This is a genomic window from Mesorhizobium sp. BR1-1-2 (genome assembly GCF_020165435.1).
Taxonomy (GTDB): Bacteria; Pseudomonadota; Alphaproteobacteria; order Rhizobiales; family Rhizobiaceae; genus Mesorhizobium.
In genome coordinates this window covers 222,080-279,750 of sequence record NZ_JAIUID010000003.1, presented here as the reverse complement: position 1 = coordinate 279,750, position 57,671 = coordinate 222,080, and the positions used below count along the sequence as shown (strand labels likewise).

General features: G+C 63.7%; 46 protein-coding genes and 1 pseudogene (2 of these 47 running past the window's edge). 21 read left to right on the top strand and 26 right to left on the bottom strand.

What is annotated here, in order from left to right; all coding sequences use genetic code 11:
- The 4 genes in view from LB551_RS07840 to LB551_RS07825 are tightly spaced (at most 4 nt apart) and all read left to right on the top strand, a layout consistent with a single transcriptional unit that may run on beyond the window.
- On the top strand, positions 1 to 470 hold the end of the coding sequence (locus tag LB551_RS07840) for a HesA/MoeB/ThiF family protein (RefSeq protein WP_224658759.1). It extends 634 nt beyond the left edge of the window; 470 of the gene's 1,104 nt are visible here — the last part of the coding sequence; its start codon lies beyond the left edge, outside the window; its stop codon occupies positions 468 to 470.
- Positions 467 to 721, top strand: a complete 255-nt coding sequence (locus tag LB551_RS07835) for a hypothetical protein (protein WP_224658758.1) — start codon at positions 467 to 469, stop codon at positions 719 to 721. The genes LB551_RS07840 and LB551_RS07835 overlap by 4 nt, the downstream gene beginning before the upstream one ends.
- A 4-nt stretch (positions 722 to 725) precedes the next feature.
- Entirely contained in the window at positions 726 to 1,367 is a 642-nt protein-coding gene (locus tag LB551_RS07830; RefSeq protein WP_224658757.1) for a ubiquitin-conjugating enzyme E2, read from the top strand.
- Positions 1,364 to 1,909 (top strand): Mov34/MPN/PAD-1 family protein, encoded by a 546-nt coding sequence (locus LB551_RS07825; protein ID WP_224658756.1) that lies wholly within the window; start codon positions 1,364 to 1,366, stop codon positions 1,907 to 1,909. The genes LB551_RS07830 and LB551_RS07825 overlap by 4 nt, the downstream gene beginning before the upstream one ends.
- Before the next feature lie 113 nt (positions 1,910 to 2,022).
- On the opposite strand, the gene LB551_RS07820 is transcribed toward LB551_RS07825, so the two are convergent.
- Positions 2,023 to 3,132: a helix-turn-helix transcriptional regulator gene (locus LB551_RS07820; RefSeq protein WP_224658754.1), complete on the bottom strand. Its 1,110-nt coding sequence runs from the start codon at positions 3,130 to 3,132 to the stop codon at positions 2,023 to 2,025.
- Between the two features lie 703 nt (positions 3,133 to 3,835).
- On the opposite strand from LB551_RS07820, the gene LB551_RS07815 reads away from it, so the two are divergent.
- Together LB551_RS07815 and LB551_RS07810 are read left to right on the top strand one after the other, a co-directional pair.
- On the top strand, positions 3,836 to 5,695 hold the full coding sequence (locus LB551_RS07815) for a hypothetical protein (RefSeq protein ID WP_224658752.1): 1,860 nt from the start codon (positions 3,836 to 3,838) through the stop codon (positions 5,693 to 5,695).
- A 459-nt stretch (positions 5,696 to 6,154) separates the two neighbouring features.
- Positions 6,155 to 6,718, top strand: a complete 564-nt coding sequence (locus LB551_RS07810; protein ID WP_224658751.1) for a type 1 glutamine amidotransferase domain-containing protein — start codon at positions 6,155 to 6,157, stop codon at positions 6,716 to 6,718.
- 51 nt (positions 6,719 to 6,769) lie between these two features.
- On the opposite strand, the gene LB551_RS07805 is transcribed toward LB551_RS07810, so the two are convergent.
- A complete protein-coding gene (locus LB551_RS07805; RefSeq protein WP_224625399.1) occupies positions 6,770 to 7,567 on the bottom strand; it encodes a SapC family protein in 798 nt (265 codons plus the stop codon).
- A 499-nt stretch (positions 7,568 to 8,066) separates the two neighbouring features.
- Here LB551_RS07805 and LB551_RS07800 point away from each other — a divergent pair, with 499 nt between their 5' ends.
- Entirely contained in the window at positions 8,067 to 8,342 is a 276-nt protein-coding gene (locus LB551_RS07800; protein WP_224625400.1) for a DUF6916 family protein, read from the top strand.
- Positions 8,343 to 8,488: 146 nt separating this feature from the next.
- On the opposite strand, the gene LB551_RS07795 is transcribed toward LB551_RS07800, so the two are convergent.
- From LB551_RS07795 to LB551_RS07770, 6 genes are all read right to left on the bottom strand, one after another.
- On the bottom strand, positions 8,489 to 9,031 hold the full coding sequence (locus LB551_RS07795; RefSeq protein ID WP_224625401.1) for a GNAT family N-acetyltransferase: 543 nt from the start codon (positions 9,029 to 9,031) through the stop codon (positions 8,489 to 8,491).
- Positions 9,032 to 9,042: 11 nt separating this feature from the next.
- The gene (locus LB551_RS07790) at positions 9,043 to 10,365 is read right to left on the bottom strand and encodes a hypothetical protein (protein WP_224625402.1); all 1,323 of its coding nucleotides are present in this window, start codon (positions 10,363 to 10,365) and stop codon (positions 9,043 to 9,045) included.
- A 29-nt stretch (positions 10,366 to 10,394) separates the two neighbouring features.
- Complete coding sequence (locus tag LB551_RS07785; protein WP_224625403.1) at positions 10,395 to 10,916, bottom strand: phage tail protein; 522 nt, start codon at positions 10,914 to 10,916, stop codon at positions 10,395 to 10,397.
- Between the two features lie 11 nt (positions 10,917 to 10,927).
- A complete protein-coding gene (locus tag LB551_RS07780) occupies positions 10,928 to 11,431 on the bottom strand; it encodes a phage tail protein (protein WP_224625404.1) in 504 nt (167 codons plus the stop codon).
- Positions 11,432 to 11,443: 12 nt separating this feature from the next.
- Positions 11,444 to 11,941: a phage tail protein gene (locus LB551_RS07775; RefSeq protein ID WP_224625449.1), complete on the bottom strand. Its 498-nt coding sequence runs from the start codon at positions 11,939 to 11,941 to the stop codon at positions 11,444 to 11,446.
- 280 nt (positions 11,942 to 12,221) lie between these two features.
- Positions 12,222 to 25,325 (bottom strand): beta strand repeat-containing protein, encoded by a 13,104-nt coding sequence (locus LB551_RS07770; protein WP_224658750.1) that lies wholly within the window; start codon positions 25,323 to 25,325, stop codon positions 12,222 to 12,224.
- A gap of 284 nt (positions 25,326 to 25,609) precedes the next feature.
- On the opposite strand from LB551_RS07770, the gene LB551_RS07765 reads away from it, so the two are divergent.
- Positions 25,610 to 26,173, top strand: coding sequence for an invasion associated locus B family protein (locus tag LB551_RS07765; RefSeq protein WP_224658748.1), 564 nt, complete (start codon positions 25,610 to 25,612; stop codon positions 26,171 to 26,173).
- 149 nt (positions 26,174 to 26,322) lie between these two features.
- Complete coding sequence (locus LB551_RS07760) at positions 26,323 to 27,567, top strand: M24 family metallopeptidase (protein ID WP_224658746.1); 1,245 nt, start codon at positions 26,323 to 26,325, stop codon at positions 27,565 to 27,567.
- A gap of 242 nt (positions 27,568 to 27,809) precedes the next feature.
- Here LB551_RS07760 and LB551_RS07755 read toward each other — a convergent pair whose 3' ends face one another.
- From LB551_RS07755 to LB551_RS07735, 5 genes and pseudogenes are all read right to left on the bottom strand, one after another.
- Positions 27,810 to 29,246, bottom strand: coding sequence for an amidase (locus LB551_RS07755; protein WP_224658744.1), 1,437 nt, complete (start codon positions 29,244 to 29,246; stop codon positions 27,810 to 27,812).
- Between the two features lie 219 nt (positions 29,247 to 29,465).
- Positions 29,466 to 30,557 (bottom strand): annotated as a pseudogene (locus LB551_RS07750) (Gfo/Idh/MocA family protein).
- A gap of 265 nt (positions 30,558 to 30,822) precedes the next feature.
- Positions 30,823 to 31,995 carry an ABC transporter substrate-binding protein gene (locus LB551_RS07745; RefSeq protein ID WP_224658743.1) on the bottom strand — a complete coding sequence of 391 codons (1,173 nt, stop codon included), beginning with the start codon at positions 31,993 to 31,995 and terminating at the stop codon, positions 30,823 to 30,825.
- Between the two features lie 77 nt (positions 31,996 to 32,072).
- Positions 32,073 to 32,927 (bottom strand): ABC transporter permease, encoded by an 855-nt coding sequence (locus tag LB551_RS07740; protein WP_140492076.1) that lies wholly within the window; start codon positions 32,925 to 32,927, stop codon positions 32,073 to 32,075.
- Positions 32,924 to 33,757, bottom strand: a complete 834-nt coding sequence (locus LB551_RS07735) for an ABC transporter ATP-binding protein (RefSeq protein ID WP_224658741.1) — start codon at positions 33,755 to 33,757, stop codon at positions 32,924 to 32,926. Before LB551_RS07735 ends, LB551_RS07740 begins: the two co-directional genes overlap by 4 nt.
- A gap of 325 nt (positions 33,758 to 34,082) precedes the next feature.
- Between LB551_RS07735 and LB551_RS07730 the strand changes: the two genes are divergently transcribed.
- Positions 34,083 to 35,027: a MurR/RpiR family transcriptional regulator gene (locus LB551_RS07730; RefSeq protein WP_224625410.1), complete on the top strand. Its 945-nt coding sequence runs from the start codon at positions 34,083 to 34,085 to the stop codon at positions 35,025 to 35,027.
- A gap of 207 nt (positions 35,028 to 35,234) precedes the next feature.
- Positions 35,235 to 37,025: an NAD(P)/FAD-dependent oxidoreductase gene (locus LB551_RS07725; protein WP_224658739.1), complete on the top strand. Its 1,791-nt coding sequence runs from the start codon at positions 35,235 to 35,237 to the stop codon at positions 37,023 to 37,025.
- A 36-nt stretch (positions 37,026 to 37,061) separates the two neighbouring features.
- Here LB551_RS07725 and LB551_RS07720 read toward each other — a convergent pair whose 3' ends face one another.
- Together LB551_RS07720 and LB551_RS07715 are read right to left on the bottom strand one after the other, a co-directional pair.
- Positions 37,062 to 38,288 (bottom strand): amidohydrolase/deacetylase family metallohydrolase, encoded by a 1,227-nt coding sequence (locus LB551_RS07720; protein WP_224658738.1) that lies wholly within the window; start codon positions 38,286 to 38,288, stop codon positions 37,062 to 37,064.
- Between the two features lie 42 nt (positions 38,289 to 38,330).
- Positions 38,331 to 38,696: a RidA family protein gene (locus LB551_RS07715; RefSeq protein ID WP_140550583.1), complete on the bottom strand. Its 366-nt coding sequence runs from the start codon at positions 38,694 to 38,696 to the stop codon at positions 38,331 to 38,333.
- 216 nt (positions 38,697 to 38,912) lie between these two features.
- Here LB551_RS07715 and LB551_RS07710 point away from each other — a divergent pair, with 216 nt between their 5' ends.
- Positions 38,913 to 39,398 (top strand): hypothetical protein, encoded by a 486-nt coding sequence (locus LB551_RS07710; RefSeq protein WP_140524553.1) that lies wholly within the window; start codon positions 38,913 to 38,915, stop codon positions 39,396 to 39,398.
- A gap of 41 nt (positions 39,399 to 39,439) precedes the next feature.
- Here the strand turns inward: LB551_RS07710 and LB551_RS07705 are convergent, their stop codons facing one another.
- Positions 39,440 to 39,868: an Lrp/AsnC family transcriptional regulator gene (locus LB551_RS07705; RefSeq protein ID WP_140492118.1), complete on the bottom strand. Its 429-nt coding sequence runs from the start codon at positions 39,866 to 39,868 to the stop codon at positions 39,440 to 39,442.
- Between the two features lie 126 nt (positions 39,869 to 39,994).
- Here LB551_RS07705 and LB551_RS07700 point away from each other — a divergent pair, with 126 nt between their 5' ends.
- The 5 genes from LB551_RS07700 to LB551_RS07680 all read left to right on the top strand — a co-directional run bounded on the left by LB551_RS07700 (position 39,995) and on the right by LB551_RS07680 (position 43,796).
- Entirely contained in the window at positions 39,995 to 41,098 is a 1,104-nt protein-coding gene (locus tag LB551_RS07700; RefSeq protein WP_224658736.1) for a saccharopine dehydrogenase family protein, read from the top strand.
- A 111-nt stretch (positions 41,099 to 41,209) separates the two neighbouring features.
- Complete coding sequence (locus tag LB551_RS07695; RefSeq protein WP_224658735.1) at positions 41,210 to 41,593, top strand: RidA family protein; 384 nt, start codon at positions 41,210 to 41,212, stop codon at positions 41,591 to 41,593.
- 15 nt (positions 41,594 to 41,608) lie between these two features.
- The gene (locus tag LB551_RS07690) at positions 41,609 to 41,959 is read left to right on the top strand and encodes a VOC family protein (protein ID WP_224658733.1); all 351 of its coding nucleotides are present in this window, start codon (positions 41,609 to 41,611) and stop codon (positions 41,957 to 41,959) included.
- A gap of 250 nt (positions 41,960 to 42,209) precedes the next feature.
- A complete protein-coding gene (gene leuB / locus LB551_RS07685) occupies positions 42,210 to 43,313 on the top strand; it encodes a 3-isopropylmalate dehydrogenase (protein ID WP_224658731.1) in 1,104 nt (367 codons plus the stop codon).
- Between the two features lie 63 nt (positions 43,314 to 43,376).
- Positions 43,377 to 43,796 carry a GNAT family N-acetyltransferase gene (locus tag LB551_RS07680; RefSeq protein ID WP_224658730.1) on the top strand — a complete coding sequence of 140 codons (420 nt, stop codon included), beginning with the start codon at positions 43,377 to 43,379 and terminating at the stop codon, positions 43,794 to 43,796.
- Here LB551_RS07680 and LB551_RS07675 read toward each other — a convergent pair.
- Together LB551_RS07675 and LB551_RS07670 are read right to left on the bottom strand one after the other, a co-directional pair.
- A complete protein-coding gene (locus tag LB551_RS07675; RefSeq protein ID WP_224658729.1) occupies positions 43,786 to 44,457 on the bottom strand; it encodes a DUF805 domain-containing protein in 672 nt (223 codons plus the stop codon). The genes LB551_RS07680 and LB551_RS07675 overlap by 11 nt on opposite strands.
- Positions 44,458 to 44,722: 265 nt before the next feature.
- Positions 44,723 to 46,585, bottom strand: a complete 1,863-nt coding sequence (locus LB551_RS07670) for a DEAD/DEAH box helicase (RefSeq protein WP_224658728.1) — start codon at positions 46,583 to 46,585, stop codon at positions 44,723 to 44,725.
- Positions 46,586 to 47,049: 464 nt separating this feature from the next.
- On the opposite strand from LB551_RS07670, the gene LB551_RS07665 reads away from it, so the two are divergent.
- Complete coding sequence (locus LB551_RS07665) at positions 47,050 to 48,084, top strand: aspartate-semialdehyde dehydrogenase (RefSeq protein WP_140550592.1); 1,035 nt, start codon at positions 47,050 to 47,052, stop codon at positions 48,082 to 48,084.
- Between the two features lie 179 nt (positions 48,085 to 48,263).
- On the opposite strand, the gene LB551_RS07660 is transcribed toward LB551_RS07665, so the two are convergent.
- Entirely contained in the window at positions 48,264 to 48,671 is a 408-nt protein-coding gene (locus tag LB551_RS07660) for an ACT domain-containing protein (protein ID WP_224658727.1), read from the bottom strand.
- Between the two features lie 275 nt (positions 48,672 to 48,946).
- Here LB551_RS07660 and LB551_RS07655 point away from each other — a divergent pair, with 275 nt between their 5' ends.
- Complete coding sequence (locus LB551_RS07655; RefSeq protein WP_140639557.1) at positions 48,947 to 49,210, top strand: YMGG-like glycine zipper-containing protein; 264 nt, start codon at positions 48,947 to 48,949, stop codon at positions 49,208 to 49,210.
- Between the two features lie 83 nt (positions 49,211 to 49,293).
- On the opposite strand, the gene rpsP is transcribed toward LB551_RS07655, so the two are convergent.
- The 6 genes from rpsP to LB551_RS07625 form a co-directional block, all read right to left on the bottom strand.
- The gene (gene rpsP, locus LB551_RS07650; RefSeq protein ID WP_140492156.1) at positions 49,294 to 49,695 is read right to left on the bottom strand and encodes a 30S ribosomal protein S16; all 402 of its coding nucleotides are present in this window, start codon (positions 49,693 to 49,695) and stop codon (positions 49,294 to 49,296) included.
- Between the two features lie 57 nt (positions 49,696 to 49,752).
- The gene (locus LB551_RS07645) at positions 49,753 to 50,079 is read right to left on the bottom strand and encodes a chorismate mutase (RefSeq protein ID WP_140492160.1); all 327 of its coding nucleotides are present in this window, start codon (positions 50,077 to 50,079) and stop codon (positions 49,753 to 49,755) included.
- Positions 50,080 to 50,087: 8 nt separating this feature from the next.
- Positions 50,088 to 51,689, bottom strand: coding sequence for a signal recognition particle protein (ffh, locus tag LB551_RS07640; protein ID WP_224658726.1), 1,602 nt, complete (start codon positions 51,687 to 51,689; stop codon positions 50,088 to 50,090).
- Between the two features lie 289 nt (positions 51,690 to 51,978).
- Positions 51,979 to 52,944, bottom strand: coding sequence for a CPBP family intramembrane glutamic endopeptidase (locus tag LB551_RS07635; protein WP_224658724.1), 966 nt, complete (start codon positions 52,942 to 52,944; stop codon positions 51,979 to 51,981).
- 169 nt (positions 52,945 to 53,113) lie between these two features.
- Complete coding sequence (locus LB551_RS07630) at positions 53,114 to 53,710, bottom strand: DUF1236 domain-containing protein (protein ID WP_140492169.1); 597 nt, start codon at positions 53,708 to 53,710, stop codon at positions 53,114 to 53,116.
- Positions 53,711 to 53,772: 62 nt separating this feature from the next.
- Complete coding sequence (locus LB551_RS07625; protein ID WP_224658722.1) at positions 53,773 to 54,870, bottom strand: putative zinc-binding metallopeptidase; 1,098 nt, start codon at positions 54,868 to 54,870, stop codon at positions 53,773 to 53,775.
- A 254-nt stretch (positions 54,871 to 55,124) separates the two neighbouring features.
- Here LB551_RS07625 and LB551_RS07620 point away from each other — a divergent pair, with 254 nt between their 5' ends.
- Complete coding sequence (locus LB551_RS07620) at positions 55,125 to 55,925, top strand: lytic transglycosylase domain-containing protein (RefSeq protein WP_224658720.1); 801 nt, start codon at positions 55,125 to 55,127, stop codon at positions 55,923 to 55,925.
- Positions 55,926 to 56,107: 182 nt separating this feature from the next.
- On the opposite strand, the gene LB551_RS07615 is transcribed toward LB551_RS07620, so the two are convergent.
- Positions 56,108 to 57,331 carry an argininosuccinate synthase gene (locus LB551_RS07615; protein ID WP_224658718.1) on the bottom strand — a complete coding sequence of 408 codons (1,224 nt, stop codon included), beginning with the start codon at positions 57,329 to 57,331 and terminating at the stop codon, positions 56,108 to 56,110.
- Positions 57,332 to 57,525: 194 nt separating this feature from the next.
- Here LB551_RS07615 and LB551_RS07610 point away from each other — a divergent pair, with 194 nt between their 5' ends.
- Positions 57,526 to 57,671 carry the beginning of a LysE family translocator gene (locus tag LB551_RS07610; RefSeq protein WP_140550602.1) on the top strand. It continues 496 nt past the right edge of the window, so 146 of the gene's 642 nt are visible here — the first part of the coding sequence; it begins with the start codon at positions 57,526 to 57,528; the stop codon falls past the right edge of the window.

The following is a 57,671-nucleotide window of genomic DNA, read 5'->3' as shown; positions in this document are numbered from 1 at the left end:
TATCTGTTGGCTTGCGGCTTGGTACAGGTGATGAGGTGCCGTCTGCGCGACGCTTCTATGTCGATACCATCGCAGGTAACCTTACCCGCACTGAGCTCGGACGCGTAGGGGGGTGTCCATGCTGTGACCGTTATGCTGGAGAACTCTCTATTATCGGTTGCCGTCCCATCATCGGCGACTGGCCGATCAGCGGCGATGATGTCACGGTGTTCACCAGTGATCCGATCTTGGTAAGCTATCGCATCGGCGAGATCTCCATGCCGGTATTCGAGCGAGCCTCGGCGTTCAGCAGTGATTACCCTACTACCTTGTCCCCTGATCCAGGAGCGGTCGACCTGGAAATCCGCGACCAATTCTCGGCAACCGAGCTTGCCGACCGTTTTGCCAATTATACGATACCGAGCAAATTTGCGCTTGTGTCGAACGGAGCCAAATCAACAATCTTTGAATTTCTAAGGGAACCCCAATGAGTGAAGTCAAAGTTATCATCCGAACTGCGGATCAGACTCGAAAGGCGGAGGTTGCGATGGCCCGTACGAATACAGGGGCCGATGTTATCCAAGCGGCCGTAGATAACTGGTCGCTGCCAACCGATACCGACTATTCCCTAGTCAATACCTCGTCCGGTAAGTCGATCGCACCTGCGCAGGCCCTCTCAGCTGACCTCGTCGCCGAAGGCGCGATCCTTGAGGTGCAGCCCGTCCTCGTCGCTGGATTTTGATCTGATGTCCGCTTTTGATGAACGCCGCGCGCAGGACGTTCAGAAGCTTAGGGACCTTGAACGGCTGTCGCGCAGCCGCGTTCGCGTGACCAAAGTGGTCGGGAATCCGACGAACGAAATTGAGGCCGAGTTGCACTTAAGAACAGCGCCCTCAAGCGCCTATCCGAGCAGCGTGCAGCCTGTCACCCGCATCAGCATCTCACTTCCGGCGCGCTACCCGTTCGTCGAGCCGACTGTGAATGTCGGCACACCGATTCTCCACCCCAACGTTTATACCTCGGGTCGCATCTGTTTAGGTCTCAAGTGGATACCTTCATTCGGACTGGATCTCCTCGTCCGCCGGGTTGTGCAGATTGTCACTTTCGATCCGACGGTACTGAATCTACAATCGCCCGCTAACCGTGCAGCGGTATCCTGGTATCAGCAGGCTATCCGATCCAATCCCCAAGCCTTCCCTACGGATGTTATTGACTTTTCCGTGCAAGACCAGGCTAAGACGATGGCTTGGAGAAACGCTGAACCGGCCGTAGACGCTAAGACAGTGGTGACATGCTCTCATTGTAACGCGCGACTTTCCGTCCCGAACGGGCGAAGCGGCACAGTCAAATGTCCCAAATGCGGCAATGGTTTCGCGGTCAAGACATGATTCAGTGGATCGAACAACCACCCGACTTTCGACATTTCCCACTTGGAGATCTGTTTACAACCTTATCTTTTACCGCTGCATTGCAACTCATCGCCGGTGAATCCACAGCTCTCCGCGTGGTCGTTTCGAGTACGGTGATGGGCGGAATCTACACCCACCTCTCTCAACAGAACATCGAAATGGGTGGACTGCTGGTAGGTCGCGTATTCAAGGACGATGATACGTTCCGCGTGGTCCTCGTCGAAGCCTTTGTGCCGTCCTCAGAATTTCGAGGTACCGGTGTGTCACTTCGTATGGGCACTTCGCTCTGGGACGAGGCGCGGATCGCGCAGACTTCTGGCCAATCGGTCATTGGGTGGTATCATAGCCACCCCAATCTCGGTGCATTTTTCAGCGGCACAGATCGTCGCACACAGGCGGCCTTCTTCACGCAGGCGCATTCCCTCGGACTCGTAGTCGATCCGATTCGCGCTGAGGAGATGTGGTTCAGCGGACCGGCTTCCGGCCAGCTTTCGGCCTCACAAGTCGTCTCTACGCCATAACGGTTGTCGATTTCCCTATCGCCATGCCGACAACGAATGGACAGACAACACAACGATCGACCTCACCCCGTCTCTCATTGCAATGTTAGAAAAAGGTCACAGGTGCCGCTTTTTCAAAGTTTTTCGGCGGATGGTCCGGTCGCCATTTTGGCTAGCATAGAGACCAATTCGCCCTGTCGATGCGTATCGGTCTTAGCAAAGATCGCTTTCAGATGATTTCTTGCGGTCTCATAGCATACACCCAGCTGGTCGGCTGATCTTTCGACGGTCTCGCCGAGCGAAATCAGGCAGGCTAACTTTGCCTCTGACGAAGTCAGGCCGAAGCAAGCGCGGAGGGTGATCTCTGGAGGTTGGCGACGTAGGTCCGGGTCGACGAGCATAATGGTCGCTTGACAAGGGGCTAACGCATTGGGTGAAAGTGCGGGGAGTCGCAACATATAAGCCAGCAAGGGGCGCTGGCCGATGCGCGGGATCGCCACCGGAGGCACAGAGCAACCTGAATCCCTCGATCGGATAAGGATGTGGAGTGACCTATCTAGCGCGGCGGCGGCGGCTCGGTCTCTAGCCACCAGCCTTTGGTTGGAAATCCGAAGGTGCTGACCAAGCGACAACTCTGCGGACCTGTTGAGGCGGATAGCTCTGCCGTTGCGGTCGATCATGATAACCGGTGTCACGCTTGCGTCGAACGCCTCAATTGTAGCCTCTATCCTCGCGAAACCGAGCGTACGAGAGAGTGCTGCGAACGAACCTAGTTTCCTCGACAAGTTGGCTAAGGCTGCAAGCTCTTCGGGTCGAAACGGTCCCTGTTTAATCGAACGCTGTAGCGACAGGCACCAAGTATCTTCACCCGCCGCGACCTTGACCCCCGCATACCAGCGAAGGTCAAAATGAGCTAAGAATTCCTGGTAGTATGGGTGTCGATCAATCTCTTCCGATGTAAAAATATCCAGGTCGGTCGTAACTCCCTTTCGCCTAAGGAACGGAATCAGCCGGTACCGTTCGTCGCGATGGATCCATCCATCGCGAACGTATGCTTCGAAACTTCCTACTGTGGAGCGGCTATGTGGTATTCGTGGAAGATGCCCATTCAAATCGAAAAGTAACGCTCCAGCGCTCCCGGTAACGGCCTCGGCCACATCCATCGCGGCGCCCCACTGCGAAGGATCAACAGCGGCCTTCGCGAACGCGGTGCTGATCTCTCGAAAGTCGAGTGCTGCGCTCATCGCTTTCCCCGCGTATCCGAGCTTGGGATATTATTTATTCACGCCATAACTTCACCTCAGCCCTACTAATCATACGCTCTTCCATGCCACTTACGAGTCCCTTTGCTCCTAGCCCAAATGGGTCATGCGCAGGTGTTCCTAAGCAGATAATTTTTTGTTTGGTGACATTTGGAGGAAGGAAGTGCGCAAATTTTTATATGGCCATCTGGGCGAATGCCACATTTGCATTAGGAAGGCGCTTTTAGCCGCCGCGACCCTCTGGGCATTGGTGCCGATTGCGGCATCGTTTGAGCAGGGCGGTGCCGCAATCTACTTGGCGGTGGGAGCCTCTATCATGACATTGCTATGGGTGGGGCACATCGTAGCGTTCCTGTCCCGCATTCGGCTCCCACGCAGCGAACAGTTTGACGTTAGTCGACGCTCTAGCTTTGTATTACTCGGGAGAGGTTTGGCGGCGGGAGCAATTGTTTCCTTTTTCCCGCACCAGGCCCGCGCCCAATCGTATGGGGGATGTGGGAACGACGACTGCGACCCGTGTTTCCGGCCATTTTGGGGGGCAGACGGAGGTGGTCGAGTGTGTTGGCGTTGCCATAGCTGCGGCAACGACTGCGGCGGGCAAACCTGCTAGACAAATCTATCCCTGTTCCTGTGAGGAGCTCTCTACGGCATCTAAACCTTCTGCCCAACGGCTAGGGAATTTGTCATGATAAGATTCTTCGGACTGAAGCTCGCGCTCATGTTGACTTTACTGGCCGTGCCGGCAGCAGCGCAGCAGCTTCCGATTGTCGGCTTCGATCCAAATTTCGGGCCAATATGCGCTGGCCCTATCGGCCCTGGCCCCTGCGCGCAGGTTCAGGCTTACATCCAGCAACATGGTGGGCAGGTCTCAGCCCCTGGATTGCCGCCCCTACAGCAGATTGGCTTCGACGCAAATGGCGTGCCGATCTGCGCTGGGCCGCTTGGGCCTGGACCATGCGCGGCCGTTGCGCAATATTTACAACGAATGTTTGGGCAGCCACCCCCACCTGTTATTCGCGCGAATGTGCCTACACCTCTCCAAATTGGTGTTGACCCGCGCCTCGGACCGATCTGCGCTGGCCCATTGGGGCCTGGTCCCTGCGCCGCTGTCCAAGCTTACCTTGCCCGGCTTTCTGGGCAAGTTCAGCAGCCAGTTACCGATCTTGGCCAAGTACAGGTCGCAAACAGCGGCTCCGACGGTCTGGACCCGATATGCAGTGGGCAGGTTGGGCAAGAACCATGTTCGCTCCTGCAACAGGAAATCGTTGATTCCGGGCGCGGGCCGACGATCCCAAAACTGGAAGCTTTGTCGCAGGGGCAGTCGCTTGACGCACTAGAGATAGCCACTGCTTGTGCGCAAAATGCCGGTTTGGACGTCGTCAACTTTGCATCGTGCACGGGAGGACAGGTTATCCTCCAGCCCGGCAATCAGGCATTAGTCGATTGCGCCACATCTTCGACGGACGATACAGAAAAATTTGCAGCATGCGCCGCTCCTCTTCTCGGCGTAAAAATATCTGATCGTCAGCAAGAGCTCGCCAGTTGTGCGCTCAAATCGAATGGAAATTCTGACGACTTCGTAGGCTGTGCGGGATCATCCGTTCTGAGCCGGGACGGGAACGCAGCGCTTAAATGCGCGACGGACTCCTCCGGTGACGCGTCGGACTTTGCTAGCTGCGCCGCCAGCTATATCATCGGAAAGAACGCAACGCAGGCAGAACAACTTGCGATCGCATGCGCCGCGTCGGCCGAGACGGCAACTGACCTGGCTGGATGCGCAAGCTCACAGATCAACCTGACTGCCGATCAGAAAGCAGCAGTAGACTGCGCACTTCAATCAGACGGAGAGGTTTCAAGTTTTGTGAGCTGCGCTGGTTCGGCGGCACTAGATAAATATCTTGGCGGGGACGCGAAGACGGCATTGCGGTGTGCGGAAGATGCTGGGGGAGCCTCAGAAAAATTTGCGGTTTGCGCTGCCTCGGGAATCCTGGGCAAGAATGCCACTCCCGAGGAAAAGATAGCGTTGACGTGTGCAGCTGAGTCAGGTGGCGACGTCGAGCAAATGGGCGTCTGCGCCGGCGCCAACCTTTTCAACATGGACGTGAAACTAAACCCTGAACAACAGATCGCGGTCCAATGCGTTGTATCGACTGGCGGGCAGCCCTACGCTGCGGCAGGCTGCATTGCGACGCGCCTTACTGCGCGGGAGCTTGTTAAGTGCTTCACGGATGGAGTCGGTGGCCACGGCTGTTTTGGTGACACCAACGACCTAACGGGCAAGAATGGTTGGACGGCCCGCACTCTCAAGCAGATTGCAGGAGGCCCTAACTCGGTGGTCAACAATCCATCGCAAATCTGGGGTGGCGACAATTCATTTGTGAGACATCCGGAACAAATTTTTGGGGGCGACAATTCATTTGTCCACCATCCCGAGCAGATCTTCGGTGGAGACAACTCGATATTCAACCGCCCTAGCCAGCTGGCACCAAAACCGCTGCAAGTCGGGAAGATTGGCAACACAAGGATCTGCTTACCCTGGTGTTAACCTATCCGTAAGCGTGGAGAAAAGCATGTCGGGTCACCACGCGGTCACCGTTTCTAGTGTGTAGGAAATTTCGCCACAGTCCATTGGAGTTGTTCCGGGTTAAAGATGGCGCCGATTTGCGATCGCGTTCTGGCGCGCACTAGGAGGGTATCGAGCGTACTGCTGTGAACCCCTTGGACGGTATAATTTGTCCCTTGCCAAGGTTGGGGTCGAGCGTTCGAATCGCTTCACCCGCTCCAGTTTCCCTTCAGGGATCAAGCAATGAAAAGCCGCGGTTTTCCGCGGCTTTTTCGCTTTCTGGCGGACCTCGACAGGATAGGGCGCCGGGGCCGCGGCGGCCCCGCGGTCTTTCGTCGCGATCCCTCCGGTCACGTGCTCCGGTCACATAAGGTTACAGTGAGGAACGGTACCGGTTCAGGCTCGTTAGCCCTGCATCCAATCCAACCATGGAGGAAAACGATGCAGGATATTTCCGGCAAGCGCGTCGCCATCCTTGCGACGAATGGTTTCGAACAGTCCGAGCTTGAAGTGCCGCTGAGCAAACTGCGCCAGGCCGGCGCCGAGGTCGAAATCGTGTCGCTCGAAAGCGGCAAGATCAAGGGCTGGGACCACAAGGATTGGGGCCGCGAAGTTCCGGTCGACAAGACCTTGGACGAGGCTCGGGCGGATGCCTACGATGCGATCGTTCTGCCCGGCGGCGTCATCAATCCCGACCTCTTGCGGGTCGAGCGCAAGGCGCTGGATTTCATCAGTTCGTTCTGGTCGGCCAACAAGGTCGTCGGCGCGATCTGTCATGCGCCCTGGCTTCTGGTCGAGACCGGGATCGTCAAAGCCCGCCGCGTCACATCCTACAAGTCGATCAAGACCGACGTGATCAATGCCGGCGGCTTGTGGCAAGACAGCGCGGTCGTCACCGACCAGGGGCTGGTAACCAGCCGCAATCCCGGCGATCTCGATGCCTTCTGCGACAAGCTCACGGAGGAGATCAGGGAGGGCCGCCACGACAGGCGGGCCGCGGCTTAGCACCGAGCCTTGTTCACCAGCCGCGGCGCGAAGAATCTCGGCCTGGGTTGTTCAGGCGCTCTTCGCCCCTTCCGCCTTTCGCAGCGACGCCTGATGCACCAGCGACGTCCAGCTGTTGGTCGAGGCAAGGTGGCAGTAGAGCAGGCTGAGCGCGCCTGACTTCCTCAGGTCGAGGAAGGCCTCGTCGCTCAATCTGTTGAAGGCGGCCTCGTCGATCACCTGGAAATCGGTGAGGTTCAGCACCTCGCCTCCTTCCAGCGTCACCTTGCTCTGGCGCGGCGCGAACAGGGCATGCGCGTCGATCTTGTCGACCATCTCGCGGGTCGCCCTGAAGTCGATCTGGAACTGGTTGCAGAAGGCGAGCGCCTGCTTCGTCGCCTCGGTCGCCTCGTTGCCGCTGAAGAACGGCAGCACCTTGTCGTCGCGGAACGGCGCCAGCAACTGGTCGATGACGCGCTCGCTCGCCCGGTCCACGCACAGCGTCAGCCGGCCGGGCTGCTTGGGATCGTCGGCGAGGATGAAGGGATAGCGGCGGACATAGGCGGGGATATAGTGCGGCCCGGCCCACTTGCCGTCGGCGTCGACGAACAGGTTCTCGTCCTGGCGCAGGCCGGTGATGATGACGGGCGCCTTGGCGGGGCCGATGAAAACGATCGGGTAGGAGCGCATCGCCGCCGGCATCTCCGAGGCCACCACCGGGATGGCATGCGCCGAGCGGGCGAAGGAGAAGTCGCTGCGCGCCGTCAGGCCGAGCGAGCCGTGCCGCGCCGGAGTGAGCGCCTCGGGCCTGGAATAGAACAGCGGCAAGGCCTCGCCCGCCGTTTCCGTCTTCGCACCGCTGTCAGCCATGTGTCCGTTTTCCTCCTCGCGCCGGCCAACCAGGCCGGCCCGTCCAGCATTGAATTCCCAAAGCGGGATCTGTTCTTGTTGCGCCGGCCTCGCTTCGAAGCAATTCCGCGCAGGGACAAAGTACTACAGCGTCGCCGTCGCGTATAAAAGGACATGCGCTGCTGTATTTTGGCCTTTGCGCCTTAGTCGCCTTGCAGGACGCCCGCAACCATACGGGCCCTGGAGCGGTTCACCGTTTCCCGGAAACGGCGAGCCGCTCTATCTCCTTGTTTTTGCGCAATTCCCCAGGAAAAGCGCTGCGCGCTTTTCCCGGGAAAACCGTACACACTTTTCCTGGAATTGCTCTATGGACAGCTTGCCGCGAAGCGGCGATAGTGGCCTCGCATGGTAAAATTCCGGGAGCCGTAGCGTCTTGCGTCCGGAATTGCGAGGAAATGAGGAGCCGGAGCGGGGCTGCGCTTGGCCGCCCGCTCCAGCAAGCGCTTTGAAGCGGGGTGGCATGGCGTCGGCATCGGATTTCGAACAGGCGGTCGGGCAGGCATTCACCGTCGAGGCCGGCGGCAGGCAGATCGCGCTCGAATTGAGCGCGGTCAACCGCATCGCCTCCAGCCCGCGCCCGGGCGGCGGTTTCTCGCTGCTGTTCAAGGGCCCGCGCGCAACCGCGCTGCCGCAGGCGACTTACCGCTTCGCCGGCAATGGCGATACCCACGATATCTTCATCGTGCCTGTGGCCGCCGACGCGACGGGACTGCTTTATGAGGCGGTCTTCAATTAGAGTTTGGAAGCAGGCGTGAGCGCAGCAGTAGTGCGATTTGTGAGACGCTGGCGCGAAGGGTCGGTAGCGAACAAGCACCGCCGAATTGTGCGGCGACCGGAACAGGATTCTCGGCCCGGGAATGACGAAGCGGATGGCGTTCCCGTTCACCCACTGTCCGCGCCACCCCGCGGCGGCGCGCACGCCATTAGATCGTAGACGCCCTTGTCCTCGACCACTGCGAAGCCGAGCTCGAGATAGAGCCGCCTGGCCGGATTGTTCTTCTCGACATGGATCGAGGCCGATTTGCCCGATGACCATGCCTCGTCGATGAGGTCGCGCAGCAGTGCTGAGCCGTGACCCTTGCGGCGATGGGCCGGCAGCAAGGCGATGTCGATGATGCGATGCTGGCTCGGCCAGCGCTCGATGTAGAGGCGGCCTATGGGCTGTCCGGCCCGCTCCACCACCAGCCAGTCGGCCTCGGGATAATGCTTGCGGTAATGCGCGTGCTGCGCCTGGAACTGCATGTCGAGGAAGGCGGCTTTCTGCGCCTCGCTCCAGTCCGTCACGTCCAGTTCTTCGATACGGGTCGAGGCGTAGAGCCGCGCCAGGAACGGCATGTCGGCCTCCGTGGCGGGGCGGAAAGTGAGGCCGGCCTGCCGCGACCGCGGCCAGGCCGGGAGCCGCTGCGCCAGTTTCGCTTCTGTCACGCTGCCTGACGTCACACCGGCGGCGTCAGGTCGCGCACCACGGCAATCTGCTTGAGGTTGCTGGTGGCCAGCGCCGTCCAGGTCCACTCCCATTCCGAACTGTCCATGGCCATCTGATTGATGGTCCACAGACCATTCGTGCCGTCGTTCTGGATCATCATCGAGAACAAGGCAAGACGACCATCGGCATTGTAGTCGAGCGACAGGCGGGTGTTGGCGCCGGAGGCGTTGAAATCTCGCCATCCCGACCAGTTCTGGGTTGTGGCGTCGTATTGGGCGTTGAAGGAGTGAACATGCTGCTGGTCGGAGGCGACCAGCACGATGTCGCCGTCGCCCTGGATGCCGGCGCAGAGCGTATATCTGGGAACCCTGCTGTAGCCGGGCGTCGCCCAGGCCGTCCAGGTGTCGGAGCCGGCCGGCAATTGCTTGGTGTGCAGGACCTGGCCCTGCTGCGTCATGGCAAAGAGATTGGTGGCGCCCAGCGGACCGACAATCGGCGCCATTTCCGTGAACGGGTAGCCGGCGTCGATCTGCACCCATGGCGTCCAGTCGGCGACCGTCAGCGCCTGCGCCTTGGCCTGCTGGCAGCGATAGAGATGGAGGGCGGAGTTGATGCCGAACAGCGCGATGCGGCCGTCAGCCTGGCGTAGCGCGGTGATCGCCACAAGCTGGCCGGTCAGCTGAATCCAGGCGCTCCACGGCAGGGCGGGCGGCCTGAGCTCGTCGACGGTCACGACAATCGGTGTCGTCGTGCCGGGCGGGGTTATGGTCTTCTGCACTTGAACTATCACATCCGGGTTCTGGTAGATCCACCAGACGCGGCCCAGATTGTCGGTGAGGAAGATCTCGATGCGGCCGTCGGCATCGCGCGCCATGCACAGCTTCTGGTAGCTGGCGGCGCCGGGCGGAGCGCCGATGCCGACCGGCGCGGTCCACTTGTCGATCGGGCCGATCTGGTTGGCATCCTCGGTGATGAAGGACAGGCTGGTGGTGCCCGACAGCTGCGCAACCACGGCGACGCGACCGTCCTTGGTGAGCCCCGCGGTCATGATCACCCACGCGCCGGGCGCGATGACAGACCAGGCCGACGGCCATGGTCCGTTCGGCGAGGTCTGCGCCTTCTGGATCAGTTGTCCCTTGGCGGAATCGATGCCGACGACCATCAGCCGCGACAGCTCGAAAAAGGACCCGCCGGCGGGCATGTGCTGGTAGGCCGGCGCAGTACCGGGTCGCCGCGAGCGCGCGCTCTCGCGAGCCTTGGAGGCGGCCCTTGGCGCTGCTGCCGGCGTCTTGGCCCCGGGGGCCTTCGATTTTGGTTCTGCTGTCTTGGCCATGATATCGGTCCTGCCCTGTTGGCGGGGAATTAGCCTCTCGGCGGGAAGACGCCTTGCAGCGCGATGCAGAAGTTACAGGTGAGGTAGGGTTGCAGGTTGTTGTGCGGCTGGTCGCCGCCGGCGGGCCGTACCGCCTGATCGCTAAGCGGCGTCAACGAAGCCGTCGCCGAATAAGACGTCCCGGGCGAGGTACGCGCGAAGGATCGTGCCGGACTTGGCGTCGCCAGATTGGCGGGATTAACGTTCGCCATCATCGTGTGCCCGTGCTGCGGCATCTCCGATATCAGCAACTGCACAGTCTCCGAACCACCCGGCTCGCCGAGGCCATGTAGCGAAAGCCCTGGTCCTTGTCCCGGGTGCATCGGCGCGCGGCCTTGCAAATTTGGCAAGGCAAAGTTGGATGTGCCGTTGCCGCCATAAGTAGTGCCGAGCAGCGAGAACAATGCGGTATTCTGCGACAGCGGCAGCAATTGGCCATCGCACCAGGCCCAGCCCTTGGGCGCGAAATTGAACGGAAAGATACGGATTTCGGCGACGAACGGGTCGGCCATGACGGTCCTCTTTAAGTCGGCGAGGGAAAAATCCCGAACAGCGAGATAATGAAATTGACGCAGAGATACGGCTGGAAATTCGTATGCGGCTGGCTGCCGCCGGTCTGCCCGGCGGTCTGCGGAGACATCGGCGTAGTCGCCGGCGCCTCACGATAGATTTGCGACGCACCGACCTGGCCGGTCATGTTGCCGGTCGGGGTGCTTGCCCCGGCATTGTTCAGCGACGCAAGGAACGGATGCGTGTGCGAAGGAATCTGCTGGGGCGTAAGCGTAACCTCTTCCACGCCGCCGGTCTGGGAAAGAATGAAGTCGGCGCTTTGATGTACCGGAAGGCGGCCGCGCAGGTCGGGCAGCGCGAATGTGCTTTGGCCATCGCCGCCATAGGTGGTGCCGATCAGCTGGAAAAGCGTCTCGTTCTCCGAGATGGGCAGCAGCTGCCCTTCGCAGAACATCCAGCCGGCTATCGCAAAATTGCCGGCAAACATGCGAATTTCGCCAACGAAGGGTTGTCCCATTGTTGCGCTCTCTCAATTCTGCGACGGGAAGATGCCCTGCAAGGCGATGCAGAAGCTCAGTGTCAGAAACGGCTGCATGTTGATATGTGCCTGGCCGCCGCCGGCAAGTGCCAGCGTGCCGAGGTCCATCGCCGTGACGTTCCCAGGTGGCGTATAGGTGTTGGCTACGGTTGCCAGCAAATTGCCAGTGGGCACCGGCGTGTCGGCGTTGGCGGTCGTGGCCTGCTCGACATGGCTGTGAAACGGCAATTCCCCGATCAGAAGCGTGTGCGCCTGTTCGCCGCCTCGCTCGCCCAAAGTGTGGCCACTGCCGACATGAATCGGCACGCGCCCGCGATAGTCAGGCAGTGCGAAATTCACCCGGCCATCGCCGCCGAAGGTGGTTCCCAGCAGCGAGAACAGCGCCTGGTTCTGTGCAATGGGCAGCAATTGTCCATTGCACAACGCCCAACCCTTGGGCGCAAATACGAAAGACATGATTCTGATTTCGGAAAGAAATGGTTCCGACATCCTCGCCCCCCTCGCTTCTAATACATAATAAGCAGATGGTGATAATTTACGCAACATCATACCAGAGCGAAAAATAATTTGTTTTACTTTGCTTTTATTAAATTACGTCGAAAATATGCTCGGCTGTCCCACTCAACGCGGCGTAACATAATTACGCCGCCATCAGCCCTCCACGTCGGCTGGTGCGCATCGCTGTATCAACCATAGTCGACGCACCATCCTGACAGGTCTACTGCGCTGAAATCCCAGGTGCGTCAGCCGTCCGGCTGACGACCTTCGATTATGGCGGCGTTGGCGGTAGCGTACCCACCAGTGTGACAGGGCTGCTGATTATGTTGACGGTTGGCGTTCCGACATTGTCGTCCTGAACCACGCCATCTGCGGTGCCGGCAACCGAACCGTTGCGCGACAAGTTGAGTGTTGTCGTGGCGAGATTGCCAAGACTGACGTCCGCCACGGCGCCGGCACCGCCCGTGAAAGTATTCTGTTGCCCTGCCGAGGTACCGCCAAGCACAAGATTCATCGTGCCGGTATCTGTTGCCGTAGCGCCATTGTCCGCGAAGAATGCAGAATACGGGAAGGCAACGCCCGCGGCAGTCACACTGTTGCCGAACACCGAGGCGTTCATCGTCGCGCTGCCATCGTTGTTCTGCAGGTGGATGCCGGCATTGCCCCAACCGGTGATGGTGTTATTCTGGATGAGCGTTGTCAGCGTGCCGCTGGCACCGGCGGCGCGGACGAAGATGCCATCGGAATTTGAGCCCGGCTGGCCCACCAATTGATTGCCGGTGATCTTGCCGGTCACAGTTCCTAGATCCTGGCCCTTTGCAACGAAGATGCCGACGGTGCCGAAGGCGTTGGTACCGCCATCGGTATCAATGTTGTTGGCAATGTTGAAGGTGGTGGTTGCGGCGGACGTGTTGCCGCCAGAGCCGCTGCGCACCGAAATTGCGATGCCACCGCCCGGTATGATCGTCTGGCCGTTATGGAATGTATTGTTAGTCGCCACTACATCCATGATCGCATTGTTGTTGGCGATCGCCTCGAAGAAGTCGGAGCGTGTGCCGGAGAATGTGTTGTTGTCCAGCGTCACATTCGCGGTTGCGTTGTTGTAGACGGTGAAGTCGACGTTGTCGTTGCCAAGGGTTGAACTGATCAGGCCAAACGTGTTGCCGCTCATGGTCAGCCGGTTCAGCGTGCCGCTGGTGTTCCAGACGGCGAGGTTGCCGTACGCGCCGCCGCTGATTTTGGAACCGGTGATCGAGGCGCTGCCGAGCAGATTGTCGAAGCGGACAGCACTTTCTTCCACATTACCGGCATTGCTGTTGCCGTTGACGCCGCTGATGGTCATGCCGGTCATCGTGAAGTTGGTGACCGTGTTGCCGTAGACCGCGAAGTTCGTGAAGTCGTTGAGCTGCATGTTGGTCAACGAAACGTTCACCGCGTTGCGCAGGAAAATACCGGTGCCGTTGGTTCCGGACGTGGTCTGGCCGCTGGCGTCCGAGCCGGTCAGGATATCGGCGCCGGTCTTGTTCGAGATCGTGCCACCGGTTCCCGCCGTGCCGGTGCCCGTCACCGTAAGTCCGCCGCTCGTGCCGGTGTTGTCGAGCACGATCCCGGCATTGCCGCTCGAACCCGTGGACGAAATGTTCCGGAAGACCAGCCCGCTCGCTCCGATCGTCGCGTTGACGACATTGAGCGCCGTACCGGTTGGCGAACTGATCGTGTTGCCGGTGCCCTGAACCGTCACCGTGCCGCCGGTGGTTGCTGCCGGACCCGCACCGGTGGCGTTGAAGCCGATGCCGCTGGTCGTGCTGATGACCAGGCCGCCATTGGTGAAGTTGATCGTCGCGCCGGCATTGTCCGTCAGGTTGACGGCTGTCGCGCTGCCCGACGTGATCGACTTCGAGGCGCCCGAGAAAGTGATGATGCCGGCGGCGTTGTCGTCCAGGAGGATGCCGGTCTGGCCGGCCACATTGTGGCTGATGTTCCCCGACAGCGTGATATTGCCGGCGCCTGCGGCGCGATCCTGGATATCGATCGCACGGCCGGTTCCGCTGGTGATGGTGCCGGCATAGGCGAAAGCCGCGGTGCCGCCGGTGTTGGCGCTGCCGGCGCCGTCCCCGATTCGGATCGTGGCACTGCCGCCGCCGACCAGCGCGCCACCGCCGAAGTTGACCGTTCCGCCGGTAACGGTGTCGAGGATTACGGCGCTGCCGCTGCCGGCGCTCGTGTTCGTGGAAGCGAAGGTCATGCCGCCAGCGCCGACAGCGACGGTGTCCATGTTAACCGCCGCGCCGCTGCCGGTCGAAATCGTGTTGCCGGACCCCGTGACACTCACCGTGCCGCCGCCTGTGGCGCTGAAGCCGATGCCGCCTGTGGTGGTGATGGCAAGACCGCCATTGCTGAAGTTTATCGTCGCGCCCGTATTGGTCGCCAGGTCGACAGCGGTGTTGGTGCCGGTGGTCAATGTCTTGGTGGCACCGCTGAAGGTAAACGTGCCGCCCGTGTTGCTATGGACGAAGATGCCGTTGTCCAAGTCGCCACTGGCGGTAAGATTACCGGCCAGAGTGATCGCGCCGCCGGTGACCCCGGAGATATCGACGATCTTGCCGGCCAGGGTTTTGCCGACCGTACCATTGTAGGTGACGTTTGAAGTGCCGCCATTGACAAGGAAACCGACACCGCTCGGATTGGTGATCGAGGTGCCGGTGCCGAAGCCGAACGTGCCGCCCGACCCGGTCGTGATATCGACGCCAGCATCGCCGCCGGCGAGCGTCGTCGTGCCGTTAAAATTGTAGGTGCCGTCGGCATTGTCGAACTGCAGGCCGGTGCCGTTGGTTGCCGACAACGTGCCGGTCTGGAAGGTGATCGTTCCCGTGGTGTGGCCCGTAATGGCGACCAGCGCGAGATTGCCGCCCTGGGTGATGTTGCCGCTATAGGTGACGTTCGCCGCGCTTGTATCGACGTTGAAGGCCGTGCTGTTCGGGCTGGTGATAGAGGTGCCGGTGCCGAAGTTGAACGTGCCGCCCGAGTTGCTGATGATATTGATGGCGGCGGCCCCACCATTCAACGTCGTGGTGCCGTTGAAATTGTAGCTCCCGTCCGCATCGAGGAATTGCAGACCGGTGCCGTTGGTCGCCGACAGCGTGCCGGTGAAGGTCAGCGTGCCAGTATGGCCCGATGAGACCGAGACCAGGGCCGCGTTGCTCGTTTGGGTGATGTCGCCGCCATAGGTGGTGCTTACGGTGCCGCCGTCGACGCTGAACGCCGTGCCGCTGCCGCCGCTCAGCGTGCCGGTGCCGAGGCTGGCGGCGCCGGTGGCATTGACCAGGACGACACCGCTGCCGCCGCCGCCGGATGACGTCGAATCGAGCGCGATGTCGAGGGCGGCATTGGTGAGATTGATCGCCTGGCCGCTGGTGGAATTCACCGTCTCGCTGCCAGCGGTGGCGAGGATGTTGATCGTCCCGCCGGGGCCGGAAATGCCGGTGGCGGTGGTGGTGTCGATGGTCAGTCCGCCGCTGAAGCTGGTCGTGCCGCCGCCCTGGAACAGGCCGGCCCCGCTGGCGGTGTCGATGTTGGCGAGACCGCCGATGTTGAGCGTGCCGCTCTCCCAGCCGATGCCGCCGCCCGTCGAGGCGGTGTTGTTCACCGTCAGCGTGTTGAAATTGAAGGTGCCGGCGAGATTGCTGGCGCTGGAACTGATGCCGGCGCCCGTTGTGCCGGTGATGGTCGTCGCGCCCGTGACCGTGAAGGTGCCGGTGACGCCGTCGAAGATGACGCCGCTGGCGCCGCCGGTGGCGGTGACGCTGGCCACCGTCAAGTTTACGGTCAGCGGGTCGAGATTGAACGCCGCGCCATTGGTGGTATCGACCGTGCCGCCGCTGCTGTTCAGCGTGAATGTAGTGGCGGGCGGGCCCTTGGTGTCGACGAGCACGCCGGTGCCGCCATTGTTGGCAACGGTGAAGGTGCCGAGATCGAGCGTACCACTGGTGCCCGTGAGGCTCAGGCCGTTCCCCTGGACGCGCGCACCAGTGGTGCCGATGTCGAGCGTGCCGGCGCTGACGAAGCCGCCGGCGCCGTCGGAATCGAAACGGACATTGGTGAAGGCGATGCCGCCGCCGGTGCCGCCGGTCACCTTGTTGTTGGCAAACGACCTGATCGCGATCGAGTTCAGGTCCGGGTCGATGTTCTGTCCGACGAAGGACCCGGCCAGAGCGGAGCCGGTGGATGCCAGCGTATTGCCGTCGATCGACAGCAGAAGCGTGTTGGCCGCTGCGCCCGTCGCGGAGAAGTCGAGCGCGTTGCCGCCGGCAGTGATATCGTTGTTCCTGAGGAAGAAACTGGAGGCGGCCGACGCGTTGCCGAAGATGCCGGCGCCGGTGCCGGTATTGCGGATGATGAGGTTCTGGATGCCGCCGGTGAAGATGCCGCTGCCTGATGTCGCCAGGTCGATCACCGAAGTGGCGTTGTTGCTCTGCAGGATGGGCCGCAGCGTGTCGATACCGGCAGGCGCCGAGATGATCGGCGAGTTCTGCACCGTGGTGAAATGGAATGCAGCCGACGCGCCGCTGCTGGTGTCGACGCCGAGCTGCGAAACATCGATGGCCGCGTCGTTGTCCTTGAAGGCGAGCAGGACCTGTCCGTCATCGAGATCGAAGGTGGTGCCGCTCATGTCGATGGTCGACTGGCTGCCGTCGACGCTCTTGTCGATCAGCACGATGACATTGGCCGTGGACGTCTGAGCACTCGCGTAGCTGCCCGGATTGGCAAGGCTGCCGTCGCCGGTGCCCCCCTCGACGACATAGTAGATGTTAAACGATGACAGGTTGGAAATGTCGCCGGTGAAATTGACGTCGTTGAAATTGTAGTCGCCATTGGTCGGCAGGGTGTCGGTGGCGTGGATGACCTGGCCACCGGTGGTCGCGATCGTCGATTCGGCCAGGCCCGCGCCGTCGCCGAACACCAGCCTGGCGTTGGTGGCGCTGGAGAACTGGACGCCATAGCCGACATTGCCGATGGTCGAGGTCTGGCCCGCCGGATTGTTGTTGGCGGCGTCGCCGAGCTGGATCGTGCCGGTGCCGGTCGTGCCGGCCATGTCGATGCCGATCGTGCCGGCGAAGCTGCCGCCGTCGACGTCGAAATCGCCCGCCGTGATGGTGCTCGCGCCGAGCGAAGCGCCATTGAGATCGAGACCGATCGCGCTCGGGGCATTGAGGCCTATCTTCAGGCTATCGAAGTCCAACGTCGAGCCGAGCGTGCCCGAAATGTCGACGCCGCGCGAGGTGATGCCTTCCAGGTCGACCGCGCCGAGATCGAGCCCGCCGCCGCTGACATTGTTGAGCGAAACGCCGGTCGCCGCGCCATTGGCCGAAACCGAGCCGAAAGTGATGCCGCCCGCCCCGACGCTCGCGCCGTCGAGCTTGAGCGCGGTGCCTGTCGTGGTGGTGATGGTGTTGCCGGAGCCGCTGACGGTGACCGTGCCGGAGCCGGTGGTGCTGGCGATGAAGCCGGCGCCGCTGGTCGTGGTGATGACGAGACCGCCATTGGTGAAGGCCAGCGTGCCCTTGGTCTGAGGGTCCATTACGTATACAGGCGCTTTGACGATGGCATCGTTGGCGCCGGTGTCGAATTTCTTCGACGTGCCTGAGAAGGTGACTGTGCCGTTGGCGGAGCCGCCGATAGCGACACCTTTGCCGCCGCTGTGGTCGATGGTGCTCGAAATATCGTATATGCCATCGGCATGACCAAAGAAGTCGAAGGCTGTCGATGACGTGGTGGAATTGACTGACCCGCTCATGTTCAGACGGGTGCCGTCGCCGCTGGCGCTCAACACCGCGCCGGCACCGATCGTGATCGAACCGTTGTAGGTCAGCGTGGTAAAGGCCAGGTCATTGCCGCCGCCGAGGCTGAGGGCCGCAAGGGTGGTGTTTGTGATGCTGGCGCTGCCGTTGACGCCGACGTTTATGGTTCCGCCCTGCGAGCTCTGTCTGATGCCGAACTGGCCGCCATCGATGGTCAGGGCGGATCCCGCGACATTGGCGATGTTTATGGTGCCTACCTGAGGCCCACCAATGTCGAACCCGGTATAGCTGACGTCGAGATCGGTCGTGCCGGTGAAATTAACCTCGCCGGTGCCGCTCAGGCCGAACAGCGAGGCGCCTGTGTATCCGGTATCTCTCAGGCCGCCGATGTCGACGTCACCAGCGAGGACAGAGCCCCACAGGAAGACGCCGGCGCCATCGCTGTTGGATTTCGCCGAGATGCTGTCGAAGGTGACGCCATCGCTGCCCACATCGGCGAAGGATACGACCAACCCGTTGCCGTTTGAGGCGGCGATCGTGTTGCCGGCGCCGGACACGCTGACAGTACCACCATAGCCGGCGACGAAGCCTGTCCCGTCCGTCGTCGTTATGGCCAGGCCGCCCTGGGTGAAGTTGATCGTGCCGTTCGTGTTGGGCGCCGGCGTACCCGTCGGGAAATTGCCCAAGAGGCCGAGATTGACGCCGTCCGTCGCGCCCGAGCTGATCTGCTTGGTCGTGCCGGAGAAGGTGACCGTCGCCGCCGTGCCGTTGTCGATGCCGGCAACGACGACATTACCGCCGGCGGAGGTATTCACGGCGTCGGTCAGGTTGCCCGACAGCGTCACAGAACCGCCGGTCAATTCCTGGATCGAGACTGCCGCGCCGGTGCCGTTGCTGACGATGGCGCCGGCGTAGGATATGTTCGCGTTGCCGCCGCTCGCATTGGTGGCCGAGCCCACATTGAAGGCCGTGCCCGAACCGGTGTTGGTCAGCGTGCCGGTGCCGAAATTGAACGTGCCGCCGAGGTTCTGCAGGTCGATGCCGCTGCCGGAACCGAACGTCGCGCTGGTCGAGGCGAAATCGATGTTGCCGGTGATGCCGTCGAGGGCCACAGCCTGGGCGTTGGTGGCGTTGACCGTACCCGTCAGGACGTTGATCGTGCCGCCGCCGGTGGCGCTGAAGGCCGTGGCGCCGTTCGTGGAAATGCCCACATCGGTGAAGTTGATGGTTGTGCCGAGATTGCTGGTGAGCGAGACGCCGTTGCCGCCAACGGTCACCTTGTCCGTGAAATTGATCAGATTGCCGCCGTGATTGGCGATCGAGATGCCGCCGCCGGTCAGCGTGCCGGCCGGCCCGCCATTGGGCAAGGTGCCGCGCGTCACGGTGATATTGCCGGCGCCGCCGTTGACGTCGAGCAGCGTGCCGGCGACGTTGACGTTGTTGTTGGTGATCGACAAATTGGTGTCGAGGCCAGCGACCTTGAACGCCGTCTGGCCGGCGGCGACATTGCTGATCTTGACGCCTTCGATGACGATGCCGCCGGCATTGTTGAAGCTGCCGGCGCTCTGGTCGATGGTGAAGACCGAGCCACTGCCGCCGGTGAAGTCGAAGTCGGTGTTGCGCACCTGATTGCTGCCGAGCAGATGCAGGGTATCGCTGCCCGTGCTCCTGACCACGCCTGCGTCGCCGGTGACGTCGCCGCCGGTGGCGCCGAGATTGCCCTGCACGTTCACCGGCTGGATGGTGCCGGTCGTGGTGATGGCGTTGCCGTTGCCGAAGCCGGTGATCGACTGGCCGGAATCGAGCGTGAACGGCGTGCCGCTGAGATCGACCGTGCCAACGAAGGCAAAGGTCTGCGTGCCGACAATGGCATCGGCCTGGGCTACCGTGACCGTGGTAACAGCGGCGCTGAGCCCGTTCGTGCCGGCATTGATGACGCCACCCGTTTGCGAGACCATGATGACGCCGCCGACGGCGCTGGCCAGATTGGCGTTGCCGGTGAAGGCAACGTCGTCGAAATCGTAATTGCCGGTCGCGGCGAGGCCCACCGTGTTGACGGTGAAATTGCCCGCCGCCGCGGTGATCGTGGAATTGCGGCCGTTGGCGTCGGCGAATTCGCCGTCGCCGAAGGTGAAGTTGGCATTGGCGCTGGTCGCCGTCGTCTGGCCGGACGACAGGTCGACGCCGATGCCGGCGCCGGAGATCGACGACCCGGTCAGGAAGGTGATGGTGCGGTTGCCTGTCGTCGAGGACAGGTCGATGCCGCGCGAGCTCGCATCGTCATTTCCGGTGATGGTCGTCAGGCCGAAACCGGCCGTCGTGGCCGAGCCGGCGAAGTCGATGGCCTTCTGGTTGGCGCCGGCGCCCAGGCCGCTGACGGTGGTCGTGCCGAAATTCACGTTGTTGTTGGTGCCGCTGAAATTGATGCCGGCCATGTTGGCGGCCGCGCCCATGGTCACATTGGTCGTGCCGAAGCTCACCTGGCCGGCATTGCCGGAAATGTCGATGCCGTTGCCGCCAGCGCCGGTGATCGTGACCGCGCCGAAGGCCGCGCTGGCGGTGCTGGTGACGCTCGCGATCGAAAGGCCGTCGCCGGTCGCGCCGGTGATCGACAGCGTGCTGCTGACCTCGAATGTCGAGCCGCCGCCAAGACCGGTGATCGACGCGCCACCGCCGCCGGTCGCCGTCAGCGGACCCATGAAGCGGATCGCGGTGTCGGTGGGGGCGATCGTCTCCCCGATATCGAAGAGGCCGCCAGTGCCGGTCGAGGTGATGGAGCCGCCGAATGTGATCAGGCCGCCGGTGGTGCCGTCGATCCTGACGGCTTTCGCCGCGCTGCTCTGGCTGATCGTGCCGTCATAGGCGACGTCGGCCGACGAACTGCCGATAACGATCGCGCCGCCGCCGGTGTTGGCGATGGAGCTGGCCGCCCCGAAGGTCAGGCTTCCGCTCGAGCCGTTGAGGATCGCGATGCCGAGACCGCTGCCGCCTGATATGTCGAGATCGGCGAAATTGGCGGTGCCGCCGAAATTATTGACCAGCAGCGCGATGTTGCTGCCGCCGGCGATCGTCGTGGTGCCGGTGAAGTCGACCGTCGCGGATGTGTTGGCCAGCACGACGCCGTTCGGCACCGACCCCTGGATGGTCAGATCATTGACAGTGATCGCGCCCGACGCGCTGCCGAGGTAAAGCCCGATCACCCCGCCCAGGATCGTCACGCCGGTGCTGGTGAGACCGTTGATCGACGCCGTGCCGTCGATCGCCAGGAACGAGCTGTTGACGCTGAGGTTGGAGACGGTGTTGCCGCTGGCGAGGTCGATCGTGTTGCCGGCGCCGTTGTTCAGCGTCGCGCCGCCGAAGCCCGTCGGATCGCTCATCGTCGCGCCCGTGACGACCTCGGCGCCGGTGACGTTGGCGGGCGGCCCGCCCAGGCTGATGATGGCGCCGTTGGCGAAGGAGACCAGCGACTGGCCGCTGGCCAGCGTGAAACCGTCGGCATCGGTGTCAGTGGTCTGCACCGCCGCCGTCTTGACCAGCACGAAGGTCGTGTTGGCGTTGGTTGTCAGGTCGTCGGCGGCTGCGGCATCGATCAGGTTGGCGACGCTGGAACCGTCGCCGGTACCGGTGCTGGTCGAGCCGACGAAGACGACGTCGGCCGTGTCGAACAGTTGCGGTCCGACCAGGTGCGTGCCGTTGAGGGCATAGGTGCCGCTGCCGGCGAGCAGGCCGCGCATGTCGAGCGAGGCGATGACGCCTGATATCGACGCGCCGCCGGCCGCGCCGAACGAGAACGCCGTGTTGGCGGTGCTTCCGGCCAGGCCGTTGGTGCCCATCTGGACGCCGGTGTCGACACCGGTGATGACGCCGCCGCCGATGCTCACCGAGCCGCCATTGGTGCCCGAGAGGTCGATGCCGATCGAGGAGCCGCCGGAACTGCCGCTGATGTCGAGCGTGGTGGCGGTGAAGGTCGAGGTGCTGCCCGAGAGGTCGAGCGCGGTGGAGCAATTGCACAGGCCGGTGATATCGATGTCGTCGAAGCTGATATTGCCGTTGGTGCCGACGACGTCGATGCCGCTATCGAACGGCTGGTCGATGGTGACGGCGCCGCTGAACGAAACGGCGCCGGTGTTGTTTTCCAGCCAGATGCCGTCTCCGGGATCGGACATGTTGACCGGGCCGCTAAAGGTGATCGTGCCGGCGCTGCCGGTGGCGAGGATGCCCTGGTTGTCGATATGGGTCAGGGTGACCGGCCCGCCGAAGGTGACCGCGCCGCCGGAATTCTGGAGGTCGATGCCGACGCCGGTGATGTCCGAGATGTCGACGGCTCCGAAAGTGAAATCGGCGGTGCTGTCGAAGATGCCGAGGCCGCCGAGAGAGGCGTTGCTGACCGTCGTTGCGCCGGAAACGGCGAAGTTTCCGGATACGCCGATGAGTATGGCGCCGAACAGGCCGCCGTCCTGCGTCAGGCTAGTTAGCGTGACGTCGAGATTGGCGCCGAACATGGCGACCCCGCCACCGCCGTTGCCAGAGATCGCGCCGCCCGTGGTGCTGAATGTGCCGGCCGCGGAGAGAACGTTGACGCCGAAGTCGAAATTGTCGGATGCGTTCAGTGTCTGGAACGCGTAATTTCCGTCGCCGGTGATGGACAGGCCGCTGCCGCCATTGCCCGAAAGCCCCGTCGTGCCGTTGAAGGCATAAGTGCCGTCGCCGTCGATATGCAGGCCGTCGCCGACATTACCGGTCGAGGTCAGATTGTTGGCGCTGACATTGCTGGCGCCCTCGAACAGCAGCCCGTTCAGGCCGGCGCCGCTGACATTGACGCCGCCTATCGTCACGCCGGTGACGTTGTTGCCATGGATGCCGTTGCCGCCGGGATTGGCGTTCGAGAGGTTGAAGTCGAGCAGCGAGGTGTTGTTGGCCAGCGTGACCGTGTCCGCGCCGGCCGAACTGGTCAGCATCGCCGCGCCGGCCGCGTCCGAGACGGCGCTGGCGTGCTCGACGTTGTCGCCCGTGACGTTGACCGGGAGGCCGCCGAGCGAGAAGGTCCGCCCGTTGCCGAACGAGGCCAGCGTCTGCCCGGCGCTCAGCGAGAATCCGTCGGCGTCGTCGATCGTGCCGCGATTGACCAGCACGAAGATCGCGGAGCCGTCGGTGTTAGCATCGGCTGTGGCGATCGAGGCGAGGTCGAGCAGCGAGGAGCCGGTGCCCGAGCCGGTCGCGGCGGCGCCGACGAAGATGACATTCTGCTGGTCGAACAGTTGCGGGCCGCTGAAGGTGGTCGAACCGAAGGCGTAGTGGCCGAGCGTCTGGTTGAGGCCGCGCGCGTCGAGCGAGGCGGTGATGCCTGATATCGAACCGCCGCCGAAGCTGAATTCGGCATTGGCCGAATTGGCGAGCGAGCCGGCCATGCCGAAGCGCACGCCGGTGTCGACGCCCGTGATCACACCGCCATCGGTAATGACGATCGTTGCCCCGCCCGAACTCGGCGAGGCGAGGTCGATGCCGATCGAGCCGGCCGCACTGGTGCCGGCGATGTTGAGCGACCGCGCGGTGAAGTTCGTATGGCTGCCGGAGAAGTCGAGGCCGGTGCCGACGCCGAGGCCGGAGATGACGATGTTGCCGGCCACAACCGCCGCGTTGACGCCGGCAAACGAGATGCCGTCGCCGGCGGGAGCGCTGATATCGATATCGCCGAAGCGGATCGCCGCCGGCGAATCGGAAATGGCGATCGCCGGCCCTGACGTGTTCGAAACGGTAGTGCTGCCGTTGACGGTGAAGCTGCCCGCCACCTGATCGAGCACGACGCCCGACGTGCCGCCGCTCTGAGTAATCGAATCCAGCACAACATGCGCGGTGATCGGATCCATGAAGACGCCGACGCCGCCATTGCCCGACACGGTGCCGCCGATAGTGGTGAAGCTGCCTGATGTCGAGGTGCCCTGAACGGTTATGCCGCGGTCGGCATTGTCCTTCGCGTTGAGCGTCGCGAATGTATAGGTGCCATGGCCGCTGGCATCGAGCCCGTCGTCACCATTGCCCTGCAGCAGCGTCGTGCCGGCGAAATTGTAGGTGCCGTCGCCTTCGATGTGCAGGCCGTCGAGGCCGTTGCCGGTTGCAGTGAAATTGGAACCGGTGATGCCGGTCGAGGTGCCGGTGAAGGCGGCGCCGTTGCCGCCGCCGCCTGTCACCGTGACGTTGGTCAGCGTGGCGCCGGTGATGTTGTTGCCGAAGATGCCGTCGGCGCCGCCGGTGATGGTGATGCCGTTCAGCGTGTCGCCGTTGCCGAGCGTGATCACGTTGTTAGCGACGTTGGTGCCCTGGATGGTGCCGTCGCTGCCGCCCAGATTGAAGGTGCCGGTGCCGCCGCCGAACAACTTCGCGGTGACACTTTGGCCGCCGCCGATGACGGTCTGGCCGTCTGCGAGCGTCGTGCCGGTGGTGGTGATGTTGCCGTTGCCGCCCAGCGCCACCACGAAACCGCCCGCGCCTGCCTTGGTCACCGCGTCGTCCAGCGTCGTCGGATCGGCCAGCGTGCCGGCGCCGGCCAGGCCGCCATCGGCGTAGTAGAACTTTCCGAAGGCGGCATTGGTGGCGGCGTTGATGGCGACGCGGGTCGTCGAGCCGCCGGGCAGATCCTGGCTCTGAATCCTGACGCCGATGTCGCCGCGCACCCGCTCGTTGACGCGCTTGCGCAGGCCTTCGCTGACCGGATAGACCGGCTCCGGCCCGCTGTCCGCGCCGCCTTGGCCGGGATTGAACGGGATGCTCAGGCGCACGCTGCCGGCGAACTGGGTGTCGTCGCGATTGTCGTTGCGCACCTCGCCGGTGAAGGTCAGCGCCGTTCCGGTGCCGAAGACATCGCCGATCTCATATTCGATGCCGGCCTTGACCCCGGTGACGCCGCGGTCATCGCCATGCGGATCCTCGAAATGATAGCCGCCTATGTCGAGCCGCAGCGAATGCTTGTCGGGAAGGTTGAGCGGCACCCGCGCGCCGACCTCGCCCTCGATGCCCCAGGCCGCGTAGTCGCGATGGTCGAGCACCGAGATCTGCTCGATCAACTGGTTCGAGACCATCGACAGGGTCGAGGAGACCGAATGGTCCGTCGTGTCGCCCTTGATCGGCACGAAGACGTTCACATGCGCGTCGAAATGCGGGGTGATGGCCTCGGCCCCGAGCGTGGCTGACGTGAACTGGTTGGAGTTGTAGTTCTCGACATTGAGATAGGCGTAGCCGCCGAGCATCAGGTCGGGATTGACGATGCGGCGAATGCCCAGGCCGACGTCCTGGCCGAACGCGTCCTTGAAATCGTGCTTGGCCCTGACGTCCAGGAACAGCACCGATTCGGCGGTCTGCTTGATCGGGATGAAGCCTTCGAGCGCGGCGTTGCCGCCATTGTTGTCGGCGCCGATGATAGCGCGTATCTGCGGCTGCCAGAGGGCGTCCTCGCCATAGGCGGCCACGCCTGACAACGCCAGCGCCAGCGTCGAAAGCGCCGTCGTCTTCCAGAGATGCCTTGCAAAGCGCGAACGACCATAGGCCACAGGCACGCGGAAATCCTCCCCGCGCGCTGCCATGCCCCCAACCTGCCGAGACGTCTCGGTAGTTCCCATCCCTGGCCGCCCTTTGGGGACTGCTCGCCCCGCACCAATTCTTGCGCGAATTCTATTGTATGGCGAGTCCCCAACGTCGTGACTGCTGTTGTTGCGCCGTAAAGTTCTTACCTGTGACAATACCGCAACAGTAATTTTGCCGGCTCTCCACGCCGGGGCGCGGCTTCCGGAACAGTCAGGAGTATTGTATCAAGCCGCCGGCAGGAAAATACCTGTCGTTTCGAGAAAAATGCGGGGCATGAAAGAACATGGCAGCCATTTTAGCGCGTGCTAATCTGTTAAATCTGACCGCGACACTGGGCGCCCTGGGGCTGATCGCATCGGTCGCCGCGCCGGCTCTTGCCGAGGACGCCAAGCCGGCGCAGCCCCCGCCCGCTCAATCCAAGCCGGCCGACGCCAATCCATGGGCAGTGAACTGTTCAAGCGGCGCGGCGAACAGCGAGCTCCAGTGCCAGGTTTCGCAGAATCTGACCGAAGCCAAGACCGGACAGCGCGTGCTGACCGTGACCGTGCGCCGCGACAACGGCAATGGCTCCCTCGCCATGCTGCTCGCTTTGCCGCACGGGCTGTTCCTGCCCTCCGGCGCCAGCTACCAGATCGATCAGGGCCAGAAGACGACGATCGCCATCCAGACCAGCGACGAGAACGGCGCCTATGCCGCCACGCCGCTGCCGCCGGAGCTGATCAAGGCGATGAAATCGGGAACCAATCTCAACATCGGCATGGAATCGGTGACCCGCAAGCCGGTCACCATCCCGGTTTCGCTGGCCGGCTTCACCGCCGCCCTCGCCAAGCTGGAATCGATCAAATAGCGGGCTCGCCGCACTCCCCTGCCGCCGTCGCCGGGCAATGCTCCAGGCCACGACAAGTTCCATCTTGTAGCGGAGACTACCGGCATCGTGCCGCTTGATTGTCCGCTTCCGCAATGCTCCGATGTCGCTTCAGCCATCCGGAGAGAACCATGACCGGCTTTGTCGACCGCGAACGCGCCGCGCAGCTGATGGAACGCGCCGGCCTGCAGGCGCTGGTGCTCTCGGCGTCCGAGGCCTTCCACTATGCGACCGGTGCTTCGATCGGCCCGGCGGGGCTGTTCCGGCGTGCCGGCGCCGGCTTCGCCGTCATTCCGGCCAAACAAGACCTGCCGATGGGCGTCGTCGTCGCGGACTTCAATGCGGCGCAGCTGCGGATCGCAGCGCCCGAAGCGGTGGTGCGTTCGCACCCGATCTGGATCGAATCCGCGCCAGTCGAGATGGCAGCCCAAGGCCGTCCCCTGGCGGAGCGTATCGAGGCCGGCCTTGTCTCGCTTGGCCGCGCGCCGGATTTCGCGCGGCCCGCCACCCTCGATCTCGCCGGCTCGGTACGCCAGCTGCAAGCCTTGCTTGCCGAATTCGGACTGGAGCGCGCAACGTTCGGCATCGACCTCGACTTTGTTCCGGCCGCCGATTTCGCGGCCATGCAGGCGCTGCTGCCGCATTGCCGGATGGTCGACGGCTCGCCAGTGCTGGATCGGCTGCGGGCGATCAAGTCGCAGCGCGAGATCGAGCTCCTGCAGCAAGGCATCATCCTGTCGGAAGCCGGGCTGGAGCGGCTGCAGGTCGATGCGATGGCCGGCATGCGGCCGGCCGATCTCGTCGCGCTCTATCGGCAAGGTGTTTCCGACGCTGCGACTGGGCTGTCCCATCCGGTCGCGACGGCGGAATATGTGACGCTCGGCGCCCGGGCCAAGGGCGCCGACGCCAAGGCCATATTAGGCGATCCGCTGAAATGCGACATGGTCTGCACGGTCGGCGGTTACGCCTCCGACATGTCGCGCAACTACATCTTCGGGCCGCCTTCCGCCGATCAGGCAGGGCTGCACGCTATCGCCGAGCGCGCCTTCGAGGACGGGCTGGCGGCACTCGTACCGGGAAATTCGCTCGGCCATGTGCACCGCGTCGCCACCGACAGCCTGGCGCGGCAAGGCCTGCGCTCCTGGCGCCGCGGCCATTTCGGCCACGGTGTCGGCCAGTCTGTATTCTCGGAGCAATGGCCGTTCATCGCGGCCGACAGCGATATCCTGGTCGAAGCCGGCATGGTGCTGGCCTTCGAGATCCCGCTCTACATCGACGGGTTGGCGAGCTTCAATCTGGAGGATCAGTTCCTGATCACGCCGGATGGGCCCGTCGCCATGAACCGGCTGCCGAGGCGGCTGGAGAGGATTGGGTAGCGGGGGCGCGGTGGTCGCTGTCACCGTTTGCGCTTTATGGCGCCCCCCTCTGCCCTGCCGGGCATCTCCCCCACGAGGGGGGAGAGTGGTAGTGGTGACCGCTTTCGCCGATTTTCAGCGTTGCAAGAATGGAGCCGGCGCCGACGCTGCCAATCTCCCCACCCGTGGGGGAGATGTCCGGCGGGATAGAGGGGGGCGCCGTAGAATGCGACGGGGGTATTGGCTCCCTCCATTCCGCGCACCTAGCCGCTCACCGGCGGCCTTCTATCCCTCCACGGCATCTCCCGTTCGAGCTGCGCCGACGCTGCCAGCACGGTCGCCTCATCGCCGTAGCGGCCGACGAACTGCACCCCGATCGGTACGCCGTCCTTCGACCAGCCGAGCGGCAGCGAGATCGCCGGCTGGCCTGAGATGTTGAAGGGGAAGGCGAACGCCGCATCCGTCCATTTGGCGTTGTAGCGGTCGATGTCGGTCTCCGACATGTCGTAATGACCGAACGGACGCGGCAGTTGCGTCAGCGTCGGGGTGACGAAGAGATCGTAGGGCGAAAGGTCGCCGACGATGTCGCGGCCGACCTGCCTGAGCTGCTCGACATCGGAGATGTGCCTGACGCCGCCGGTGGCGCGGCCGCGTTCGATGATCGCCCAGGTCACGGGCTCAACATCACCCGATGTCACCGGTCGGCCGATCACGGTTTCATGGTAGTCGAATGTCGCGGCCGTCTGCACGCAGGTCATGTTGGTGTAGGTTGCCCACACGGAATCCGCGTCGAGCGGCATGTCGTGTTCCTCGACATCATGGCCCAGCCGCTCAAGCCCCGCGACGGTCGCCAGCACCGCCGCCTTTACCTCGGCGTCGATGGTCGTGCCGTTGGGCGGCGTGACGGTGAAGCCGATGCGCAGCTTCTTCGGCGCCTGGGCCGACAGGCTGAGCCAGGAGGCGTCGGGGACTGGTGGCGTATAGGGATCACCGGGCAGCGCCCCGGACACCGCGTCGAGATAGGCCGCCGTGTCGCGCACGCTGCGGGAGCAGCAGAGAAAGTAGGCGCCGCCATACCAATAATCGCCGAACGGCGCCAGACTGACGCGTCCGCGCGACGGCTTCAGCCCGACGATCCCGCAGCAGGAGGCCGGAATGCGGATCGAGCCGGCGCCGTCGCTGGCTTCCGCGATCGGCACCATGCGAGAAGCAACGGCCGCCGCCGCGCCGCCGCTCGAGCCGCCCGGCGTGATGCCTTCCTTCCACGGGTTCTTCGTCGTGCCGTAGAGTTTTGGCTCCGTCGTGATCGACCAGCCGTTTTCCGGCGCATTCGACTTGCCGACCAGCACCAGCCCGGCCGCCTTCATGCGGCGGACCACTTCGGTGTCGAAATCGGCGACCTCGTCTTTCAGATAGAAGCAGGAATTGGTGTTCGGCGCGCCGGTCCAGGACGAGGCCAGTTCCTTGAGCAGGAACGGCACGCCGGCAAAGGGAGCGTTCTTGTCGACCGTCTGCGCCTGGGCACGCGCCATGTCGTAGAGGCGATGGATGACCGCGTTCAGCGCCGGGTTGAGCTTCTCGACTAACGTGATCGCCGCTTCGACCAGTTCCGCAGGTGAAACCTCGCCCCGATGCACCAAGTCAGCAAGATCCAGCGCATCGGAGTTCGCATAGGTTTTCAGCAGGCTGTCGGTGACCATGTCTCTCCTCCCGGTTTTGTGCCTTGCGCCGCCGCCCGAGCTATCGCTTCGGGCCAACGTTGGCGCCGCCCCTCAGCCGCCTGCCGGCACCTTCTCCCCGTAACGACGGGGAGAAGGAAAGCGCTCTGATGCTACCGACCCGCCTCCCGTTCTTCTCGGGAGAGGGCTGAGTGAGGGGCGGCGCCGACCTGAACTGCTGCCCCCAGCAGCGCGCTTGTCTCACGTCAGCTCGACGGTGCGCCCCAATTCGATGCTCTGTTCGGCGGCGAGCACGATGCGCAGGCTGTTGACGGCGGCGTCCATCTGCTCGGTCAGATCGAGATCCTCGCGGATGGCGCGCAGGAAGAAGGCCTGCTCGCGGTCGCAGAGTTCCTGGTGGCCGGGCTCGTCCTCCATGCTGACGATCTCGTCGGGTTTCGAAAAGTTCTTGTCGGCGTCGACCGCCGCATAATGGATCTTCAGCGCGTCGGTCTTTGTGTGGCGGTCGATGTCGGCCGAGTTCGAGACCTCCGCCGCTTCCGCTGCGCTGCTCGCCTGCTGGCCGGCGACGATCGATACCGCGCCCTTGGGGCCGACCACGTCCTTCACGAAATAGGCCGTCTCGCTCATCATCGGGCCCCAGCCTGCCTCGTACCAGCCGACAGAACCGTCATCGAAGGTGACGTGGAGGTGGCCGTAATTCTGCTTGTCGGCTTCCGCCCAGAGCTTGGCGCCGATGCCGTGCACGCGCACCGGCCTGGCGCCGGTGAGCTGGCACATGACATCGACATAGTGGACGCCGCAATCCACGATCGGGATCAGCGAATCGATCAGGTTCTTGTGCCAGTGTCAAGCGCTGCCGCTGCTCTGCTGGTTGAGGTTGAGGCGCATCACCAGCGGCTTGCCCAGCGTCTTGCCGACCTCAATGAACTTGATCCAGGATGGATGCACTCGCAGGATATAGCCGAGCACCAGCTTGCGGTTCCTGGCACGCGCGGCTGCCACCACCTTCTCGGCATCCTCGATGTTGGTGGCGAGCGGCTTTTCCATGAACACGTGGCAGTTGGCCGCTATCGCCTTCAGCGCGTATTCGGCATGGGTGTTGGGCCAGCTGTTGATCGACACGGCGTCGGGCCTGGTCTCCTTCAGCGCGAGGTCGAAATCCTCGTAGAGCGGATAGCCGGCAAGTTCGGCGGGGATTTTCTTGTTGCTCTTGATCGAGCGGCTCATGATGCCGACGATCTCGAAGCCGTCGGAGCGATGATAGGCGCTGGCGTGCGAGGCGCCCATATTGCCGAGACCCACGACCAGCACTTTTACCTTATCGGCCAAATCAGCCTCCCAATTCTTGATTGAATCGCGAGCGGCAAAGCTCTTGCCGCCGATCTCGGTCATCGAGGCTTGCGCCACGCCTCATCCGCCGGCCGGCACCTTCTCCCCGTGTAGTGATGGGGAGAAGGGAGACGGCCGCAACTTCCGCGCCTTTTCTTGAGACGCGGGAGACTGGCGAAGCCATCGACGACAGCGTCTTTCTCCGTCACTATACGGGGAGAAATGCCCGGCAGGGCAACGGCGCCGGCGCAGCCATGCCTTGCCCCTACTTCACCGCCGAATCGAACAGATGCGCCTTGATCTTCTCGACATCGAGCGCGGCAAAGCCCTCCGACAGCTTGACGCCGTCGGCATCGGCCTTGACCTTGGCCTTGTCGAAGTCGTTGGCCGCGGGAATGAGATCGTTGGTGCAGACATCCTCGGCCTTCACCGGATTGGTGATCTGGCCGATCTTGTGGATCTCGTCGAAGAAGCCTTGCCAGCTCGCCATGTCGTGCGAGCCCCAGCCGCCGCGTTTGTCCATGTCGCCGCGGAAGACGTTGATCTGCTGCAGGATCGATGTGGTGCCGAGCTCCGGCCCGAGGTTCTTGGCCAATGTCGGGAACTGCTCGAACACAGCTTCGACCGCCGCGCGCGGGTTCTGGTAGCCGAATTCGAGCCCCATCGCCCAGCCGCGCAGATATTTTTCCAGGAACGCCTTCTTGTCGGGATCTTCCAGATCGGCGGTGCGCACGACGAAAGTGTTGGCGGGTAGCTTCGAGTTCTTCACGCCTAGCCAATATTCGAAGTCGAGGCCCTTGGCGATCCATTCGGCGCGCAGCCCCTCCCACGACAAGGCCGCGTCGCCCTGGCCGCCGGCGAGCGCCGTGCCCCAGGTCGGCCAACCAGCCTCGACATATTTGACCTTCTTGATGTCGACGCCTTGCGCGGCGAGCAGCGGATCAGTGATCGACTGCCAGGCGGCGGAACCGAGCAGGATGGTCTTGCCTTCCAGCTTCTTCAGGTCGTTCGTGCCCTCGCCCTTGCGGAAGGCGATGGAGAACGTGTCGCGCGCGCCCATGTGGAACACCGACTTCAGCTTCATGCCGTTCTGGATGGCGAAGGAGAACACGCCGGGCGAGGGAAAGCCCATATCGGCCTGGCCGACATCGACGAACTTCACCGTCGCCGTGCCGTCCGACGGGCCTGGCTGCATGTCGGTGCTGAGCCCGTCGAAATAGCCTGCCTTCTTGGCTGCCCAGTAGGGATAGTCGTCGAGCACTTCGAGCGTGCCGCGCGGCGAGATCCAGGTGAATTTTTCATAGGCCGCCGCCCTGGCCTTCAAGCCCGATGCACCGAGCGCAGTGGCGGTCACGACGCCGGCCGCGGTCACCTGCAGGAAGGTGCGGCGGGTGATGCCCGTTCTTGTCGCCGTCTGGAATGAGTTTTCGTTAGTCATGGCATTCCCCTTTTGTTGATTGCCCTTTTTATTGATCGATGGCCTGTCGCCCGGCTCCCGGGCGATCATGATCGCGCTCAAGCCTCCCAGCTCGCCCATTTCTTGCCGATCAGGAAGAACAGCACGTAGATCAGGATGCCGAGCGTCGACAGGATCAGCACCACGGCGAAGAATTGCGGCATCTGGATCATCGACGAATAGGTGGTCAGCCGGTTGCCGAGGCCGAAGCCGCCGCCGACCATCTCGGCGCCGACGGCGGTCAGCAGGCCGAAGATGGCGCCGATCATCAGCCCGACCAGGATCATCGGCAGCGCCATCGGCGCGCGGATCTTCCAGAATATCTGCAAGGTGCTGGCGCCATAGGAGCGTGCCAGCGCGATCTTGGCGCTGTCGACGCGGCGAAAGCCGGTGGCGGCGTTGATCATCACCATCGGCCCGGCGGCCAGCGCCACAGCGATGATGCGCGGCGTGTAACCGAAGCCGAAGCGCAGGATCAAAAGCGGCACCAGCGCCAGCATCGGCGTGGTGACGAGCAGCAATATGTAGGGTGCTACGATCTTCTCGGCGAAAGGGAACTGGGTGATGACGGCGGCCAGCACCAGGCCGACGACGGCGCCGATGGCGAAGCCGGAAACCAGCTCGACCAGCGTATAGCCGAGATGCGGCGCGATCAGCGGGAACTCGTCGAACAGCGCGTAGGCGATCGAGCTTGGCGGCGGCATTATGTAGAGCGGCACATGAAACAGGCGCAGCGCCAATTCGATGCCGCCGATGATGATCACGGCGACAGCGATGATCGCCGCCACCTCCTTGCCCGACTTGATGCCGGGGCCGCTGGCGAAGGCCGAGAGATTGGTCAGGCTGACGTCCTGCCCATCGCCGGACTTGGCACCCGATTTGGACTTCGAGAATTCCGGGATGGCGTCGCTCACGGCCTGATCCTCACGATCTCTGCGCCGACGCGTTCCTGCTCCGGCGCCTTCGGCCTGACGCGCTCGCCGACGATGTCCATCTTGATCCGGTTGGTGAGGTCGAAAACCTCTTTCGTCGCCATGATCTCCAGCGAGCGCGGCCGCGCGAACGGCACGCGATATTCCCTGGCGACGCGGCCGGGCCGCGCGCTCAGCACAACCACGTGGTCGGAGAGAAAAATCGCCTCCTCGATCGAGTGGGTGATGAAGACGATGGTGGTCTTGGTGTCGAGCCAGATCTCCTCGACGAGACGGTTCATCTCCTCGCGGGTAAAACTGTCGAGCGCGCCGAACGGCTCGTCCATCAAAAGCACGGAGGGTTTTGGCGCCAGCGCCCGCACGATCGCGGCCCGCTGCTGCATGCCGCCCGAAAGCTCGCGCGGGAACTTGCCGCCGAAACCGTCGAGCCCGACGCGGTGGAGCAGATGCGCGATCCAGGCGCGGTCCGGCTTCTCGCCCTTGATCTCGAAGGGGAAGCGGATGTTGGCGTCAAGATTGCGCCAAGGCAGCAGGTTCGCTTCCTGGAACACGATGCCGATGTCGGGATGCGGGCCGTTGATCTTGACGCCGTCGAGCCGGATCTCGCCGCCGGTCAGGCTGTGCAGGCCCGACATCGACCACAAAAGCGTGGTCTTGCCGCAGCCGGACGGGCCGACGATCGAGACGATTTCATTGACGTGGACGTCGAGGCTGCAGCGGTCCAGCGCCAGGAGGTCGCCGGATGCCGTGTGATAGATCTTGGTCGCTGCCTGCACACCAAGCTTCGGCGCTGTTGCTTCGCCCGCGTTCATCCGCCCCTCGGAGAGTGCGTCCAATCGACTGCCAAAAATCAGTCTGTAACTATCCTACTTTGGTGTCAAGCGAAGAGCGCGACCGTTCCGCCGTTGAGGGCCGTCTATTCCTCTATATATCTGCTTTCATTGTCTTTTGTTTGTCTTGAAATGCGTGTTGCTTTCCTACATACTCGGCAAAAGCGGCGCCGGAAGGCGGATGGCGCAGACCGGTAAAGCCGGCGGCATGCCGCAGCGGCACGCAGCAGTTGCAGCGGGTCACGCGCATGGAACGACAGCGTGCAAGCATGGTAAGAGTCGACAAGGGACCAGGGAAGACCACTTCATGACCGAAGCTGACAGCCGGGAAGGCCTGATGACGGACGGCGAGGCGGACGGGCGCGAGCCTGTCCGGCGCATTCCCGACATCATCTCGCTGGTCAAGGATTCCTATGCCGAGCTGCGTCCGGCCGAGCGCCGCGTCGCCGATGTGGTGCTCGACGACGTCAAATACGCGGTCGATGCCTCCAATGCCGCCCTTGCCCAGCGTGCCGGCGTCAGCGAACCGACGGTAACCCGCTTCTGCCGCGCCATCGGCTGCGAGGGCGTGCGTGATTTCAAGCTGAAGCTGGCGCAGAGCCTGGTCGTCGGCGCGCTTTATCTGGACACCTCGCCGGCCAGGGAGAGCGACACCGGCATGCCGTTCTGGAACGCCGTGTTCGGCGAAGCGCGGCGGGCGCTGCAGGAGGCCGAACGGCAGCTCGACCCGGTCCAGCTGCAGAAGGCCGCCGAACTGATCGCCAAGGCGCGCCAGGTCACCGTGTTCGGACTGGGCGGCAGCTCTTCGGCGCTGGCGCAGGAAACGCAATACCGGCTGTTTCGCTACGGCATATCGATCAGCGCGCAATGCGACCCCTATCTGATGCGCATGACGGCCTCGACCTTGAAACCAGGCGACCTGGTGATCGCCATTTCGGCGACGGGCCGCACGCGTGAGGTGATCGAGGCGGTCGAACTCGCCAAGCACTACCGCGCCAACGCCATCTGCGTGACGGCGCCCGATACCGAGCTCGCCCGCGTCGGCGACGTCAGGCTGACCGTGGCGGTGCCGGAATATCCCGATACGCTGAAGCCGACGGCATCGCGCTTCGCCTTCCTGGCCATGATCGACCTCATGGCGGTGGCTGCCGCCTACAAGCTCGACGGCTCGGCCCGCGAAACGGTGCGCCGCATCAAGTACAACGCCCAGATCCACCGCACCGGCAAGGAGATGGAGCCGCTCGGGGATTGAGGCGCATTTTTTCCTTCTCCCCTTGTGGGAGAAGGTGGATCGGCGCGCAGCGCCGAGACGGTTGAGGGGTGTTCCAGCGGAGTGAGGCGTTGGCATTCCCTGGAGCACCCCTCATCCGACCTCGCTGCGCGAGGCCACCTTCTCCCACAAGGGGAGAAGGACAGGACGGGCGGCGCTGACTTGAGAAGTAAAGAGGGAAAGAGAAAAATGCTCGAAATGGCACCGACGAAACAGGCGGCCGCATGGCTCGCATCCCTGGCGCAAGCGCTCGAAGCCGGCGATGCTCCCGCCGCGGCCAACCTGTTCGTCGACGATTGCTACTGGCGCGATCTCCTGACCTTCACCTGGAATGTCACCACGATGGAAGGCCGCGAGGCGATCGCCGACATGCTGAAGGCGACGCTGGCGACAACCAAGCCCTCCGCATGGCAGCTCACCGGCGAAGCCACCTCGGACGAAGGCATCATCGAGGCCTGGTTCACCTTCGAGACCGCTGTGGCCTCAGGCCAGGGCATCATGCGCCTGCGCGACGGCCGCTGCCGGACATTGTTCACGGCAATGACCGACCTCAAAGGATTCGAGGAGCGCAAGGGCGCGGCGCGGCCGCTCGGCGTGCGCCACAAGGCCGACCCGGAGCGCGAGACCTGGTCGGAGGCGCGGGCGCGCGAGACCCGCGAGCTCGGCGCTTCGGAGCAGCCCTATTGCCTGGTCATCGGCGGCGGCCAGGGCGGCATCATGCTGGGCGCGCGACTCAGGCAGCTCGGCGTGCCCTCGATCGTCATCGAGAAGAATGCCCGGCCGGGCGATTCCTGGCGCAAGCGCTACCGCACCCTCGTGCTGCACGATCCGGTCTGGTACGACCATCTGCCTTACATCCCGTTTCCCGACAATTGGCCGGTCTTCACGCCCAAGGACAAGATGGGCGACTGGCTGGAAATGTACACGCGCGTCATGGAGCTCAACTATTGGGTCGCCACCAGATGCGTCAGCGCCAGCTATGACGAGGTCGAGAAGGTCTGGACCGTGGTCGTGGACCGTGTCGGCCAGCACATCACCCTCAAGCCGAAGCACATCGTCTTCGCCACCGGCGCCTATGGTCCGGCGCGGCCGATCGACCTGCCGGGCGCCGACCGGTTCAAGGGCGAGATGCTGCATTCCAGCCAATATTCCAGCGGCGACAAATTCCGCGGCAAAAAGGTCGCCGTCATCGGCGCGGCGAGCTCCGGGCATGACGTCTGCGTCGATCTCTGGGAAAGCGGCGCCGAGGTCACCATGATCCAGCGTTCGCCGACAACCGTGGTCAAGTCGGACACGCTGATGGAAGTCGGTTTCGAGATCTTTTCGGAGAACGCGCTGGCGCGCGGCATCACCACCGAAAAGGCCGACATGATCGTCGCCTCGACGCCCTTCGCGCTGGTGCCCAAGGGCCAGCGGGCGCTCTACGACATCATCCGCGCACGCGACGCGGCTTTTTACGAGCGGCTTGGCGCCGCCGGGTTCGCCCTCGACTTCGGCGACGACGAGACCGGCCTGCTGATGAAGGCCTACCGAACCGGCTCCGGCTACTACATCGATGTCGGCGCTTCGGACCTGATCATCGACGGCAAGATCGGCATCCGCAGCGGCGTGGCGATCAAGTCGCTCACGCCTGGCGGCATCCTGTTCGAGGACGGCAGCGAGCTTGAAGCCGACGCCATCATCGCCTGCACCGGCTATCAGTCGATGAACGAGACCGTGGCGCAAATCGTCTCGCGCGAGGTCGCCGACAAGGTCGGCCCGTGCTGGGGCCTCGGCTCCGGCGTCAAGGGCGACCCCGGGCCATGGCAGGGCGAATTGCGCAACATGTGGAAACCGACGGCGCAGGAGGCGCTGTGGTTCCACGGCGGCAATCTGGCGCTGTCGCGCTTCTATTCGAAATATGTGGCGCTGCAGATCAAGGCGCGGATGGAGGGAATTGCGACGCCGGTTTACGGGGCGGTCAGCAACGCACAGCGGTGACGTTCTATCTCCCCCACGAGAGGGGAGATTGGCCAATCATCGCCCGAAATGCCTCGCCGCCACCTCGACATGCGTATGCGCGGCATGCGCCTCGAAACGCTCGGTGTCGCCGATATCGTTCACCGTCTCGTTCGGCCACCAGGCGCCGCCGATGGCGATGCCTTCGCAGACCAGCCGCTGATCGGCGACCAGCGAGGCGCCGATCGCGTCGACGAAGGTGAAGCGGCCGGAATGCTGCCGCAGCAGCGCGACGTCGCCGACGGTTCCGACCTTGAGCGTGCCCAGCTCAGGCCGAGCGATCGCCTGCGCCGGCGCTTGCGTGGCGGCGCGCAACACCTCGACCAGCGGCATGCCGAGCGCCAGCAGCTTCGACATGCACACCAATATGTCGAAGGCCGGACCGTCGACGCAGTAGAGATGCACGTCGCTCGAGATGACGTCGGGCGCCAGCCCTTCGGCCAGCATGGCGCGGGCGACCTCGAAGTCGAACGAGCCCATGCCGTGGCCGAGATCGAAGATGACGCCGCGCTCGCGCGCCAGCCGCATGTCGGGCCGCACCGCGCCGGAGGCGAAGACCGGTGCATTGGGAAACGGCCGGAAGCAATGAGTGAGAATGTCGCCGCGGCGCAGGCGCGGCAGCACTTCCGAGCGCCCGGGCGGGGGTTCGTCTATGTGCGCCATCAGCGGCAGACCGGATTTGTCGGCCGCCTCCAGCGCCAGATCGACCGGCGCGATGCCGCTGGCACCGCCGGCATGCTTGCCGGAGCGGACCTTGACGCCGACGACGACGTCGGCGTGCTCGCGCACCGCCGCCACCACCTCGCGCGGTTCGCAGAGCCTGAGATCGCTGCACTCGCCGACCGACACTGTCTGCGAGAAGCCGAAAATGCCAGCGAAGGAGATGTTGACATAGGCCAGGATGCGCACCTTCGAGCGCTCCATGACATGACGGCGAAAGCCGAGGAAATTGCCGGCGCCGGCACTGCCGGCATCGATGAAGGTGGTGGTGCCGCTCTTGGCCGCCAGCCGGTCGGCATCGACGCCGAGCGAGGTGCCGCCCCAATAGACGTGGCTGTGCAGGTCGACGAGGCCCGGCGCGACGATGCGGCCCCTGGCATCGATGACGCGGGCCGCGCGGTCGGCGGGAATGTCGACATCGATGGCGGCGATGCGGCCATCGGCGATGGCGAGATCGCGCGGCGCGTCGAGCCCGGCCGCCGGATCGATCAGCCGCCCGCCCTTGAACAGAAGATCAAATTGCATCGGGCGCGCCTCTCCGCTTCGTTCCATCCTCGTCGACGGCCGTCAGAGCGGCCGATAGGCGACGGCTTCCACTTCGATCTTGATGTCGATCATAAGCCGCGATTCGACCGTGGTGCGGGCCGGCGGGTTCTTCGGGAAATGCCTGGCATAGACGGTGTTGAAGGCACCGAAGTCGCGCGCGTCCTCCAGCCAGACGGTGGTCTTGACGACATCGTCCATGGTGCAGCCGGCCAGCGCCAGCGCCGCCTTGACGTTGGAAAGCACCTGCTCTGTCTGTTCCGCTATGCCGCCCTTGACGACGATGCCGTCGCCGCCGACCGGCACCTGGCCCGAGACATAGACGAAGTCGCCGGCCCGCACCGCGGGTGACAGCGGGACATGCGATGTTCCAAAACATTGTTTGGGCAAGAGCGGACCTCCTCTGATGATATGGCGGGACACTATGGGAGCGCCCGCCTCGGCCGAGATTTACCCCGATCGAGGCGATCCCGATAGAGGCCTTGTTGGAAAGCAACATTCTTGGAAATCCACGTTGCTTTATTACAGAAGCGCTTGCATCGTGCGCTCGCCGGCCGAGCTCCAAGCCATTCGGGCCGGGCGCATTTCCAGAGCAGAGAACCGAGAATGACCTTCGACAAGAATCCGTTTCCATCCGGCGATGCCGACCGCCACGCGCTTTGGGAGATGCTGGTGCGGCGCGACATCGATGCCTTCATCGGCCAGGACTGGTCCATGGTCGAGGACGATTTCGTCGCCGAAAGCTTCTTCGGCATGCACGCGCATTTTCTTGCCAACGCCGACGCCTGGCGGCTGCAATTCCCCAGGCTGGAGATCTACCGCGACGAGTGGCTGCGCCAGGCCAAGGAAACGGCGGCGACCAAATTCGCCGAGCCGCTGCGCGAGGCGCTGTTCCGCGTCACCAACCTGCGCGACATCGATGTCGACGGCGACCGCGCGGTGCTGCACAAGAAATTCGACGGCACCGTCGCCAAGGCGGATGGCGATGTCGACAGGCTGAAATGGCAGACGCTGTATTTCTGCAGGAAGGTCGGCGGCAGCTGGAAGATCGCGGGCTTCGTCGGCTACATGCCCTACCCGCTGGGAGGCTGAGGCGGGCGTATTCCTCCGGATCGCCTGTGGGGCCGAGTGCTTTAGCGGTCGATCCGCGTCGACAGGATGATCGACGACGACGTCCGTTCGACCCCTTCGAGGGCGCCGATCTGGTCGAGCAGCGTGTCCAGGTCCTTGATCGACGGCGCGTCGGCGATGACGATCATGTCGAAATTGCCGCTCACCGAATGCAGCGTCCTGACCGGCGCCAAGGCGCGCAGGCTGCGCACCACCTTGTCGGCGAGCTTGGGCGTCACGGTGAGCAGCACATGCGCCCGCACCAGCCCCTGTTCATAGTCGGGCGCAAGCTTGACGCCGTAGCCGGCTATGATGCCGCGCTGCTCCAGCCGTTCGATGCGGCTCTGCACCGTAGTGCGCGACACGCCGAGCCGGCGCGCCAGAGCGGCGGTCGAGGCGCGGGCGTTCTCGCGCAGCAAGGCAAGCAGGGCTTGGTCGGCATCACTGAGCATTTCAACGAACCTGGTCGGCATATTGATTAGAACTGTACTTCATTTCGCACAATTCCACGCTTCCTTTCGTCCGGCAAGCCGCGATTGTAGCGGGGCAAATCAACTGTCGGGCGAGGGAACCAAATCATGAAGAAAATTGTTGTCGTCGGTGCCGGCAAGATCGGCTCGACCATTGCCGAGATGCTGCTTTCAACCGGGGACTATCACGTCACCCTCGTCGACCGCTCGGCCGCGCAGCTTGCCGCGGCCGAACTGCCTGATGGCGTCAAGACGCTGGAACTCGACATCGCGGCCGCGGGCACGCTGGAAGCTGCGCTCGCCGGAAAATTCGCGGTACTCAGCGCCGCTCCCTTCCATCTGACCACGCGTATCGCCGAAGCCGCCGCAAGCGCCGGCGTGCATTATCTCGACCTCACCGAGGACGTCGTCTCGACCCGGCGCGTAAAGGAACTGGCGCGTTCGGCCGACAGCGCCTTCATCCCGCAATGCGGGCTGGCGCCCGGCTTCATCTCGATCGTCGCCAACGATCTCGCCAGCCGCTTCGACACGCTGGAGAGCGTGCGCATGCGCGTCGGCGCGCTGCCGCAATATCCTTCGAACGCGCTGAACTACAATCTGACCTGGAGCACCGACGGCGTCATCAACGAATATTGCGAGCCCTGCGAGGCGATCGTCGAGGGTGAGCTGGTCGAGGTGCCGCCGCTGGAGGAGCGCGAGGAATTCTCGCTCGACGGGGTAACCTACGAGGCCTTCAACACTTCGGGCGGGCTCGGCACGCTGGCCGAGACGCTGAAGGGCAAGGTGCGCACGCTCAACTACCGCACCATCCGCTATCCCGGCCACGCCGCCATCATGAAGGCGCTGCTCAACGATCTCGGCCTGCGCCATCGCCGCGAGGTGCTGAAGGACATTTTCGAAAGCGCGCTGCCAGCGACGCTGCAGGACGTGGTCATCGTCTTCGTCACCGTCTCGGGCCGCAAGAACGGCCGCCTGCTGCAGGAGACCTACGCAAACAAGATCTATTCGAAGCGGGTCGGTCAGACAGTGCGCAGCGCCATCCAGATCACCACGGCGTCCGGCATCTGCGCCGTGCTCGACATGCTGGCCGACGGCACCTTGCCGGCGACAGGCTTCGTCAAGCAGGAGGACATCGCGCTCGACGCCTTCCTCGCCAACCGCTTCGGCCGCGCTTACGCCCAGCACGAGATGGTCAGCCGGCTGGCGAGCTGAAGCCCAGCGGACGATCAAGGTCATCGGGACAACCGCCAGCTCCGTCTGGCCTATGGCGGCGCGTGGTTTTTGCCCGCAAAGTGGTTGCGAACACCCCTTTGCGAGGATGCCATGCGAAAGCTGATCTCCACCGGTTCGCCCTTCGAGAAGACCGCCGGCTATTCGCGCGCCGTGGTGCAGGGCGACTGGTGTTTCGTGTCCGGAACGACCGGCTATGACTATGCCTCTATGACGATGCCGGAGACGGTCGAGGCCCAGACGCGCAACTGCCTGGCAACCATCGCCAAGGCCTTGCTGGACGGCGGCTTCGACATGGAAGATGTGGTGCGCGCGCACTACTACATAACCGACCAGGCCTTCGTCGACATGGTGTTCCCCATTCTCGGCGAGGCGTTCGGCGAGATCAGGCCGGCGGCGACGATGATCGTGTGCCAGCTCAACAGGCCGGAGATGAAGATCGAAATCGAGGTGACGGCGCTTCGGCGCACAGTCTGAGGAAGGGCCAATGCCATGAAGGTGCGGCGCATCGTGGCCAATATCGAGACGCGGGACATCGCGGCGGCGAAGCGCTTCTATCACGACGTGCTCGGCCTCGATGTGCTCATGGATCAAGGCTGGATCGCCACCTATGGTTCCGGGGAAAGAATGCAGGCGCAGGTCAGCTTCATGGCGCAAGGCGGGTCGGGCACGCCGGTGCCGGACCTGTCGATCGAGGTCGATGATGTCGATGCCGCGCTCGACGCCATGAAGGCAGCCGGCTTCGCCATCGAATACGGGCCGGCCGACGAGCCCTGGGACGTGCGCCGCTTCTATGTGCGCGATCCCTTCGGCCGGCTGGTCAACATTCTCTCGCATCGGTGAATATCTCCAAAGCGCCGAGGCGACGGCAGACCTGGAAATGTTGGCGGGACAGCGCCCCCCTCTGGCCTGCCGGCCATCTCCCCCTCAAGGGGGGAGATTACGCACTTAGCCGCCTTCGCCAATTGTTCCTCCTTGCGTCGCAACCGCTTGGCGTTTAGCAAGGCCGCGGTCGCACAGCGCCGCGCGCCTCCTTGGCGCGCAAAGGGCTCTGTGCAAAATCGAAGCGAAATCTTTCTGGGACGGTTTCTCCATGGCAACGAAGCATCTTTTCCTGCTCCCCGGCGACGGTATCGGCCCCGAGGCCATGGCCGAGGTCAAGAAGCTGATAGCGGCCATGAACGAGAAGCTCGGCAGCGGCTTCGCCACCGACGAGGGGCTGGTCGGCGGCTCAGCCTACGATGCACATGGTGCCGCGATTTCCGATGCCGATATGGAGAAGGCTGTTGCCGCCGACGCCGTGCTGTTCGGGGCCGTCGGCGGTCCGAAATGGGATGCCGTGCCTTACGAGGTTCGCCCCGAGGCCGGCCTGCTGCGCCTGCGCAAGGACATGGAGCTGTTCGCCAATCTCAGGCCCGCGATCTGCTATCCGGCGCTGGCGGCGTCCTCCTCGCTGAAGCAGGAGGTGGTCGAAGGCCTCGACATATTGATCGTGCGCGAACTGACCGGCGGCGTCTATTTCGGCGAGCCCAAGCAGATCATCGATCTCGGCAACGGCCAGAAGCGCGGCATCGACACGCAGGTCTACGACACGTTCGAGATCGAGCGCATTTCGGGCGTCGCCTTCGAATTGGCGCGCACGCGCAAGAACCATGTCACCTCGATGGAAAAGCGCAATGTCATGAAATCCGGCGTGCTGTGGAACGAGGTCGTCACCCAGACCCACAAGGCCCGATATTCCGACGTCAAGCTCGACCACATGCTGGCCGATGCCGGCGGCATGCAACTGGTGCGCTGGCCCAAGCAGTTCGACGTCATCGTCACCGACAATCTGTTCGGCGACATGCTGTCCGACATCGCCGCCATGCTGACCGGCTCGATCGGCATGCTGCCTTCCGCCTCGCTCGGCGCGCCGGATGCCAAGACCAAGAAGCGCAAGGCGCTTTACGAGCCGGTGCACGGTTCGGCGCCCGATATCGCCGGCAAGGGCATCGCCAACCCGATCGCCATGATCGCTTCCTTCGCCATGTGCCTGCGCTATTCCTTCGCTATGGTCGATGAAGCCGACAGGCTGGAAGCGGCAATCGCCGCCGTGCTCGACGACGGGCTGCGCACCAAGGACATTCTCTCCGCTGGCATGACCGAAGTCGGCACGGTCGAGATGGGCGACGCGATCATCGCCAAGTTCCTGGGCTGAGCCCATGACGGTCGACGTCCGCCGGGCGACGACCGACGACGCGACGGCGCTCGCCACCGTGCTGTGCGAAATGGCGGTGCAATACCGGCAACCGCCATTCGACCACGCGCGCCTTGTCGGCGGCACGGAAATGGCTCGCGAGGAAGCCCGGCCTATCCGCATTTCGCGCTGGCCTTCGTCGAGGGCAAGGTCAGCGGCCTGGCGTCGGTGGCGATCGCGCATTCCGGCATCGATCTCGAGTGGCTGTTGTTCCTCAAGGATCTGTTCGTGCGCGACAAAGCTCGCAACGCCGGCGTCGGCCGGGCGCTGATCAGCTTTCTCGCCGGCCATTGCCGACGCGAGGGCATCGGCCGCATCGACCTGACCACCGAGGACTGGAACGAAGGCGCGCTGCGCTTCTACGACGGGCTTGGCGCCGAACGTCATGGCCTGAGGCTATTTCTCAGGCTTTCGGACGAGGCGCTGGGGGCGGTCAACCTCTGACGCCGGTCGGCACGGGCCCCCAAGGGTTTTCGCCCAGCTGAGGCGGCATAAGCCCGAAGACTAGCAGGGCGATGCCACCGATGAGCGGGATGAAGCAGAGCAGGGCAAACCAGCCGCTCAGGCCGGCGTCATGCACACGCCGCACGACGAGCGCAATCCAAGGCAGGATCAGTCCCGAAAGGAAAACCAGGAGGGGTATGAACCCTATGGACCCTATCGGCGCCCTGTCCGCGCTGGTTTCGAAGCCATTGATCGCCAGGTCAACAAGTATCCCGAAGCCGAAAAGCGTGAATATCCCGAGAGTGTAGAATAGCCAGAAGGCCCAGAATTCCTTGCGGCGGGAGCGTCCGTTGAAATTGCTGTAGTCTGCAATCACCGCGCGCCAGAAGTAAGCCCACAGCCCTGTGGGGTAGGCCGGCCGACTTGGGGCAGAACGACTGGTCTGCCGTGGCTGACCGGTACTAGACGGCGGTGCGGCCGAGGCCACCGCGACTATGTTATGCGCAGTGCCGTCGTCCGGCCGGAACTCGACAAGAGCACCCCTGACTAGGATGAGTTCCTGGCTCAGATCGATACGGGAAAAGATATAGCGTTTGCCGTCAATTCCGTCGATGTAACCATAGTCCTGACCTTCGTCATAGTGGAACACCGCCCCGCGCATGCTCTGCCCCCATTGCACATTGCGTCGCGCATACTACTCAAGATTGTATATATTACAATACGCACGCGACGCTACGTTCTGACGCCCGCCGGCACCGCTCCCCCCGGTGATGAAGCCGAAGCCCTGGGCCTCGTGATAGTGAAGAACTTCGCCGCGCATATCCCGATCCCCGAACGCCCCGCCCAGACTGTTCAAAGTTCCGGCGGATCGCAAGGGCGGGCATGAAAATGCGACGGCTGCCTTGGCGCCTTGGCGCCGGAAGATCTCAGCTCGGCCGCTTCTTCGCCTTCTTGTGTTTCGGCGGTCCCGCGTCGTCGAATTTCGGCTTGCCCGGCTTCTTCGCCCAGGGCTTCGCGTCCGATGCGGCGGGGCGCGGGTTGCCAGCCGGCGCGGGCTTCTCGAATTTGCGCTTCGGCGCGTTCGGGTCGAACGGCGCCTTGCCGCGATGCGGTTTCTTGTCGGGGCTTGGTGGCTGGTAGCCGGCGCGCGACAGGTCCGGCGTGCCGTCCAGCCGTTTCACCACGATGTTACCTTGCAGTTTGCGGTCGGGACCGACGGCGGCGAGGAAAAGGTCGGCCCAGTCGGCTGATATCTGCACGAAGGTCTCTTCCGGCTGCATCTTGATGGCGCCGATCTCGCGCTTGGTGATGCTGCCGGTGCGGCACAGCATCGGGATCAGCCAGCGCGGCTCGGCATTCTGCCGGCGCCCGACCGACAGCGAAAACCAGACGCTGGCGCCGAAATCGTCGCGGCGGCTGGGCGCCTCGTCGCGGCGCGCGAAGTTTTCGCCCGCCGGTCTCTCACGCGACGGCGTGAACGGCGCGATTTCCATCAGATCCTCGGGCGCCGAGCGGCTGGAGCGGCACAGCCGCACGAAGGCGGCCGTCACCTGTTCGGCGCCATGCCTGGCGAGAAGCGCGTCGATGAAGGCGCGCTCGTCGTCCTTCACCGGTTCGTCGAAAGCGGGATCGGCAAGGATGCGCTCGTCGTCGCGGCGGATCACGTCGTCGGCGGATGGCGGACTTGCCCATGTCGCGGTCAGCTTGGCGCTCGCCAGCAGCCGTTCGGTGCGCCTGCGCGCGCTGCCCGGCACGATCAGTGCGCTGACGCCCTTGCGCCCGGCGCGTCCGGTGCGGCCGCTTCGGTGCAGCAGCGTTTCCGGGTTGGTCGGCAGGTCGGCATGGATCACCAGTTCGAGATTGGGCAGGTCGATGCCGCGCGCCGCTACGTCGGTGGCGATGCAGACCTTGGCACGGCCATCCCGCATCGCCTGCAAGGCGTGGCTGCGTTCGTTCTGGCTGAGTTCACCCGAGAGCGCGACGACGGAAAAATTGCGGTTGTTGAAGCGTGCTGTGAGATGGTTGACGGCGGCACGGGTGTTGCAGAACACCAGCGCATTCTTCGCTTCGTAGAAACGCAGCACATTGATGATGGCGTTCTCGCGGTCGGCCTGGGCGACGTTCAGCGCCCGGTATTCGATGTCGAGATGCTGCTTTTCCTCGCCGGCGGCCGAGATGCGCACCGCGTCCCGCTGATAGCCCTGGGCGAGGGTTGCGATGGAGCGCGGCACGGTGGCCGAAAACATCAGCGTGCGGCGCTCGGCCGGCGCGGCGTCGAGAATGAATTCCAGGTCCTCGCGGAAACCGAGATCGAGCATCTCGTCGGCTTCGTCCAGCACCACCGCCTTGAGCGCCGACATATCGAGCGAGTTTCGCGTGATGTGGTCGCGCAGCCGGCCGGGGGTGCCGACGACGATATGGGCGCCGCGCTCCAGCGCGCGCCGTTCCGTGCGCATATCCATGCCGCCGACGCAGGAGGCGACCGTGGCGCCGGTCAGCTCGTAGAGCCACTCCAGTTCCCGCGTCACCTGCAGCGCCAGCTCGCGCGTCGGCGCCACCGCCAGCGCCAGCGGGGCCGCGGCATGGGCAAAGCGTTCGGCGCTGCCCAGGAGCGTCGGCGCCATGGCAAGGCCGAAGGCCACCGTCTTGCCCGAACCGGTCTGTGCCGACACCAGCGCGTCGGCCTGACCAAGTTCCAGGACCGCCTTCTGCACCGGTGTCAGTTCGGCATAGCCGCGTTTTTCCAGCGCCTTCGCCAGCGCCGGAACGATACCTTCGAAGTTGGACATCTCGCTCTTTCGGAATTCAGGGTTCTGCGCTCATCATGGAGCACATACAGGGCTGGCGCAGCGCCAGCCAGACGATCTCAGCCGTTCGTACTTGCTGGCGCCGCTCTTGTACAGGGCAAGCGGCTCCGCCTTTCCTTCTCCCGCAAGGAGGGAAGGAAGAAACACCGCTGATTGACTCTTTATCGAAACCGCGTAAAAGCCCGCTTCGAACGGGATCGTTTTTCGATGCGCGGCCTTTTGATGGCTCTTCTTGCATTCGACGCCCCCAGCCTCAATGAGCATCATTGGGCCGGGCATCTCGGCGCGTCCCCCCGTTCCAGCAATATAGCGGCCAAAACCACCACCAAAACGGTGTGATTCCCTTGGCCTGACCACCCTCTCCCGGGTTCGGCCCGGGGGACGGAACCCGCACCTGGCCGGCGGGTTTTCTCCAACAACCAAGCGGAGAGGGATAGGAGATCTTTATGAGTTTCAAGGTTGCGGTAGTTGGCGCCACGGGCAATGTGGGCCGCGAAATGCTCAACATACTGGAAGAGCGCGGTTTTCCGGTCAGCGAAGTGGTGGCGCTTGCCTCGCGGCGCAGTCAGGGCACGGAAGTGTCGTTCGGCGACCGCACGCTGAAGGTCCGGGCGCTCGACACCTACGACTTTTCCGACACCGACATCTGCATCATGTCGGCCGGCGGCAATGTCTCGAAGGAATGGTCGCCCAAGATCGGCAAGCAGGGCTGCGTCGTCATCGACAATTCCTCGGCCTTCCGCTACGACGCCGACGTGCCGCTGATCGTGCCGGAAGTGAACCCGGACGCGATCTCCCTGTTCACCCGCAAGAACATCATCGCCAACCCGAACTGCTCGACGGCGCAGCTTGTCGTGGCGCTGAAGCCGCTGCATGACGCGGCCACCATCAAGCGCATCGTCGTGGCCACCTATCAGTCGGTGTCGGGCGCCGGCAAGGAAGGCATGGACGAGCTGTTCACGCAGACCCGCGCCGTGTTCGTCGCCGACCAGGTCGACGTCAAGAAGTTCACCAAGCGCATCGCCTTCAACGTGATCCCGCATATAGACGTCTTCCTCGACGACGGCTTCACCAAGGAAGAGTGGAAGATGGTCGCCGAGACCAAGAAGATGCTTGATCCCAAGATCAAGCTGACGGCGACCTGCGTGCGCGTGCCGGTCTTCATCGGCCATTCGGAAGCGGTCAACATCGAGTTCGAAAAGCCGATCACCGCCGACGAGGCGCGGGACATCCTGCGCGAGGCGCCGGGCTGCCAGGTCTTGGACAAGCGCGAGGACGGCGGCTACATCACGCCGCTGGAATCGGCTGGCGAGGACGCCACCTTCATCTCGCGAATCCGCGAGGATTCGACCATCGACAACGGCCTGTCGATGTGGATCGTTTCCGACAATCTGCGCAAGGGCGCCGCCCTCAACGCGGTGCAGATCGCCGAGCTGCTGGTCGAGCGCGGCCTGATCCAGCCGAAGAAGAAGGCGGCATAGTTCTCGCTCACGGGCCGCACCGCCGCTATCGCGGCTGGCCCTCCGCGCGGGCGCCGGACGACCGGCGGCCTGCGGTCGCAGGCTCGGCCTTTGGCCGTAGCTTCCTTCTCCTCGTCCCTATACGGGGAGAAGGTTCCGGCAGGCGCATGAAGGGTAGCGCAGGCGCCTCATGCGATAGGTCACTCCCGGTTCTTTTCCGCCAACCCCACCAATATCGCCATCGCCTCTTCCGCCCGGTCGGCCGGCACGAACAGATGGTCGTGATAGAAGGCGGAGACGGGATTGACGCCCATGCCCGCGGCAGCAAGGCGCGCGGTGATGGCGGCGAGGAAGCCGACGGCTTCCAGCGACGAATGGATGTTCAGCGTTATCATGCGGCAGCGGAAAGCGGCTTCCAGCCCGGCTGCCTGCGCCTCGTCTTCGAGCAGGATCAATGTCGTGCCTTCGCGTTCGCGAAACAACATGACCGCTTCGAGCCCTTCCGGAACCGATACGCCCGCCGGCAGCGTGGCGAAGACATGGATGCCGGCAATCAATTCCGGCGTCATCGACGCCAGCAATGCCTTCAGATCTGTCTCTCCGGCCATGTCGCCTGCTCTTCTCTGACGGGCCACGCCCGCCGGCTCTTCATATACGCGACCCAAGCGCGCCGATAGCCGCGCCGGCGCGCTGCACGGACGAATCGGCGAGAGAACTGCGCTACGGCGTGAGAACATCAACGATTTCAAATGCTTGCCGGAGATCGGTATGGCCTTGGTAGGCACGGCGAAGCGCCGGCCTTCAATGTCTAGGGATCAAATTGGCCGTCTGGGAGTTAAGACATGGCGGCGAGGACGGCGATCCCCGTGAGAGAGGAACGACTATGAAGAAAATCATGACCATTCTGGTGCTGACGGCAGCGCTTGGCGCCTGCTCGCAGACGGAAAAAGGCGCGGCTGTCGGCGGCCTGGGCGGAGCGGCGGTCGGTGCGGCGGTGGCGGGCGATCCCGTCCAGGGCGCCGTGGTTGGCGGCGCGGTCGGCGCCGTGGCCGGCGCTTTGATCGGGCGGGCCAGCGAACCGGGCCGCTGCCGTTATCGCGATAGCCGCGGCCGTGTCTATATCGATCGCTGCCCGAGCGGGTATTGAGAGGCGCCATCCGCCCAATGAATTCGAAATAGCAAACGGCGGGCCCTTAGCCCGCCGTTTCGAAAACGCCGATCGATGATCGATTACTCGGCCGTGGCGGGCTCCGCCTCGGCCGGTGCGGCCGCGGCCGCCGCGACGGCGGCAGCGGCGTCGTCCTGCGCCTTCTTCAGAAGCGCGGCGCGCTCCTGCGCTTTCTTGCCGGGCTCGGCCTTCTTCGGGTTGGACCGGGCGTCGCGCTTGGCGAGGCCGGCCTCGTCGAGGAAGCGCAGCACGCGGTCGGTCGGCTGGGCGCCGTGCGACAGCCAGTGCTTGACGCGCTCGGCGTCAACCTTGACGCGCTCGCCGTCCTTCGGCAGCAGGGGGTTCCACGAGCCGAGCGACTCGATGAAACGGCCGTCGCGCGGCGAGCGCGCGTCGGCGACGACGACGTGGTAGTAAGGACGCTTCTTCGAGCCCGCGCGGGCCAGTCTGATCTTCAGTGCCATTTCTTATCTCCTAAAAGCTCTGATTTCGTTGATAGGGTTGCGGCTAAATCTTTGTCTTCAGCCGGTTTTCGTCACGCCGTTGGCAGCGGCGATCTGTTCGTGGTGACGGATCACTTCGCGGACGACGAAATTGAGGAATTTCTCCGCGAAATCCGGGTCGAGATGCGCATCATCCGCCAGCTGACGAAGCCGGGCGATCTGCTGCTGTTCGCGCGCCGGGTCGGCCGGCGGCAAGCCGTGCTCGGCCTTCAGCAGGCCGACCGCCTTGGTGCAGCGGAAGCGCTCGGCCAGCATGTGGATGAGGGCGGCATCGATGTTGTCGATCGAAGCACGGTAGCCTGCCAGGATGGTGCGGGCGTCCGCCATGTCCTTTTCCTCGTTCATCCGTATTCTCACTTCTTCTTGCCAAGGCCCGGCAGTCCGCCTCCGCCGAGACCGGGAAGCCCCGGAAGTTTCATGCCGCCGGGCAGGCCTGGCAGGCCGCCGCCGGGGAGGCCGCCGGGTAGGCCGCCGGGTAGGCCCTTCATGCCGCCGAGGCCGGCGGCCTGCGCCTGCTTCTGCAAGGCTTCAAGCTGCTTGGGATCCATCTTGGAGAGGTCGGGCATGCCGCCCATGCCACCGGGCATCATGCCGCCGAGGCCCATCTTGGAGGCGAGTCCGCCCATCATGCCGCGCATCAGGCCGCCGCCTTTGCCCTTGCCGCCCATCGCCTTCATCATGTCGGCCATGCCGCGATGCATCTTCAACAGCTTGTTGATCTCGGCGGCATCGGTGCCGGAGCCGGCGGCGATGCGCTTCTTGCGCGAATGTTTGAGAATATCGGGGTTGGCGCGCTCGGCCTTGGTCATCGAGGAGATGATGGCGAGCTGGCGGCCGAACATCTTGTCGTCGAGCCCGGCGGCGGCCATCTGGTCCTTCATCTTGCCCATGCCGGGCATCATGCCCATGATGCCGCCCATGCCGCCCATTTTCGACATCTGCTGAAGCTGCTGGGCGAGGTCGTTCAGGTCGAACTTGCCCGACTGCATCTTCTTGGCCATCGCCGCCGCCTGCTCGGCGTCGATGTTCTCGGCGGCTTTTTCGACAAGCGAAACGATGTCGCCCATGCCGAGAATGCGGTCGGCGATGCGCTTGGGGTGGAACTCCTCCAGCCCGTCCATCTTCTCGCCGGTGCCGATCAGCTTGATCGGCTTGCCGGTGACGGCGCGCATCGACAGCGCGGCGCCGCCACGGCCGTCGCCGTCCATGCGGGTCAGCACCAGTCCGGTGATACCGACGCGCTCGTCGAAACTCTTGGCCAGGTTGACGGCGTCCTGGCCGGTCAAGGAGTCGGCGACCAGCAGAATCTCGTGCGGGCTCGACACCTTCTTGATGTCGGCCATCTCGAGCATCAGCGGCTCGTCGATATGGGTGCGGCCGGCAGTGTCGAGGATGACCACGTCGTGGCCGCCGAGCCTGGCCGCCTGCACGGCGCGCTTGGCGATATCGACGGGGTTCTGGCCGGCAACGACGGGCAGCGTCGCTACCTTGACCTGCTCGCCGAGCTGGCGCAACTGCTCCTGCGCGGCGGGGCGCCGCGTGTCGAGCGAGGCCATCAGGACCTTCTTGTTCTGACGCTCGGTGAGCCGCTTGGCGATCTTGGCCGAGGTCGTGGTCTTGCCGGAACCCTGCAGGCCGACCATCATGACGACGACAGGCGCCGGCGCGTTGAGGTCTACGGCGACGCCTTCGGCGCCGAGCATGTCGACCAGTTCGTCATGCACGATCTTGACGACCATCTGGCCGGGCTTGATCGACTTCAGCACCGCCGCACCGACCGCCTTCTCGCGCACCTTGTCGGTGAAGGAGCGCACCACTTCCAGCGCCACGTCGGCCTCGAGCAGCGCACGGCGCACCTCGCGCAGCGCCGCCGAGACATCCGCCTCCGACAGCGCGCCGCGGCCAGTCAGGCCGTTCAGGATGGAGCCAAGGCGCTCCTGAAGTGATTCAAACATTCTGTTTCCTTTTCCCTGGCAACCGGATGGTGCCCGAGAAGTAATGCGTTCGCGCTAAGTGTCCAAGTCTCGTGGCAAGCAAAAGCCAAAACCAAAAAGCACCCGGGGGCGCACAGCGCTGCCGGGTGTTGGCCTCCAGGATCTGTTTACAGCAGTTGGCCTCAAAGAGGCTTCGGCGTCCTGGTCGGCTTGCTCGGAGGGATACTCGTCGCGGAATTCGGGGCTGTAGACAGGAAAACGGCCGCGGAGTCAAGACAAGGACCGTTCCGCCGGTCTCCCCGCGCAGCAATCAGGTCGCCTTCGTTCCGTCTGCAGGTTCGGCCGAGACCCTCAGTGGCGAGCGCGGATGTAAGAGCAGCAGTATCGTCAGCAGGCTGCAGGCGATGCCGATCATGGCGATGAGGACCGCATCCGACGTCGCCCAGCCCGGCCCTTCGAGAGGTCTGGCGGTAAACAGGGCGAAGGAATTGTAGCTCTCCTGATGCGAGATCAGCAGGAAGCCGGTCAGATTGTTGCCGAGATGGGCACCGAGGGCGGCGCCGAGATTGCCAGTGGCATAGACCACCAGCGTCAAAAGCAGCGCGAAGGCGGCGATCGAGGCCAGTACGGAGGCGTTGATAGCCGCCGAGGAGCTCGGGCTCCAGTGGAGCGAGGTGAACAGCAGGCCCGGCAGCAGCGCCCAGATCAACGGGCTCTTGAAGCGGTACGCCAGACCGCGCAGCAGGTAGCCGCGGAACAGCACCTCTTCCGACGACGTCTGCAGAAAAGTGAGCACCAGGATCGGGATCAGGAACAGCAGCCAGGACGACAGGGCAATCGAGCCGCGCGCGATCTCGGGCTGCATCAGGTAGAGCAGGACCTCGGACACGAGCGAGGTGACCAACACCGCGATCAGTCCCTTGGCGAAGCCCGAGCGCGAAATGCGACGGCTGTTGCCGAGGAGCGCCGACAGCTTCTCGCCATGCACCCAGCGCATGGCGATCCAGAGGCCGATCCAGATGCCGGCAAAGGACGCGAGCGCGGTGAGAATGCCGACAGGCGACGCAAGGAAGCCCTGCATGCCGCCGGCTGGCGCAGCCGCGCCTTGCGCTGTCCGCCAAGCGAAAAAGGCGTAGGTGCCGCCCAGCAGCACGACCACCGTCGTCGCGGCCCAGAACAGGACGACGATCCCGGTCCCGAGAAGCAGGCGCGGCAGGGTCGTCTTTTCGTTGGCTGTGTTTCGATAATGCTCGAAGGCGGCAGGATCCGATATCACGCTCTCTCGCAAGCTGGTGCTTCGCGTCGCATGATCTATGGGATCGGACGGTTCTGCGCAATCATTCCCGTTCGGTACGCCCCGCCAGCCATCGGTGCATTCGCCCCGCCCTCGCCTGCCTACCGGCAGGCGAAAGGCATGCTCCGATGATTACCCCGCGCTATCCGCCTCAACGCACCACATACACGATGCGCCGCGTTTGCGGGTCGATCAGCGCCGGCTGGCCGTTCACATAGACGTAGCGGTAGTCGTAATCGGGGATCTCGCGCAACTCGACGCTCTCGGGCAATACGGCCCCGGTGACCACCTCGCCCTCAAGATAGACAGGGTCGACGCGATGGGTATCGACATAAGTCCTGACTTCGGCGGGAGGCTGCGGGATGGCGTCCTCGACCGGCTCGCCGGCGATGATCGAGCCGGTGTAATCGGTGGAATAGCCCTCGGGCGGCGACACGACGGCGACGCTGGAGCCGAGCGGACGACGCGTCAACACGACCCGGTTGCCGCCGAAATCAGCCGTCACATAGTCCGAATAGACCCAGCCCTGGCCACCGGCTTCGGCGATGGTGCACCACTTGCTGTTTTCGATACAGCCATTGAGCGTCGCGGACTGGCCGGCGGCGAGCACACCGATGACAGGATATTGCGGGCCTGGGCCGGCGCGGACGTTGAGATCGGTGATTGCAGAGACGGGGGTGTCGGCCATGGCGGCCCCCGAGAAGAGCGCGAGCATTCCGGCAACCGCGGGAAACAATACGGATTTCATGGTTTCTCTCCGTTTCATGGTCCCTCGGCAGCGAAAACGGGAGAGCGGCGCATGCGTTCCAGCTAAAATCTTGAAGCCAACTCACGATTTGTTCCCGTTTCTTGCGGCAGGCCGGTCAGAAGGTCGTGAACGAAGGCCAGTTTGCGCGCGGCGACATCCGAGATGACGAAGGGGTAGAGGTCGGGCAGACCCATGCAGCGATTGATGGAATTGGAGGCTTCCGACAGCACCAGCCAGCGCGACAGAATCCTTTCGAACGGCTCGGGAGCGGGTGTCGGCTCGGACGGCGCTGGTTGCAGCATGCCCCCGGTGTCGCCCTGGGGCAATTCGTTGGCTTCCACCGTCTCCAGCTGGCCGAGCGGGAAGTTCAGCGCATGGACCATTTCCAGCGTGTCGGTGATGTGCAGGTGGTGGGCCCAGCTTTCGGCCCAATCCTCCCAGGGATGGGAGGTGGCATAGGGCGAGATGTGCCGTTGCTGCCAGTCGGGTGGGGCACCATTGGCATAGTGGTTCTTCAATGCCTGCTCGTAGCCGGTGCGCTCGTCGCCGAACAACGCGCGGAAGGCGTCAAGCCTTTGCGGATTGTCGCGGATCAGCCGGTCCCAGTAGTAGTGGCCGAGCTCGTGGCGGAAATGGCCGAGCAAGGTGCGATAGTTCTCGCCCATCTCAACACGCCGCCTTTCGCGCTCGGCGGAGTCGGCTTCGGCGACGTTGAGGGTGATCAGGCCATTGTCGTGACCGGTCAGGATGCGCTCGCCGCCCGGGCCGCCGCCGATCGGATCGGCAAGGAAGTCGAAGGCAAGGCCGGCCTCGTCGGCGGGGTTCTGCTTGGGCGTCACCGGCAGTCCGAAGGCCAGCAGCGAATAGACCGCGCGCTTCTTCGCCGCCTCGACGCGTATCCAGCGGCGGCGGTTGCCATCGACGGAGAGGTCCGGGATCAGCTGGTTGAGCGCGCAGGCGCGGCAGAAGGGCTGTCCCGCCTCGGCCATCCAGTTGCAGGCGCATTCGTCGGCGTTGGCGCATGGGGAGCCGCCCTCGGCACCGGACAGGGCAAAGCGGGCGCGCTGCGGATCGTAGAGCACGGCACTGGAGCAGTTCAGGCACCGGGCGTTCTCGAAATAGAGACGATGGCCGCAATGAGGACAGTCGAAGAGTTTCATCTCGGTCTCGGACCACGGAACAGGGGGAGGCGCGTCGTGCAAAACGCCGGCCGACAAACGTCGTTCCCCCTGTGACGTCATTGAGCAACATGACGCAAGGATCGTCAGGCCATGGGTGGTTCTTGCCATAATAATTGCTTGATCGTAGGCAAATTCCCATCCATTGGCCAGCTTGCGCGCGCGACAGTGACAAGTGCGCGTTTCACTGGCAAATTCCGGCCGGGACGTGATTCAGGCAACCAGGAGAGAACAACATGGCATTTCTTGCCAAGGGTAAGATGTTTGCAGCGGCCACTGTGGTGGCGATGCTTGCGCTGGCGACGGGCGCACAGGCGGCGGCCAGCTGCGGCAAGACCGGAGCCGGCTTCGATGCCTGGAAGCAGGACTTCGCAGCGGAGGCCAGGGCCGAGGGCGTGGGTTCGAGAGGGCTGGCCGCCCTGGCCGGCGCGACCTACGCGACCAGGACCATTTCCGCGGACCGCGCCATCCACAAGGCTTTCAGCGGCTCCGTGGAAGCTTTCATGAAGCGCCGCGGCGGGGCGGCGATCATTTCCAAGGGCCGGGCGTTGAAGAAATCGAATGCGGCGCTGTTCGACAAGATCGAACGGACCTACGGCGTCTCGCCGGGCGTGCTGCTTGCCATCTGGGGCATGGAGACGGGCTTCGGCGCCTCCATGGGCAACCAGAACACGGTGTCCGCCATTTTGACGCTTGCCTATGACTGCCGCCGTCCGGACTATTTTCAGCCGCATGCCATTGCGGCCCTGAAGCTGGTCGATCGCGGAACGTTGACCGCCTCGTCGGTCGGGGCCATGCATGGCGAGATCGGCCACACGCAGTTCCTGCCCGGAAATGTCCTGAAATATGGGGTGGGCAGCGGAAACCTGCGCGACAAGAGCATCGCGCTGGCATCCACGGCCAACTTCCTCAAGGCGCATGGTTGGCAGGCCGGCGCGAGCGCTCAGTCGAATATGGGTGCAATTGCTGGCTGGAACTCGGCGAGTGTCTATCAGCAGGCCATCGCCCGTATCGCCACCGCAATTGACGGCGAGTAATCGTCAGGGCAGTTCACCGTTTCACGGAAACGGCTAAACGCTCCATGTCTTTGTTTTTGCGCAATTCCCAAGGAAAAGTGCTACGCGCTTTTCCCGGAAAAACCGTACACTTTTCCTGGAATTGCTTTCCAGCAGAAAGCCCGGCGCGATGCCGGGTTTCCTGTCACTGATCGGTAGAGTGGTCAGCCCCGGCGGTTGCGTGCGGCCAGCGTGCGCAGCCTCAACGCATTGAGGCGGATGAAGCCCGCGGCGTCCTTTTGGTCGTAAGCGCCGCGGTCGTCCTCGAAGGTCACCAGCGCGTCGGAATAGAGCGTCTTGTTCGACTTGCGGCCGGTAACGATGACATTGCCCTTGTAGAGCTTCAGACGCACCGTGCCTTCGACATCCTCCTGGCTCTTGTCGATCATCGCCTGCAGCATCAGCCGCTCGGGTGCGAACCAGAAGCCGTTGTAGATGAGTTCGGCATAGCGCGGCATGAACTCGTCCTTGAGGTGGGCAGCTCCCCTGTCGAGCGTGATCGATTCGATGGCGCGGTGCGCTGTTATGAGGATGGAGCCGCCGGGGGTCTCGTAGACGCCGCGCGACTTCATGCCGACGAAGCGGTTCTCGACGAGGTCGAGCCGGCCGATGCCGTTGTCGCGGCCGAGATCGTTGAGGGCGGCCAGCATGGTTGCCGGCGACAGCTTCTTGCCGTTGAGCGCTATCGGATCGCCCTTCAGGAATTCGATCTCGATCTCGGTGACCTTGTCCGGCGCGTCCATGGGCGAGACGGTGCGCTGATGCACGAATTCCGGCGGCTCGCTCCACGGGTCCTCAAGCACCTTGCCCTCGGAAGAGGAATGCAGGAGATTGGCGTCGACCGAGAACGGCGCGTCGCCCTTCTTGTCCTTCGGCACCGGAATCTGGTGCTGCTCGGCGAAGTTGATGAGGTCGGTGCGCGACTTGAACGACCAGTCGCGCCAGGGCGCGATGACCTTGATGTCGGGATTGAGCGCATAGGCCGAAAGCTCGAAGCGTACCTGGTCGTTGCCCTTGCCGGTGGCGCCATGGGCGATCGCGTCGGCGCCGGTCTCCCTGGCGATCTCGACGAGATGCTTGGAGATCAGCGGCCGGGCGATCGAGGTGCCGAGCAGATAGGTGCCTTCATAGACGGCGTTGGCGCGGAACATCGGGAAGACGAAGTCGGCAACGAATTCCTCGCGCACGTCGACGACGCGGATGTCCTTGATGCCCATCAACTCGGCCTTGCGGCGCGCCGGCTCCAATTCGCCGCCCTGGCCGAGGTCGGCGGTGAAGGTCACGACCTCTGCGCCGAGCTCGGTCTGCAGCCATTTCAGGATGATGGATGTGTCGAGGCCGCCGGAATAGGCGAGCACGACCTTCTTGACGTCTTTTGTTTTCGACATTTGGCGGTTTCCGCGACAAGAGTTCTCGGCCGGCGAGGTATCACGCCGTTTCCGGTCACCGCAAGGGGATGAACGCGGCAAGGCGCGGAGAAACAGGCATCCGGGACAGCTGGATCATTCTTTCCGTCGCACAGCCGCTGGCAACCACAGTAGCCATTCGTTATAGCAGCGTCTTTAGAGCCAACGGATCGCCCATGTCCTTCATTCCCGACACCGCAACGCTGATCCAGTTCGCCATCGCCACGTTCATCCTGGCGATCACGCCGGGACCGGACATGACGCTGTTCGTCTCGCGCACGCTGAGCCAGGGCCGCGCCGCCGGCTTCGCCTCGATGGCGGG

Bases quoted from the DNA above. Each gene is read 5' to 3' on its own strand.
- LB551_RS07645 (WP_140492160.1), bottom strand. From the start codon at position 50,079: ATGAACGAGGAAAAGGACATGGCGGACGCCCGCACCATCCTGGCAGGC.
- LB551_RS07790 (WP_224625402.1), bottom strand. From the start codon at position 10,365: ATGGCCAAGACAGCAGAACCAAAATCGAAGGCCCCCGGGGCCAAGACG.
- LB551_RS07755 (WP_224658744.1), bottom strand. From the start codon at position 29,246: ATGGTCACCGACAGCCTGCTGAAAACCTATGCGAACTCCGATGCGCTG.
- LB551_RS07710 (WP_140524553.1), top strand. From the start codon at position 38,913: ATGACCTTCGACAAGAATCCGTTTCCATCCGGCGATGCCGACCGCCAC.
- LB551_RS07810 (WP_224658751.1), top strand. From the start codon at position 6,155: ATGCAGGATATTTCCGGCAAGCGCGTCGCCATCCTTGCGACGAATGGT.
- LB551_RS07730 (WP_224625410.1), top strand. From the start codon at position 34,083: ATGACCGAAGCTGACAGCCGGGAAGGCCTGATGACGGACGGCGAGGCG.
- LB551_RS07825 (WP_224658756.1), top strand. From the start codon at position 1,364: ATGATTCAGTGGATCGAACAACCACCCGACTTTCGACATTTCCCACTT.
- LB551_RS07830 (WP_224658757.1), top strand. From the start codon at position 726: ATGTCCGCTTTTGATGAACGCCGCGCGCAGGACGTTCAGAAGCTTAGG.
- LB551_RS07805 (WP_224625399.1), bottom strand. From the start codon at position 7,567: ATGGCTGACAGCGGTGCGAAGACGGAAACGGCGGGCGAGGCCTTGCCG.
- LB551_RS07760 (WP_224658746.1), top strand. From the start codon at position 26,323: ATGACCGGCTTTGTCGACCGCGAACGCGCCGCGCAGCTGATGGAACGC.
- LB551_RS07835 (WP_224658758.1), top strand. From the start codon at position 467: ATGAGTGAAGTCAAAGTTATCATCCGAACTGCGGATCAGACTCGAAAG.
- LB551_RS07660 (WP_224658727.1), bottom strand. From the start codon at position 48,671: ATGGCCGGAGAGACAGATCTGAAGGCATTGCTGGCGTCGATGACGCCG.
- LB551_RS07705 (WP_140492118.1), bottom strand. From the start codon at position 39,868: ATGCTCAGTGATGCCGACCAAGCCCTGCTTGCCTTGCTGCGCGAGAAC.
- ffh (WP_224658726.1), bottom strand. From the start codon at position 51,689: ATGTTTGAATCACTTCAGGAGCGCCTTGGCTCCATCCTGAACGGCCTG.
- LB551_RS07800 (WP_224625400.1), top strand. From the start codon at position 8,067: ATGGCGTCGGCATCGGATTTCGAACAGGCGGTCGGGCAGGCATTCACC.
- LB551_RS07765 (WP_224658748.1), top strand. From the start codon at position 25,610: ATGGCAGCCATTTTAGCGCGTGCTAATCTGTTAAATCTGACCGCGACA.
- LB551_RS07655 (WP_140639557.1), top strand. From the start codon at position 48,947: ATGAAGAAAATCATGACCATTCTGGTGCTGACGGCAGCGCTTGGCGCC.
- LB551_RS07620 (WP_224658720.1), top strand. From the start codon at position 55,125: ATGGCATTTCTTGCCAAGGGTAAGATGTTTGCAGCGGCCACTGTGGTG.
- LB551_RS07820 (WP_224658754.1), bottom strand. From the start codon at position 3,132: ATGAGCGCAGCACTCGACTTTCGAGAGATCAGCACCGCGTTCGCGAAG.
- LB551_RS07780 (WP_224625404.1), bottom strand. From the start codon at position 11,431: ATGGGACAACCCTTCGTTGGCGAAATTCGCATGTTTGCCGGCAATTTT.
- leuB (WP_224658731.1), top strand. From the start codon at position 42,210: ATGGCAACGAAGCATCTTTTCCTGCTCCCCGGCGACGGTATCGGCCCC.
- LB551_RS07625 (WP_224658722.1), bottom strand. From the start codon at position 54,870: ATGAAACTCTTCGACTGTCCTCATTGCGGCCATCGTCTCTATTTCGAG.
- LB551_RS07630 (WP_140492169.1), bottom strand. From the start codon at position 53,710: ATGAAATCCGTATTGTTTCCCGCGGTTGCCGGAATGCTCGCGCTCTTC.
- LB551_RS07675 (WP_224658729.1), bottom strand. From the start codon at position 44,457: ATGCGCGGGGCGGTGTTCCACTATGACGAAGGTCAGGACTATGGTTAC.
- LB551_RS07690 (WP_224658733.1), top strand. From the start codon at position 41,609: ATGAAGGTGCGGCGCATCGTGGCCAATATCGAGACGCGGGACATCGCG.
- LB551_RS07670 (WP_224658728.1), bottom strand. From the start codon at position 46,585: ATGTCCAACTTCGAAGGTATCGTTCCGGCGCTGGCGAAGGCGCTGGAA.
- LB551_RS07720 (WP_224658738.1), bottom strand. From the start codon at position 38,288: ATGCAATTTGATCTTCTGTTCAAGGGCGGGCGGCTGATCGATCCGGCG.
- rpsP (WP_140492156.1), bottom strand. From the start codon at position 49,695: ATGGCACTGAAGATCAGACTGGCCCGCGCGGGCTCGAAGAAGCGTCCT.
- LB551_RS07725 (WP_224658739.1), top strand. From the start codon at position 35,235: ATGCTCGAAATGGCACCGACGAAACAGGCGGCCGCATGGCTCGCATCC.
- LB551_RS07735 (WP_224658741.1), bottom strand. From the start codon at position 33,757: ATGAACGCGGGCGAAGCAACAGCGCCGAAGCTTGGTGTGCAGGCAGCG.
- LB551_RS07770 (WP_224658750.1), bottom strand. From the start codon at position 25,325: ATGGCAGCGCGCGGGGAGGATTTCCGCGTGCCTGTGGCCTATGGTCGT.
- LB551_RS07815 (WP_224658752.1), top strand. From the start codon at position 3,836: ATGATAAGATTCTTCGGACTGAAGCTCGCGCTCATGTTGACTTTACTG.
- LB551_RS07775 (WP_224625449.1), bottom strand. From the start codon at position 11,941: ATGTCGGAACCATTTCTTTCCGAAATCAGAATCATGTCTTTCGTATTT.
- LB551_RS07695 (WP_224658735.1), top strand. From the start codon at position 41,210: ATGCGAAAGCTGATCTCCACCGGTTCGCCCTTCGAGAAGACCGCCGGC.
- LB551_RS07785 (WP_224625403.1), bottom strand. From the start codon at position 10,916: ATGGCCGACCCGTTCGTCGCCGAAATCCGTATCTTTCCGTTCAATTTC.
- LB551_RS07615 (WP_224658718.1), bottom strand. From the start codon at position 57,331: ATGTCGAAAACAAAAGACGTCAAGAAGGTCGTGCTCGCCTATTCCGGC.
- LB551_RS07745 (WP_224658743.1), bottom strand. From the start codon at position 31,995: ATGACTAACGAAAACTCATTCCAGACGGCGACAAGAACGGGCATCACC.
- LB551_RS07665 (WP_140550592.1), top strand. From the start codon at position 47,050: ATGAGTTTCAAGGTTGCGGTAGTTGGCGCCACGGGCAATGTGGGCCGC.
- LB551_RS07700 (WP_224658736.1), top strand. From the start codon at position 39,995: ATGAAGAAAATTGTTGTCGTCGGTGCCGGCAAGATCGGCTCGACCATT.